49 protein-coding genes (1 of these 49 cut by a window edge) are annotated in these 57,671 nt (G+C 63.3%); 31 read left to right on the top strand and 18 right to left on the bottom strand.

Annotated elements, in window-relative coordinates; genetic code table 11:
• From ppsA to DFR49_RS05080, 5 genes are all read left to right on the top strand, one after another.
• On the top strand, positions 1-2,278 hold the 3' portion of the coding sequence (ppsA, locus tag DFR49_RS05100; protein WP_030090317.1) for a phosphoenolpyruvate synthase. Its footprint begins 104 nt before the window's first position; 2,278 of the gene's 2,382 nt are visible here — the last part of the coding sequence; its start codon lies beyond the left edge, outside the window; its stop codon occupies positions 2,276-2,278.
• A 296-nt stretch (positions 2,279-2,574) separates the two neighbouring features.
• Positions 2,575-3,588, top strand: a complete 1,014-nt coding sequence (locus tag DFR49_RS05095) for a universal stress protein (protein ID WP_013846856.1) — start codon at positions 2,575-2,577, stop codon at positions 3,586-3,588.
• A 3-nt stretch (positions 3,589-3,591) separates the two neighbouring features.
• On the top strand, positions 3,592-12,003 hold the full coding sequence (locus DFR49_RS05090; protein WP_119034651.1) for a GH36-type glycosyl hydrolase domain-containing protein: 8,412 nt from the start codon (positions 3,592-3,594) through the stop codon (positions 12,001-12,003).
• Positions 12,004-12,114: 111 nt separating this feature from the next.
• On the top strand, positions 12,115-12,351 hold the full coding sequence (locus DFR49_RS05085) for a hypothetical protein (RefSeq protein ID WP_013846854.1): 237 nt from the start codon (positions 12,115-12,117) through the stop codon (positions 12,349-12,351).
• Between the two features lie 54 nt (positions 12,352-12,405).
• Positions 12,406-12,732 (top strand): TraR/DksA family transcriptional regulator, encoded by a 327-nt coding sequence (locus DFR49_RS05080; protein ID WP_013846853.1) that lies wholly within the window; start codon positions 12,406-12,408, stop codon positions 12,730-12,732.
• 72 nt (positions 12,733-12,804) lie between these two features.
• On the opposite strand, the gene DFR49_RS05075 is transcribed toward DFR49_RS05080, so the two are convergent.
• Positions 12,805-14,265, bottom strand: a complete 1,461-nt coding sequence (locus tag DFR49_RS05075) for a bifunctional aminoglycoside phosphotransferase/ATP-binding protein (protein ID WP_119034650.1) — start codon at positions 14,263-14,265, stop codon at positions 12,805-12,807.
• A 100-nt stretch (positions 14,266-14,365) separates the two neighbouring features.
• Entirely contained in the window at positions 14,366-14,860 is a 495-nt protein-coding gene (locus DFR49_RS05070; protein ID WP_013846851.1) for an Hsp20/alpha crystallin family protein, read from the bottom strand.
• Positions 14,861-15,400: 540 nt separating this feature from the next.
• On the opposite strand from DFR49_RS05070, the gene DFR49_RS05065 reads away from it, so the two are divergent.
• From DFR49_RS05065 to DFR49_RS05000, 14 genes are all read left to right on the top strand, one after another.
• Positions 15,401-17,224: a PAS domain-containing sensor histidine kinase gene (locus DFR49_RS05065; protein ID WP_013846850.1), complete on the top strand. Its 1,824-nt coding sequence runs from the start codon at positions 15,401-15,403 to the stop codon at positions 17,222-17,224.
• Positions 17,214-17,828, top strand: a complete 615-nt coding sequence (locus DFR49_RS05060) for a response regulator transcription factor (protein WP_013846849.1) — start codon at positions 17,214-17,216, stop codon at positions 17,826-17,828. The genes DFR49_RS05065 and DFR49_RS05060 overlap by 11 nt, the downstream gene beginning before the upstream one ends.
• A gap of 62 nt (positions 17,829-17,890) precedes the next feature.
• A complete protein-coding gene (locus DFR49_RS05055; RefSeq protein ID WP_013846848.1) occupies positions 17,891-18,322 on the top strand; it encodes a response regulator transcription factor in 432 nt (143 codons plus the stop codon).
• Positions 18,323-18,369: 47 nt separating this feature from the next.
• A complete protein-coding gene (locus DFR49_RS05050) occupies positions 18,370-18,780 on the top strand; it encodes a group II truncated hemoglobin (RefSeq protein ID WP_013846847.1) in 411 nt (136 codons plus the stop codon).
• Between the two features lie 31 nt (positions 18,781-18,811).
• The gene (locus DFR49_RS05045; RefSeq protein ID WP_013846846.1) at positions 18,812-19,819 is read left to right on the top strand and encodes a zinc-dependent alcohol dehydrogenase family protein; all 1,008 of its coding nucleotides are present in this window, start codon (positions 18,812-18,814) and stop codon (positions 19,817-19,819) included.
• Between the two features lie 115 nt (positions 19,820-19,934).
• Positions 19,935-20,768, top strand: coding sequence for a universal stress protein (locus DFR49_RS05040; protein WP_013846845.1), 834 nt, complete (start codon positions 19,935-19,937; stop codon positions 20,766-20,768).
• Positions 20,769-20,804: 36 nt separating this feature from the next.
• Positions 20,805-21,842, top strand: a complete 1,038-nt coding sequence (locus DFR49_RS05035; protein WP_013846844.1) for a zinc-dependent alcohol dehydrogenase family protein — start codon at positions 20,805-20,807, stop codon at positions 21,840-21,842.
• A complete protein-coding gene (locus DFR49_RS05030; RefSeq protein WP_425454911.1) occupies positions 21,839-23,410 on the top strand; it encodes a thymidine phosphorylase family protein in 1,572 nt (523 codons plus the stop codon). Before DFR49_RS05035 ends, DFR49_RS05030 begins: the two co-directional genes overlap by 4 nt.
• Positions 23,407-24,324 (top strand): ribose-phosphate diphosphokinase, encoded by a 918-nt coding sequence (locus tag DFR49_RS05025; RefSeq protein WP_030090325.1) that lies wholly within the window; start codon positions 23,407-23,409, stop codon positions 24,322-24,324. The genes DFR49_RS05030 and DFR49_RS05025 overlap by 4 nt, the downstream gene beginning before the upstream one ends.
• 557 nt (positions 24,325-24,881) lie before the next feature.
• Positions 24,882-25,196 (top strand): universal stress protein, encoded by a 315-nt coding sequence (locus DFR49_RS22520; RefSeq protein ID WP_374411714.1) that lies wholly within the window; start codon positions 24,882-24,884, stop codon positions 25,194-25,196.
• Between the two features lie 132 nt (positions 25,197-25,328).
• Complete coding sequence (locus DFR49_RS05015; RefSeq protein WP_162849038.1) at positions 25,329-28,022, top strand: HAD-IC family P-type ATPase; 2,694 nt, start codon at positions 25,329-25,331, stop codon at positions 28,020-28,022.
• Positions 28,019-28,930, top strand: a complete 912-nt coding sequence (locus DFR49_RS05010) for a universal stress protein (protein WP_021246219.1) — start codon at positions 28,019-28,021, stop codon at positions 28,928-28,930. Before DFR49_RS05015 ends, DFR49_RS05010 begins: the two co-directional genes overlap by 4 nt.
• A complete protein-coding gene (locus DFR49_RS05005) occupies positions 28,927-29,895 on the top strand; it encodes a calcium/sodium antiporter (RefSeq protein WP_030090329.1) in 969 nt (322 codons plus the stop codon). The genes DFR49_RS05010 and DFR49_RS05005 overlap by 4 nt, the downstream gene beginning before the upstream one ends.
• A gap of 246 nt (positions 29,896-30,141) precedes the next feature.
• A complete protein-coding gene (locus DFR49_RS05000) occupies positions 30,142-31,074 on the top strand; it encodes a 1-phosphofructokinase family hexose kinase (RefSeq protein ID WP_030090330.1) in 933 nt (310 codons plus the stop codon).
• Positions 31,075-31,198: 124 nt separating this feature from the next.
• Here DFR49_RS05000 and DFR49_RS04995 read toward each other — a convergent pair whose 3' ends face one another.
• From DFR49_RS04995 to DFR49_RS04980, 4 genes are read right to left on the bottom strand one after another with little or no spacing between them, the layout of a single operon-like run.
• Entirely contained in the window at positions 31,199-31,552 is a 354-nt protein-coding gene (locus DFR49_RS04995; protein WP_030090331.1) for a carboxymuconolactone decarboxylase family protein, read from the bottom strand.
• Between the two features lie 17 nt (positions 31,553-31,569).
• Positions 31,570-32,835 carry a TolC family outer membrane protein gene (locus DFR49_RS04990; protein ID WP_030090332.1) on the bottom strand — a complete coding sequence of 422 codons (1,266 nt, stop codon included), beginning with the start codon at positions 32,833-32,835 and terminating at the stop codon, positions 31,570-31,572.
• Entirely contained in the window at positions 32,832-33,035 is a 204-nt protein-coding gene (locus DFR49_RS04985; protein ID WP_021246224.1) for a YgaP family membrane protein, read from the bottom strand. Before DFR49_RS04985 ends, DFR49_RS04990 begins: the two co-directional genes overlap by 4 nt.
• A gap of 40 nt (positions 33,036-33,075) precedes the next feature.
• Complete coding sequence (locus DFR49_RS04980; RefSeq protein WP_030090333.1) at positions 33,076-34,356, bottom strand: NAD(P)/FAD-dependent oxidoreductase; 1,281 nt, start codon at positions 34,354-34,356, stop codon at positions 33,076-33,078.
• A gap of 83 nt (positions 34,357-34,439) precedes the next feature.
• Between DFR49_RS04980 and DFR49_RS04975 the strand changes: the two genes are divergently transcribed.
• The 5 genes from DFR49_RS04975 to DFR49_RS04955 all read left to right on the top strand — a co-directional run bounded on the left by DFR49_RS04975 (position 34,440) and on the right by DFR49_RS04955 (position 40,025).
• The gene (locus DFR49_RS04975; RefSeq protein ID WP_021246226.1) at positions 34,440-34,778 is read left to right on the top strand and encodes a rhodanese-like domain-containing protein; all 339 of its coding nucleotides are present in this window, start codon (positions 34,440-34,442) and stop codon (positions 34,776-34,778) included.
• A gap of 39 nt (positions 34,779-34,817) precedes the next feature.
• Positions 34,818-35,867 (top strand): efflux RND transporter periplasmic adaptor subunit, encoded by a 1,050-nt coding sequence (locus tag DFR49_RS04970; protein ID WP_030090334.1) that lies wholly within the window; start codon positions 34,818-34,820, stop codon positions 35,865-35,867.
• On the top strand, positions 35,864-39,070 hold the full coding sequence (locus DFR49_RS04965; RefSeq protein WP_030090335.1) for an efflux RND transporter permease subunit: 3,207 nt from the start codon (positions 35,864-35,866) through the stop codon (positions 39,068-39,070). The genes DFR49_RS04970 and DFR49_RS04965 overlap by 4 nt, the downstream gene beginning before the upstream one ends.
• A complete protein-coding gene (locus DFR49_RS04960) occupies positions 39,067-39,390 on the top strand; it encodes an ArsR/SmtB family transcription factor (protein ID WP_030090336.1) in 324 nt (107 codons plus the stop codon). The genes DFR49_RS04965 and DFR49_RS04960 overlap by 4 nt, the downstream gene beginning before the upstream one ends.
• Positions 39,391-39,482: 92 nt before the next feature.
• Positions 39,483-40,025, top strand: a complete 543-nt coding sequence (locus DFR49_RS04955; RefSeq protein ID WP_231746296.1) for a Tll0287-like domain-containing protein — start codon at positions 39,483-39,485, stop codon at positions 40,023-40,025.
• A gap of 96 nt (positions 40,026-40,121) precedes the next feature.
• Here DFR49_RS04955 and DFR49_RS04950 read toward each other — a convergent pair whose 3' ends face one another.
• From DFR49_RS04950 to DFR49_RS04925, 6 genes are all read right to left on the bottom strand, one after another.
• Positions 40,122-40,670: a cytochrome b gene (locus DFR49_RS04950; RefSeq protein WP_119034649.1), complete on the bottom strand. Its 549-nt coding sequence runs from the start codon at positions 40,668-40,670 to the stop codon at positions 40,122-40,124.
• A gap of 96 nt (positions 40,671-40,766) precedes the next feature.
• Positions 40,767-41,072, bottom strand: a complete 306-nt coding sequence (locus DFR49_RS04945) for an alkylphosphonate utilization protein (protein ID WP_030090339.1) — start codon at positions 41,070-41,072, stop codon at positions 40,767-40,769.
• A gap of 28 nt (positions 41,073-41,100) precedes the next feature.
• Positions 41,101-41,793 carry a DUF1275 family protein gene (locus DFR49_RS04940; RefSeq protein ID WP_030090340.1) on the bottom strand — a complete coding sequence of 231 codons (693 nt, stop codon included), beginning with the start codon at positions 41,791-41,793 and terminating at the stop codon, positions 41,101-41,103.
• 9 nt (positions 41,794-41,802) lie between these two features.
• Positions 41,803-42,999, bottom strand: a complete 1,197-nt coding sequence (gene bktB, locus DFR49_RS04935) for a beta-ketothiolase BktB (RefSeq protein WP_030090341.1) — start codon at positions 42,997-42,999, stop codon at positions 41,803-41,805.
• Positions 43,000-43,051: 52 nt separating this feature from the next.
• Entirely contained in the window at positions 43,052-44,728 is a 1,677-nt protein-coding gene (locus tag DFR49_RS04930) for a SulP family inorganic anion transporter (RefSeq protein ID WP_037446394.1), read from the bottom strand.
• A complete protein-coding gene (locus tag DFR49_RS04925) occupies positions 44,725-45,039 on the bottom strand; it encodes a helix-turn-helix domain-containing protein (protein ID WP_119034648.1) in 315 nt (104 codons plus the stop codon). Before DFR49_RS04925 ends, DFR49_RS04930 begins: the two co-directional genes overlap by 4 nt.
• Positions 45,040-45,447: 408 nt before the next feature.
• Here DFR49_RS04925 and DFR49_RS04920 point away from each other — a divergent pair, with 408 nt between their 5' ends.
• The 4 genes from DFR49_RS04920 (at position 45,448) to DFR49_RS22365 (ending at position 48,919) form a co-directional block, all read left to right on the top strand.
• Positions 45,448-47,025, top strand: a complete 1,578-nt coding sequence (locus tag DFR49_RS04920) for a phosphoenolpyruvate carboxykinase (protein ID WP_030091390.1) — start codon at positions 45,448-45,450, stop codon at positions 47,023-47,025.
• 46 nt (positions 47,026-47,071) lie between these two features.
• A complete protein-coding gene (locus tag DFR49_RS04915; protein ID WP_051743820.1) occupies positions 47,072-47,509 on the top strand; it encodes a DUF983 domain-containing protein in 438 nt (145 codons plus the stop codon).
• A gap of 103 nt (positions 47,510-47,612) precedes the next feature.
• The gene (zapE, locus tag DFR49_RS04910) at positions 47,613-48,788 is read left to right on the top strand and encodes a cell division protein ZapE (protein WP_051743818.1); all 1,176 of its coding nucleotides are present in this window, start codon (positions 47,613-47,615) and stop codon (positions 48,786-48,788) included.
• A complete protein-coding gene (locus DFR49_RS22365) occupies positions 48,785-48,919 on the top strand; it encodes a hypothetical protein (protein ID WP_255210268.1) in 135 nt (44 codons plus the stop codon). Before zapE ends, DFR49_RS22365 begins: the two co-directional genes overlap by 4 nt.
• A gap of 102 nt (positions 48,920-49,021) precedes the next feature.
• Here DFR49_RS22365 and DFR49_RS04905 read toward each other — a convergent pair whose 3' ends face one another.
• The 6 genes from DFR49_RS04905 to DFR49_RS04880 all read right to left on the bottom strand — a co-directional run bounded on the left by DFR49_RS04905 (position 49,022) and on the right by DFR49_RS04880 (position 53,699).
• On the bottom strand, positions 49,022-49,438 hold the full coding sequence (locus DFR49_RS04905; protein ID WP_030091393.1) for a ferritin-like domain-containing protein: 417 nt from the start codon (positions 49,436-49,438) through the stop codon (positions 49,022-49,024).
• An 85-nt stretch (positions 49,439-49,523) separates the two neighbouring features.
• Complete coding sequence (locus tag DFR49_RS04900; protein WP_021246237.1) at positions 49,524-50,003, bottom strand: Dps family protein; 480 nt, start codon at positions 50,001-50,003, stop codon at positions 49,524-49,526.
• 22 nt (positions 50,004-50,025) lie between these two features.
• Positions 50,026-50,814 (bottom strand): TlpA disulfide reductase family protein, encoded by a 789-nt coding sequence (locus DFR49_RS04895; protein WP_030091394.1) that lies wholly within the window; start codon positions 50,812-50,814, stop codon positions 50,026-50,028.
• 12 nt (positions 50,815-50,826) lie between these two features.
• Positions 50,827-50,937, bottom strand: a complete 111-nt coding sequence (gene cydX, locus DFR49_RS04890) for a cytochrome bd-I oxidase subunit CydX (protein WP_030091395.1) — start codon at positions 50,935-50,937, stop codon at positions 50,827-50,829.
• Between the two features lie 14 nt (positions 50,938-50,951).
• Positions 50,952-52,100: a cytochrome d ubiquinol oxidase subunit II gene (cydB, locus tag DFR49_RS04885; protein ID WP_030091396.1), complete on the bottom strand. Its 1,149-nt coding sequence runs from the start codon at positions 52,098-52,100 to the stop codon at positions 50,952-50,954.
• Between the two features lie 12 nt (positions 52,101-52,112).
• The gene (locus tag DFR49_RS04880; RefSeq protein WP_030091397.1) at positions 52,113-53,699 is read right to left on the bottom strand and encodes a cytochrome ubiquinol oxidase subunit I; all 1,587 of its coding nucleotides are present in this window, start codon (positions 53,697-53,699) and stop codon (positions 52,113-52,115) included.
• A gap of 90 nt (positions 53,700-53,789) precedes the next feature.
• Between DFR49_RS04880 and cydD the strand changes: the two genes are divergently transcribed.
• The 3 genes from cydD to DFR49_RS04865 all read left to right on the top strand — a co-directional run bounded on the left by cydD (position 53,790) and on the right by DFR49_RS04865 (position 57,592).
• Positions 53,790-55,373: a thiol reductant ABC exporter subunit CydD gene (gene cydD / locus DFR49_RS04875; RefSeq protein ID WP_030091398.1), complete on the top strand. Its 1,584-nt coding sequence runs from the start codon at positions 53,790-53,792 to the stop codon at positions 55,371-55,373.
• Entirely contained in the window at positions 55,370-56,986 is a 1,617-nt protein-coding gene (locus DFR49_RS04870) for an amino acid ABC transporter ATP-binding/permease protein (protein WP_030091399.1), read from the top strand. The genes cydD and DFR49_RS04870 overlap by 4 nt, the downstream gene beginning before the upstream one ends.
• 147 nt (positions 56,987-57,133) lie before the next feature.
• Positions 57,134-57,592, top strand: a complete 459-nt coding sequence (locus DFR49_RS04865) for an MgtC/SapB family protein (protein WP_245968247.1) — start codon at positions 57,134-57,136, stop codon at positions 57,590-57,592.
• Positions 57,593-57,671 lie beyond the last annotated feature (79 nt).

The following is a 57,671-nucleotide window of genomic DNA, read 5'->3' as shown; positions in this document are numbered from 1 at the left end:
TCAGAAGGGCGTGAAGGTGCCCTCTGGCTTTGCCACCACTGCGGACGCTTACAGGGCGTTCATTCACGACAATGAGCTTGCACCCCGCATTACGGAACATCTCTCCGCCTTCCACTCCGGCGGATGCACCCTTCAGGAAGCGGGGCAGGCTATAAGGAGTCTGTTTCTGGAAGCGGAAATGCCCTCCCATATCGCCGAGGAGATTGTGTCCGCTTATGCGGAACTTGGCCGGCGTACCGGCACAGAGCGTCCCGCCGTTGCCGTGCGCAGCAGCGCGACCGCCGAAGATCTGCCGGATGCGAGCTTCGCGGGCCAGCAGGAAACCTTCCTCAATGTCCGGGGCCGGGCCGCACTTCTGGCGGCCTGTCGTCGATGCTTCGCCTCGCTGTTCACCGATCGCGCGATCAGTTACCGCGATGCGAAAGGCTTCGATCATCTCGAGGTTGCGCTGTCGATCGGCATTCAGCAGATGGTCCGCTCGGACCTGTGCGGATCGGGCGTCATGTTCTCGATCGATACCGAAACTGGCTTTCCAAATGCTATCGTCATCAGCGCCGCCTGGGGGCTGGGCGAGACCGTCGTCCAGGGGAGCGTAAACCCGGACAGATATGTCGTATTCAAACCGCTTCTCGCGCAGCCGGGGACCGAACCGATCATCGACAAGGAGTTGGGCGGTAAGGCGTTCCGCATGGTCTATGGGGAAGGCGGAAGCCACCGTACGAGGATCGTCGAGACAACCGAGCAGGAGCGTCAGAGCTTCGTTCTCGATAACAGCGATATCGTCCAGCTCGCGCGGTGGGCCGTGGCAATCGAGGACCATTACCAGCGTCCCATGGACATGGAATGGGCGAAGGACGGCGAGACTGGTGAACTCTACATCGTCCAGGCGCGTCCCGAAACGGTTCAGGCCCAGGCCAGCACTTCGACATTCCGGCATTACCGCCTCAAGGAGAAAGGCGACCCGCTATTGACGGGCGCGGCGGTGGGAACAGCCATCGCTGCTGGCAAGGCTTGTGTCATCCGGACCGCCGCCGACATCGCCCAGTTCCGGGACGGGTCTATTCTCATCACTGAGACGACTGACCCCGATTGGGTTCCGGTCATGAAACGCGCGGCGGGGATCGTGACCAATCATGGCGGCACCACCAGCCACGCTGCCATCGTCAGCCGCGAACTCGGTGTTCCCGCAATCGTCGGCACCGGAAACGCGACCGAGATCATTGCCGAGAACAGCGAGATCACGATCAGCTGCGCTGACGGTGACGTCGGAACAATCTACGCCAGCATACTCGATTTTTCCGTGACGGACGTGGATATCGGCTCCCTGCCGGCCACCCGGACGGACATCATGGTCAATATCGCGAACCCGGCGGCGGCATTCCAGTGGTGGCGGCTTCCTGCCCGAGGGGTCGGCCTTGCGCGCATGGAGTTCATCATCAACGCGCATATCAAGGTGCATCCGATGGCACTGGTTCACCCGGATCGCGTGAGCGCTGAAGCTCAACGGCAAATACGCGATCTGACCAAGGGGTATTCCGACCCATCGGAGTTTTTTGTCGATGTCCTCGCGCGCGGCATCGCGAAGCTTGCAAGTCCCTATTACCCGCACCCCGCCATCGTGCGCCTGAGCGATTTCAAAACGAACGAATATGCGCACCTTGTGGGCGGCGACGCCTTCGAGCCGGATGAGGAGAATCCGATGCTCGGCTTCCGCGGCGCCTCGCGCTATTACGATGAACGGTATCGCGAAGGCTTCGCTCTCGAATGCCGCGCGCTCAAGCGGGTCCGGGAGGAACTGGGCTTCTCGAACGTCATCGTCATGGTCCCCTTCTGCCGCACGCCGGCCGAGGCGGATCGCGTGCTCGAAGCGATGGCCGAGAACGGTTTGCGCCGCGGGGAGAATGGGCTGCAAATCTACATGATGTGCGAGATACCCTCGAACGTCATTCTCGCCGAGCAGTTCGCTACGCGCTTCGACGGATTTTCCATCGGCTCCAACGACCTCACCCAGCTTGTGTTGGGTGTCGACCGCGATTCCGGGATTCTGGCCAATCTCTTCGATGAAAGAGACGAAGCCGTCACCCGCATGATCTCGGAAGCCATTCGCAAGGCGCACGCGGCGGGCATCAAGATCGGCATATGCGGCCAGGGGCCGAGCAACCATCCGGACTTTGCGGCGTTCCTGATTTCGGAGGGTATCGATTCCATGTCGCTCAATCCCGACAGCTTCGTGCGAACGATCAAGGCCGTCGCGGAGGCGGAGGGACAATCGGGCTGAGCGCCGGGTGAAATGACACTGATGCGAGGTACAGGAAATTGCGTCTACCGGTGCTGATCCGCCTGGGTTCACCCGCATATTGTCGCGCAATCGCGAGCTCGGGAAGGTTACCCGAGAACGTCGTCTGAGTCCGGCGGCATTCGTAAAAGCCCTAATGGCCCCATCCTGGAACCGCCGATAGCCTTTGAGTGCTGGCTGGAATCGGGGAACAGGGTCCGGCCAGATGACGTTGATAGCAACAGTCGGAATGAGCGCCGCCGGTAGCGGGGAGACGGACGGCAACAGGAGGTTTTCCTATGTCTGCCGTATCTGCCTTTCCATCCTTCTCCCAGCCCCGAATGTCCGCGAAGACATCCGGCGTCGTCGCGTGCATCGATTGCACCGATCGCAACGCGTGGATCTATCCACACGCTCTTGCTCTGGCTTCAACGCTCGACGTTCCGGTAACGCTGCTTCAGGTCTTGGACAGAGACGCGTCGCCCGACGCACGGCCTGACCCCATCGAGTGCAATCTTCGTCGCCGCGAGGCCATGCGGGTGCTCGATCGTTGTGCTGCGACGATCGAACCGTCCTCATCTCAAACGACCATTGAGCTCGCAGAAGGACCGGCGGCGGAGGAAATCTGCCGGTACGTGCGGGAGTGTGACGAAGGGATGGTCGTGCTGGGCAGGCGCGGACGAAAGGAAGCCGGCCGCGACGGCGTCGGGGGCACAGTCCACAAGGTGCTGTCCCAGGCACCAGGCCCTGTCCTGCTTGTTCCGGTGGAAGCGCCCGTCCCTGGTTCGGCCTATCGACGGATCGTGGTGCCGCTCGATGGCTCGCGCTGGGCCGAAAGCGTGCTGCCCCTTGCGGTGCGCCTCGCGAAGGCAGCCGACGCTGAGCTGCTGCTCGTTCATGTCGTCCCCACGCCCGAAATGATCCAGGCGCGACCCCTGGAAACCGAAGACGAGACGCTGCGCGAAAACCTGATCGAACGCAACGAGCAGGCCGCGCGCAGCTATCTGGATCGGACCAGGTCCAATCTTTCGGCGATGGGCCTTCGCGCTCGCGCGATTGTCATCCGTGGCGGCGACGTTCGCGACACGCTTTGCGCGTTGATCGATCGCGAAGCGGCTGATCTCGCGGTGATGTCCGCACGCGGGCACGGGCATCAGCATGTCAGGGACGTCCCGTACGGAACGGTTGCCTCCTATCTGATGGCCCATTGCAGTGTCCCGATGCTCGTCCTGCCTTCGGCGAGTCGCAAGGCGCAAATGACTTCGCCTGCCGCCAGCCAGAGCGTGAGATTGCCAACGGCCATTCAGGTCTGATTGATGGCCGATTATGAGGAGCGCGATCCGCTCGCCGGGGCGGCGGAGGAGGTCGCCGACCGTCATCGCCTGACAGGACTGCTCGGCAAGTCGGTGCCGCTGCCCGCATGGGCGCATCTCGAGGAGATGAAGACCTGGCTGAGGCAGGCCCGACAGGCGGCCGCCAAGGCCGACAAGCGCGCAGGCGCCGCGGCTGAATGGCTGCTCGACAACGATTATCAGATACAACGCGCCATCCTGCAGATCCGCGAGGATCTTCCCGGAGAGTTCTACGCGAAACTTCCGGCGATCTCCGGGGACGGGCTCGGTCGCCCTCGCGTGCATCAGCTTGCCCATGCCTTGCTGCAGGCTTCTCACCTGCAGGTCTCGCTGAATGGCGCGGTGCTGTTCGTAGAGCAATATCAAAAGAAGATGCCGCTCAGCATCGCCGAGACCTGGGCCTTCCCGACCATGCTGCGCATAGTCTGCCTGGAATTGCTCATCGGAGGTTTCAGCCACCTCTTCCCGGAGGTCGAGCCGCCCTTTGAGATCGTCGAGACGCCCGACACGGCGATGGTTGGTTTTGACGATACGGAATGCGTCGCGCGCGCAATCGCGAACCTTGGCGTGATCGCGACGATTCAATGGAACGACTTCTTCGATCGAACGAGCCAGGTCGAAGCCATCCTCCGGCGCGACCCGGCAGGCGTCTATCCACATATGGACTTCGATACGCGCGATCGATATCGCCATGCGGTCGAGCAGCTTGCCGACCAGTCGGGACTCCCGGAATGGGATGTCGCCGAGCGTGCCTTGCGCCAGTGCTATAGCAGCGACGAAGCGCCATCGGGCCATGTAGGCTTCTGGCTCATCGATATCGGACGGCCTGCCTTTGCCGACGCGATCGATCCTCGTCCATGGACGCCGGGCTCGATATTGCGACGCGCGCTGCGTTATCCAGGCCTGCTTTATGCAGCCGCCTTGCTGCTCGCGGGCCTTGCGGGCTTTGCTCTACCCGCAGCCTATCTGGTTTCCACCGGCGCCACCGCCGGATCCTGGCTTCTAGGGATCGCGCTCACCCTGCTACCCGCATCGATCCTGAGCATCACCTTCGTCAATTGGCTCGTGACCCACATCGTTCGGCCGAACGTACTCCCCAAGCTCGATTTCAAGGACGGCATCCCCGAAAGTTCGGCGACGGCAGTCGTGATGCCTGTCTTGGTCGCGCGATTGTCGGATATCGCGCCGCTGCTTCGGCGCCTGGAGGCACACCGCCTTTCCAATCCCGATGCCGCGCTCGAATTCGTGCTGCTCAGCGATTTCGCCGATGCGTCACAGGAAAGTGTCTCGGTCGATGCCGATATCGTTCGCGCGCTGACCAGCGGGATCGAGGAACTCAACGCGCGCTTTGCCAATGCCAAGGGACATGGGCCGTTCCATTTGCTGCATCGGCCACGACGGTTCAACGCGGCCCAGGGCTGCTGGATGGGCTGGGAGCGAAAGCGCGGAAAGCTTGAGCAGTTCAACGCCTTCATCCTGAACGGAGATGCGTCCCCCTTCAATGTGACCGTCGGTAGCATCGAACGGTTGCGGCGATGCCGTTTCGTGATGACGGCCGATGCCGATACCAGGTTGTCGGCCGGCATCGTCCGGCGACTGGTGGGGACGCTATCTCATCCCCTTAACCGCGCCCACTTCAACGCTGCGACCGGCGCGGTCGAACGAGGATATACGGTTCTTCAGCCGCGCGTTGAGCTGGCGCCGGAAGCGACCGGCCAATCCTTGTTTTCGCGCCTCTATGGCGGTGACACGACCATCGATATCTATTCGCGCGCCGTATCCGACGTCTATCAGGATCTGCTCGGCACAGGCGTCTACGTGGGCAAGGGCCTCTATGATGTGGCGGCCTTTCATCGGAGCCTCGAAGGGCGCGTTCCCGAGAATACACTTCTCAGCCATGACCTGTTCGAAGGACTGCACGGGCGAGCGGCGCTGGTCAGCGATGCGATCGTTTATGAGAGCTTCCCGACCAGCTATCTCGACTTCACCTGGCGCTGGCACAGATGGGTCCGTGGGGACTGGCAGATCCTGCCATGGCTCTTTCCCTTCGTGCCCGGCGGCGATGGCCGATGGCTGCGCAACCGGCTCGGCTGGTTCGATCGGCTGAAGATATTCGACAATTTGCGGCGCAGCATAATTCCAGCGAGTATTGTGGCGCTGCTGGTGGGTGGATGGTTTCTTCTCCATGGGCAGCCCTGGGTCTGGACCTTGCTTGCCGTCATCGCGCCCGGTGCATATCTCTTTACGGACCTCGTGACCGGCCTCGCGCAGGGCCGCCGCCGCGGCGTCATGCAGAACCTGCTGCGACGTCTGGCGGATCACGCGGGTCGCTGGTTTCTCGCTATCGTCTTTCTCGTCAGTGACGCGATGATAGCGCTGCATGCCATTGCCATCACCCTATGGCGTCTCCATTCGGGCCAAAGAAAGCTCGAATGGACGTCGGCCGCCCACATGGCGACGCGCAACGCGGCGCGACATCCGCGACTGGCGGCATGGCGTGACATGGCCGCCTCTCCGGTGTTCGCGCTGATCATCGGCGCGGGTCTGTTCCTTGCGGCGCCCGCTTCCCTGCCTGTCGCGGCTCCCCTGCTGCTGCTCTGGTTCATTGCGCCTGAGATCGCGATCCGGATCAGCCGTCCGATTGAGCCGGCAAAGGACACGCTGTCCGAAAACGATCGAAAGTTCCTGAGACTGATGGCGCGGCGCACCTGGCTCTTTTTCGAGACCTTTGTGCGCCCCGAGGACAACTGGCTGCCACCCGATAACTATCAGGAGCCGCCCGACGAGGAAATCGCGCACCGAACCTCGCCGACCAACATCGGAATGATGATGGTATCGGTCCTCACTGCCTGGCGCCTCGGACATATCGGCCTCAACGAGGTTGCGACACGGCTTCACAACACGCTCGATACGTTGGATCGCCTGGACCGCTACCGCGGCCATATTCTCAACTGGTACGAGACGAGAACGCTCGCGGCCCTGGAGCCCCGATATGTTTCGACCGTCGACAGCGGAAATCTCGCGGTCAGTCTGATCACCGTCGCGCGAGCCCTTCAGGAAGCCAGAAGCTTGCCACCGGTCGCCACGGATTTGTGGCGAGGGTTTGACGACAATATCGAGTTGCTCGCCGAAGCGATTGCGACGATCGACCTCGAAGCGGCCTCCGCCGCCGGCTCGATCCTTGAGGCTATGCGGGAAACCGCCCGCAGGATTGAGGAAGGGAGGCAAGACTGGGCCGAGAGGATCGACGATCTCCTGTCGATCGATCTTCCTCGCCTGCGCGAGCAGATTACCCTGATGGCCGAAAGCGTCGGCGAGGATGAAATCGCCTCCCTGCGGAATGTCCAAGCCTGGCTGGAGCGGCTCGAACATCATCTGTCCGGCATGCGGCGAGACCTTCGGCTGTTCTCGCCCTGGTGGGAGACGCTCGCGGCGCATCCGGCAGAGTGTTCGAACGTCGCGGCAAAAGTCGCCGACCTGTTGGCGAACGACCGGCTGCCGTCCACGCACGCGGGCGCCGCGGCAGCAATTGGCGTCCTCAATGCGGCGAGAGACCAGCTACCGGCGGAAAGCCGGCAATGGGCGCACGATCTCCAGGCGGCGATCGAGGAAGGCCAGGCGGCCCGGCAAGCGCTTCATGACCGCCTCGATGACCTCTCCAGTCGCGCTAACGCCGCCGCGCACGCCATGGACTTCTCGTTCCTGTTCGATGCCGGCAGCCGGCTCTTTCATATCGGCTACAATGTGAGCGCCGATCGAATAGATCCGCACCACTACGATCTGCTCGCCAGCGAAGCACGCCTCGCCAGCTTTTTCGCCATCGCGAAGGGCGACATAGAGCCTCTGCACTGGTTCCATCTCGGGCGGCCCATCACCAAGCAGCACGCAGGCCTGGCGTTGATATCGTGGAACGGCTCGATGTTCGAATATCTGATGCCGAACATCTTCCTGCAGAGCGATCCCCAAACCCTGCTCGGAATGAGTGACCGGACCGCGATTGCTATCCAGATCGCATTCGGGCGGTCACATGATATGCCTTGGGGTATTTCGGAGTCGTCCTTCGCATCGATGGGCGAGGACCGCGTCTACCGATATCACGCATTCGGCGTCCCTGCGCTCGGCCTCCAGCGAGGTCTGGGGCGCGATCTGGTTATCAGCCCCTATGCGACGGCGCTGGCGCTGACGATCCGGCCCGCGCTGGCGACGCGCAACCTTCAAACTCTGGCGGATCTTGGCCTCATCGGCCGATACGGATTTTTCGAAGCGGTCGACTTCACGCCCGAGCGGGCGCCTGACGGTGAACGCTTTGCCGTCGTGCGCTCCTACATGGCTCATCATCATGGCATGAGCCTTGCCGCGCTCGGAAACGCGTTGTGCGATGACATGCTCGTGCGCTGGTTCCACACCGATCCTCATATCCGCACCGTCGACCTGCTCCTTAACGAAAGGATTCCATGGGAGCTGCCGCCCGAGATCGCGCGGCTTGAGGTTCGTGAGCCACAGCCGGAACCCGACGAACTGATTCCGGGCCTTTACGGCTGGGCACCCACTCGGCGCCGTGGGGAGCACGCGTGGCAGATTCTCGGCAATGGCCGGCTTTCGAGCCGCATTCGGACAGACGGTGCAGGTGGGCTGAGCTGGAACCAGCATGCCCTGACCCGTGGGGACGCAGGTTTCTGGATCTATCTGCACGACCGGGATGCAGATGTTACCTGGTCGGCAACGGGCGGCCCCTTTTCTCGACCCGAAGACGCGCCGGAGGTGATCTTCCAAGCGCATCAGGTGGAGTTCCACCAGCGCGCCCACGGCTTGTCGGTCACGACAACGATCAATGTCGCCAATGCCGACGACCTGGAGATCCGGCGTGTCGCTCTTGTCAATGATAGCGATAAGCCCCGGACCATCGAAGTCACGGGCTACGCGCAGATCGTTCTGGCTCCGGCCCAGGACGCGGCGCGCCACCCTGCCTTCAGCAAGCTGTTCGTGGGGGCGGAAGCCTTGCCTGGCAATGACGGCCTGCTTTTCACGCGGCGGCCGCGCAGTTCGGCGGAACGTCCGCCCGTCCTGCTGACCCGTGTGATCGGGGATGAAGCTGGCGTTACCCTGCTCGGTCTCGAAGCCGATCGCAGCGCTTTCATCGGACGATATGGGTGCCCCAGGCGGCCCGCATTGTTGACCGGGGAACTGCCTGGTGGCCCGCTCGGCTGGACGCTTGATCCGATCTGCGCGATCAGGATGACGGTGGAACTGCCTCCGCGCGCGCGACGTGAATTCGCCTTCGTCACCATTGCGGCTGGATCCCGGCAATCGGCCCTCGAACTTGCCGAGCGCTTTACCACCCTGCCGTCACTCGACTGGGCTGTGAGCGATACGGCAAGTGCGGCGGCGCGCGAGATGCACAAGCTGGGCCTGCAGCCGCACATCGTGCCGCAGGCGCAGGCGTTGCTGTCCACTCTTCTCACCAGAGCGGCAGAGCCGGGATCGGCCGGCGCGCGCACATTTCGGCGCGGGGACCTTTGGGCGCTCGGGATATCGGGCGACCATCCTATTTTGATGCTGCGTTCCGGAACCGCGGAGCAGCAGGACCTGCTTCGACAGCTTCTCTCCTTCCACAAGCTCATGCGGCAGCGTGGTATGCCGATCGACCTGGTGGTGACGCATGAAGGAACGTCGGGCTATATCGAGCCCGTCCGCGAGCGTCTTCTGGAAGTGCTGAAGGATGCCGGGCTACAGGATCGCCTTGGCACCCATGCCGGGATACACCTCGTCGGCATCGGTCCATCCGATGGCGAGCGGGCGGCGCTTCTCGATCAGGTTGCCCGCCTCATCCTTGACGAAGCCGGCGGCAGCCTAGTCGACCAGCTTGCGCGATACGACCAGCCGCCGCATCCGGGCCCGCTGTTCGCGCCGGTCGGGGCGAACTCCGGTACAATCATGACGGCGCCCGTACCGCGCCCGGCTGATCTGCAATTCGATAATGGGTGGGGAGGCTTCGATCCGGATACGGGCGACTATACTATCTATCTGGAACCCGGTGCGCCGACCCCTGCGCCCTGGGCCAACGTCCTCGCCAACGACGGCTTCGGGACGATCGTGACCGAGGGCGGTCTGGGCTTCACCTGGGCGATAAACAGTGGTGAAAACCGTCTCACGCCGTGGTTCAACGACCCTGTCGAAGATCCTCAAGGCGAACGCCTTTATCTGCGCGATGAGGAAAACGCACGGCTCTGGACGCCGACGCCGCTTCCGGCCGGTGGAGACACGGCATGCCGCATCGATCACGGCCCCGACCGTACGTCCTGGCACCGGCATAGCGAAGGCCTTGAACAGGAGCTCTCCGTCATCGTGCCGACGCACGACACCGTGAAGCTTGTCCGGCTTCGCTTGCGTAATCAGTTGCCGCGTCCGCGCCGGATCACGGCTACCTACTATGCCGAATGGCTGATGGGCGCTGTGCAAGGAGAACAGGCGCCCCTGCGCCGCTCATTCTATGATCCGATCTCGCACGCGATTCTCGGCCAAAATCCCTGGACCGACGAATTTGCCGACCGCATCTCCTTTCTTGCTTCGACACTTCCGGTCCACACGCTCACCACCTCACGCTACGATTTTCACGGCGATGACGCCGACCCCACCAGTCCCCTCGGACTTCTGAACTGGGATCTTGGTCACCGGCAGCATGCTGCCGGTGACGACTGCTGCGCCGCCCTGCAGGTCCATCTTGATATCCCGGCTGAAGGAACCGCAGAAGTTTGCTTTGTGCTGGGGCAGGGCGACGACCTGGATCACGCGCGTGACCTTGTCCGTCGCTGGCAGGACCCATCGGCCTTCGAGACCGCGGCGCGGGAGTGTGCCGGTTTCTGGAAGGACAGGCTGGACGCGGTGCAGGTCAAGACGCCCGATCCCGCCTTTGACCTGATGGTCAACCGGTGGCTGCCGCACCAGTCGCTCAGCGCCCGCATCCGCGCTCGCGCGGGCTTTTATCAGGCGAGCGGCGCTTTCGGTTTTCGCGACCAGCTGCAGGATGTTCTGGCACAGATCCATGCCGATCCGAATGCAACACGGCAGCATATCCTTGCCGCGGCTGCCCATCAGTTCGAGGAAGGCGACGTGCTGCATTGGTGGCATCCGCCATTGGATCGCGGCGTCCGCACGCGCTGCTCGGACGATCTGGTCTGGCTACCGTACGCCGTTGCTCATTATGTTGAGGCGACCGGAGACAAAACCATCCTGAGCGAGCTGGTTCCTTTTCTGCGGGCGCCCCCGCTCACGGCCGAAGAAACCGATCGCTATGCGCGTTTCGAGGTGAGTGACTACACGCAATCCCTGTTCGTTCATTGCGAGCGCGCGCTTTCCCACGCCTACCGCCTCGGGTCTCATGGCCTCCCGCTGATTGGTGCAGGGGACTGGAATGACGGCATGGATCGCGTGGGCAACCGGGGGCATGGCGAAAGCATATGGCTCGCCTGGTTTCTCATCGCGACCATCCGAAATTTCACGCGTCATTGTGTGGATGCGGACCGGAACGAGTTCCGCGACCATTGGAACGGCCGCGCAGAGACGCTTGCGGCCGCGGTGGAACGGTCGGGGTGGGATGGCGAATGGTATTTGCGCGCATTCGACGACGACGGCCGTCCATGGGGCGCGTCGGAAGAACAGGAATGCCGCATCGATTCCATCGCGCAGTCGTGGTCCGTATTGTCGGGTGCCGGCAAGGTCGAGCGTACCCGATCGGCGCTCGCTTCGGCCAGACGATATCTGGTTCGGGATGACGACAGTCTCGTGCGTCTGCTGGATCCGCCCTTTGACCGCACGCCGCGTGAGCCGGGTTATATCAAGGCCTATCCGCCGGGAATTCGCGAGAATGGAGGCCAGTATACCCACGCGGCAAGCTGGCTCGCGCTCGCGTTCGCGCGCACGGGGGATGGTGATGGGGCCAAGGCGCTCTTCGACCGAATCAATCCTATTCAGCATGCCGCGACGGCTCGCAGCGCCGCCCATTATCGAACCGAGCCTTATGTCGTGGCGGCTGACATTGCCGGCATGGAGCCCCACCTCGGCCGAGGTGGCTGGACCTGGTACACGGGTGCCGCAGCCTGGACATGGCGGTTGGCGGTAGAGGAGATTCTTGGCGTTCGGCTCGTGGGCGGCGAACTTCAGGTGCGCCCCGTCTTGCCCAGGGACTGGGAGAGCGTCGAATTGACCCTGCGGCGAGGCCGTGGGTCTATTCATGTGACGATCGAGACGGATGATACTCTGGAGAGCGAAGAACCGGTAATCGAGGTTGAAGGGACGCTCTGGGACGCACGCGGAATCCCGTTCCCCGAGAACGATCATACGCGGATAGTCGTCGTGCGGGTTGCGCAGCGAGCCTGAAGAGCAATCCAGGACCGGGGCCAACGTGTATCCGGTGCTTTACGTAGCGCCCAGTGCTTCAGGCTCGGCTACAGGAACACTTCTCAACACCTTGTTGCCGGGGAGCGACCGATGAGCACCATTGAAGAACTTAAGGCTGATCTTGCCAAGCTCCGGGACGAAGCCAAGGTCCAGGTGCATCTGGGCGCGATGGAAGCTCGCGAGGAGTGGGACGAGCTCGAAACCAAATGGCACCATTTCGTTGCAGAAGCTCGCCTTCAGGAGAGCGGCGGTAACATCAAGGCCGCGCTCCAGGTGCTCGCTGATGAACTTCGTTCGGCTTACCTGCGTCTGAAGAAGGCGCTATAAATCTGCACCGAACCCCAAGCCGATTTCGGTACCTACTGTTCTGAAGGAATCTCCGTGACTGACACAGCCGCCATAGAAGAGCGCCTGACAGAGCGACTGTCGGAACTTCGCGCTCGGCTGACGCGAGTGAATGCGGATCTGGCTGAGCCCCTTAATGCGGACTCATCGGAACAGGCCGTCGAAGTCGAAGATGATGCGGGTCTGGAAGCCGAGGCAAGCTTGATCGTGCGGGAGGCCGCTTCGATCGATCGTGCCCTGGAGCGAATTGCGAAGGGCACCTATGGCGAATGCGTTCGTTGTGGGTCGCAGATTGCACCGGCTCGGCTGGATGCACGGCCGGAGGCAGCATTGTGCATCGATTGCGCGCGCGCCGAACAATGATCGGCATCGCGACCTCACCGGATGGAGAATCCCTTCGGCTGGGGCGACATGCGCGGCCTGCATCATTCCCCGTCACAAATGGCGAACATCCAGGACGTCCATGACTTGCGTTGCGACCGTCTTGCGGTCATCCGCCGCGTTGACGCGGTGCCAGTCGATCTCACCCAGATCATAGCGAGTCTGCAATTCGACAACGGCGCCGTTGGCGTCGGAAGCGTCATGTGTCCGGGCGGATACCCTCGCCGTCAGCATATCGGGTGATGCGTCGAGCCATATCCCATCGAACCGCACATCTCGTCGCAGTGCGACCTGATGGATCTCCGTGCGCTCTTCAGGCTTCGCATGGACAGCGTCGGCCACCACCGAATGCCCGGCGTAAAGCATGTGTCCCGCCAGCCGTCTCAGCTCTGTGTAAATCGCTGCGTTCGCGGACAGGGTATATGCGTCTTTGGGAAGCGGCGATTCTGGCGGCACGCCGGCAAGTCGCTTCCGCAGCACATCGGATCTCAGAATACGCGCGCCTGGAACCTCGCCGAGGGAATGGCCGATCAGTTTCGCTATTGTGGACTTGCCGGATCCGGAAAGCCCGCCAATGGCGACGAGCCGCGCGGGCACCGGTTCGAGCACTGCGCGCGCCAGCGTCAGATAGGCGCTGGCCTTTTGGGTCAGAGCTTCGTCTGAACCATCGCTCGCCTGTGCGGCCGATGTATGGGCGCGAATCCCGGCTCGGATCGAAAGAAACAACGGCACAAGGGCCACGCCGGCATCGTCCTGAGGGGAAATGTCCAGATAGCGATTGAACAGGGCATTCGCTTCGCAATGAAGGCCGCGGCCCCATAAATCCATGAGTAGGAACGCAAGGTCGTAAAGGACATCGCCGGTCGCAAGTTCGGGACTGAATTCCAGGCAGTCGAACAGGACGGGGCTCCCGTCGATCACGGCAATGTTACCCAGATGCAGATCGCCATGGCCATGTCTCACGCGCCCGCTTCGCGCACGTGAATCGAGCAGATCGGAGTGCTGGGCCAGCAGGGCGACTTGCCTGTCGATCAGGTCTCTCACGAGCCGAGCGGGAAGAATGTCGGGGAATCGAGCCATGCTTCGATCATTCCCGGCAATGACGGCTTCCAAACGGCTGCGCCCCGATCCGGACAGGCACGTCTCGGCGCCATCATGAAATGCCTTGATCCGGTCTGCGAGCTGCGTGATCAGCACATCGGTCAGGCCACCTTGGGTTGCCACATGATCGAGCAAGGCGTCATCGGGAAAGCGGCGCATCTCCAGAAGCCAATCGACAGGTTCTCCGTCGCCATCGAGGTTCAGGCAGCCCGCCGAATTCTTGGATACCGGGCGAACCGCCAGGTAGAGTTCCGGCGCGGTCCTGCGATTAAGCCGTAGCTCCGCTTCCAGGGCGGCGCGGCGTCTATCGGCGGTTGAAAAATCCAGATAGTCGAACTGGACGGCACGCTTGAGCTTCCATGCGCGATCGCCGACGAGGAATAGACGCGCCGCATGCGTGTCGATCCGACGCATGGGCTCTCCAGAGCCGAAGGCTCGTCCCTCGAGAAGGGTTATGACGTCGGCTTGCGGGTCTGCGTGGTGCCGAGGTCCCGTCGAAGCCTCCGGCAAACTGCTATGCCTGCCCGATTTCGATCTTCCGACTCCGCGCTGGCGCATTTTCATCCTTGGTCAGTGTGACGGTGAGGACACCATCCTTGAATGCAGCGGTGATCGCGTTCGGGTCAACGTCGCTGGGCAAGGATACCTGGCGCCGGAAGGAGCCATATCGCCGTTCGCTGAATACATAGCCCTTGTCCTTGCGTTCGGTCTCCTCCTTCTTTTCGCCGGCTATCGTCAGGAGACCGTCAGCGACGCTGATATCGATATCATCATCGGACAGGCCAGGGAGCTCGGCGGTGAGGCGATAGGCCTTGTCCTCATCGACAAGTTCAACAGCCGGAACTGGCGCGATTGAAGATCGATTGCCGACACCGAACAGACTGGCGGCGGGGCGGCCAAAATCTTCGAAGAGGCGGTCAATCTCCGTGCGAAGCCAATCAACCGGATGATCGAGAATTGGGCTGATCGGATTGGCCTTGGACGTGGTCGCTGGAACCTGATCATTCATGGCGGACCTCCTGCGAAATGAATGCTCGAGGTCCGGATTGGGCGGGGGGGGATGGCCGATGAATCAGGCCAACAGCGATCCGGCCCTCGAGCGAGGAGGAGGCTATGCGGTTGCCTGGGTGGGCTCTATCCGGAAAGTTACTGAGGGGCGTTTGGGGCGCTCACCATCTCACAATGGACCCGCGGGTCCATTGGTTCAGGTAGCAGCGCGCAAGTCGCACGGATGATGACAATCCGAAGAGCCCGGCCTAAAGAACGCCGACGGTTTGAAGCTCGTGGATGCGACGGTCTGGACATGTTTCCAGCGCTGAACTCCAAAGCAAGTAACATCATCGTTGAGATGGTTGCCAATTTTAATGGATCGCACGAGGCGCTGTTGATAGGCTTGAGACAGAAAGGGGTATCAGCGCTTGCTGCTTCCTTCTGACGACGAAGAGGCAGAGTCATCATTAAAACCGCTCCGCGATCCGGGAAATTCCTCCATTCATGGCAAGCGGGTGCCATTGCGCCACTGGTTGACCGTTCGATCCATGCCCGGCTTTTGACCGCGTCCCTTGCGGGACTGGCTATCGCCGTCATCGCGGTGGTCACACGATGGCAGCTTGGCCGGCAGATCGACGAGAGCGTTCATTATTTCGTCTCTCTCGGCGTGGCCGGTATGGTGCTCGTGGCGCTCAGGCCGGATATCGTGGTGTTGGCGGGCGTCACGCTCGTTACCCTTACGACGCTCGCAATCGTTGACGGTTGGCCGACCGTGGCAGAACAGTGGGTTGCCCTGTTCCTGTTTCTCGCCGCCATGGCTCTGCTTTGGCGGAATCACCATCGTACTCTCTCACGCGCTCGCGATCTCGCGGACGGGACGAGGATGCTGGCCGCAGAACTGAACCTGCTCATCGATGGGGCGGAAGATTATGCGATCTATATGCTCGATGCTGAAGGACGGGTCACGATCTGGAACGGGGGCGCCGAGCGTCTGAAAGGCTGGACAGAGGCCGAGATGGCCGGCCAGCTTACAGATCGGTTTTATCCGGCCGATGTCGTCGCCAGCGGCAAGCCGACGTCCTTGCTTGCCGAAGCACAACACCGTGGCAAGATCGAGATCGACGAGTGGCAGATTCGTAAGGATGGCAGTGAGTTTCTGGCTCACATTTCCATCACCGCGTTGAAAAAACCCGACGGATCGTTGGGCGGTTTCGCGACAATTGTCCACGACATCACCGACCAGCGAGCAACGCTGAGCTCTCTTCGCAACAGTGAAGCGCATCTTCGTTCGATTTTGTCGACGGTCCCCGATGCAATGATCGTCATCGATGAAGGCGGCACGATGGTGTCGTTCAGCACGGCGGCCGAGCGTTTGTTCGGTTACACTCAGGAGGAAGTCCTGGGTTCCAATGTCAGCATGTTGATGCCCTCGCCTTATCGCGAACGCCATGACGGTTTTCTCGAGCGCTATCTGCGTACAGGAGAGAGGCGCATCATCGGGATCGGACGCGTGGTTTTTGCACTGCGAAAGGATGGGACGACCTTCCCGATGGAGTTGTCGGTTGGAGAAGCGGCCGGCGAGAGCCAGCGGCTGTTCACCGGCTTCATTCGCGATCTGACGGATCGCCAAAGGACACAGGAGCGGCTAGAGCAGCTTCAATCCGAACTGATCCACGTCGCGCGCGTCAGCGCGATGGGGACGATGGCGTCGACGCTCGCCCATGAGCTGAATCAGCCGATCACCGCCGTAGCCAACTATCTCGAAGCGGTCCGGGACCTGCTCGACCAGCCAGATCCCGATGATCTGCCCGACATCCGGGAGGCGCTGACAGACGCCGCGGGGGAAGCGATGCGCGCGGGTCATATCGTGCGCCGTTTGCGTGATTTCGTTGCCAGGGGGGAGGTCGAGAAGACTGTCGAGAACTTGCCCAACCTCATTAACGAAGCGGCTGCCTTCGGCCTGATGGGCGCGGGCGAGAAATCGATCGAAACCCGCATGGACATCGATCACGAAGCTGCGACGGTCCTCGTCGATAAGGTCCAGATCCAGCAGGTCCTCGTGAACTTGATCCGCAATGCGGTCGAGGCCATGAATGCGCGCGCCAGGCCTGTGCTCACCATCCGCACCGGTCCCGACCAGGCGGGTTTTGTGCGTGTCACGGTGTCCGATACCGGCACGGGAATGGCCCCCGAGGTCGCTGCCCAGCTCTTCAAGGCCTTTGTCAGCACCAAGTCGGACGGCATGGGGTTGGGTCTCTCGATTTGTCGAACGATTGTCGAAGCCAATGGCGGGCGCATCTGGATGGAGCCTGCGGAAGGGGGCGGCACGCAATTCCATTTCACACTGGTCAGGGCAGATAGGGAGCAATCTTATGGAGGATAAGCGGATCGTCCACATCGTCGACGATGAAGATGCAATCCGTCGATCTGCCGGTTTCATGCTCAAGAAATCAGGTTTCTCGGTCGAAACCTGGTCCTCCGGTGTTGAATTTCTGAAAGACGTGAGGAACGCGGCCGAGGGCTGCATTCTCCTCGATGTGCGTATGCCTCAGATGGATGGGCTCGAAGTCCAAAAGGAATTGAACGAACGCGGTATCGCGATGCCCGTCATCATCCTGACCGGGCATGGCGATGTGTCGATCGCTGTAAGCGCGATGAAGGCCGGCGCAGTCGACTTCATCGAGAAACCGTTCGAGAAGGCGGTGTTGCTCGCGGCTATTGAAAGTGCCTTCGAACGGCTTGCCGACGTTGAAGGCAGGGCAACCCGCGCCGCCGACGCAACGATCCGCATCGCCGCTCTGTCCGGGCGCGAACAGGATGTGCTCAAGGGGCTTGCGCGAGGACTGCCAAACAAGACGATCGCTTATGATCTTGGGATTTCGCCGCGCACCGTAGAGGTGCATCGCGCCAACCTCATGACCAAGCTGGGCGTTCGCAGCCTGTCGGAGGCGCTCCGTATCGCGTTTTCCGCGGGGATCACGGGCTGAGGATCGGGACACTTACGTAGCGACCCGGGGATCGTTTCCTGACATCGTCCGAGGGACCAGCAATGCCGCTGGGCCGATGGTGTGAGATGTCAGGCGAGAATATTGCGGCCCCGTTGCGGGAACGCCCGCGTCTTCTTCTGGTCGAGGATGACGCCGGTGTTCGCCGTTCACTGCAGCTTCTCTTTCGTGCGCAGGGTTTTGACGTCCGGGCCTATGCGGCTGGTGCGGCGCTTCTGGACGATCCGTTATCGGGGGATGCCTGCTGCTTCGTTGCTGATTTTCGATTGGAGCAGAGCGATGGCATCGAGGTGCTTTGCCGCCTGCGCGAACGTGGCTGGCCGGGTCCAGCCATACTCATCACCGCGTTCCCATCGGCCGAACTGACCGAGCGTGCCTTGGCGCAGGGGTTCGCCCAGGTTCTGGAAAAGCCCCTGCGGGAACATGCGCTGACTGGCGCGCTTGCCAGGCTGACGGGCGTGGGAAAGCGCATTTGAAACGACGCTCGACCAAAAGGGAGTGCGCAGCATAACAGGAGAAACGTGTGACAGCAGCGGAACAGAAACAGCAGGCGCCCTATGATCTGGTTGGAGGGGCCGTCGTCGTCCGGAATATCGTAGACCGCTTCTATGATCTGATGGATCAGGAGGACGCCTATCGGGAGTTGCGTGCGCTACACGCCCCGGAGTTGGGGCCGATGCGCGTTTCGCTTGCCGGTTTTCTCAACGCATGGCTGGGCGGACCGCGAGATTGGTTTGATGATCACCCTGGCGTTTGCATGATGTCGGCCCATGCGCGCCTGCCGATCACTGGTGAGACAGCGGATCAGTGGTGTGACGCGATGCGCCGCGCCATCGCTGATTCGACGGTAGATCCTGCCCTGGGCGTCAAGATGGCCGAAGCCTTGTCGAACATGGCGCAGGGCATGGCGGCGCGTGCCGCGTCGGCAGCGTGACCCCGCGGCGCGAACAGGCGAAGAAATCACTATGACCGAGATGTTCGCGATGCAGCTCGAAGCGGTCGGCACGCCGCTGCGGCTCGTTGCGCGACAGGTTCCAACGCCTGGTCGAGGCGAGCTTCTCATCGAGGTCGCTGCTTGCGGCGTCTGCCGAACCGATCTGCATATCGTCGATGGGGAGATCGAATCCCGCCTCCCCATCGTTCCCGGGCACGAAATTGTCGGCATCGTTGTTGCGGCGGGGGAAGGGGTCGCCGATGTCGCGATCGGTGATCGCGTCGGCGTTCCCTGGCTCGGACATAGCTGCGGCCATTGCGACTATTGCCGAACAGGTCATGAAAATCTGTGCGATAGTCCCGCATTCACGGGATGCACCCGGGATGGCGGTTATGCGACCCATACGGTTGCGGACGCTCGCTTCTGCTTCAGGATACCCGACGCCTTTTCCAATGAAGAAGCCGCGCCCTTGCTGTGCGCCGGGCTGATCGGCTGGCGGTCCCTGCGCGCTGCGGGGGAGGGAACGCGGATCGGTCTCTACGGATTTGGCGCCGCCGCGCATATCATCGCCCAGATTGCGCTGTGGCAGGGCCGGGCGGTTTATGCCTTTACCAGGGCGGGAGACGACGAGGGACAGGCTTTTGCGCGATCACTCGGCTGCGCCTGGGCCGGATCATCGGAGGATGACCCGCCCGTGGAACTCGATGCGGCGATCCTCTTTGCCCCCGTCGGTGATCTTGTTCCGCGCGCGCTGCGTGCAGTCCACAAGGGAGGCAGGGTGATCTGCGCAGGGATCCACATGAGCGACATTCCGTCGTTCCCCTATGCTGACCTCTGGGGTGAGCGAACCATTGCATCGGTGGCTAATCTGACCCGCGAAGACGGCACAAGCTTTTTCGAGATCGCGCAGAAAGCCAACGTCAAATCCGTGACGACGGTCTTTCCGCTGGCTCAAGCCAATGTCGCGCTTGAGCGGTTGCGCAGTGGCGCCGTTGTTGGAGCGGCCGTCCTGGTGCCATCGAACTACGCGAAGGCTTGAGTATGCACTCGCCGCGAAGCGCCCTCTTCACGGCCCCAGGGGCGAGTGCGCGTCACGCGGTGCCTCTGTAAAGTTACGGAGTGCGGTCATCAATGGCCGGGGCCATGATGCGATCATGAGCAGCATTTCACAGATCAAACATGTGCTCGTCGTCGTGGACGGTGCAGAGCATTCCCTGACCGCCGTTGATCAGGCGCTTGCCTATGCCGGTATGCATGAAGCGGCGCTTACGATCGTCGTCGTGACCGAAAATCTCGCATTCGCCGCGGCGGCTGATGCGATGGCTTTCGCGCAGGCCATCACGGTATCCGAGGACCAGCGCGACGAACATCTGGCGGCCGTTCGCGAACGAACCAGGAATACCGCGATCGAAGTAGAGGTTCACTCGGTGTTCGAGGCCAGCGGGCTGATACCCGGTCTCGTGAAGGCTGAAGGCCAGTACGCGGATATCGCGCTGATTCCGGGTGTCGGGCGCTGGCAAAGGGATGGCTTGAGGCGCCGTATCTCCGAGGCGCTTCTGTTTACGGGCGTGCCGACGGTCATTTTGCCGGCCTCCTGGAATCCTGGTCCCATCGATCACGCCGTATTGGGCTGGAACGCATCACTTGAATCGTTCCGCGCCGCGAGGGCGCTTCTCAATCTGGCCGAACCCGATGCCCGTATCGACGTTGCGATTGTCGATGATCCGGGTGTCGAATCCGGGGAGCACCGGGGCGGTGTCCAGATCGCCCGCCTTTTCGCGCGACATGGCCATAGCGGCGGCGTTTGTCCGATCAGCTCATCCGGTAAGGATACGTCGGCTGTCCTTCAGAATTACGCAGTGGAGCAGAAAGCCGATGTGCTCGTGATCGGTGGCTATGGGCGTTCGCGCGCACTCGAGTTCGTGCTTGGCGGCGTGACGCGGGAACTGATCGATCATCAGCGCCTGCCGATCGTTTTCGTACACTGACTGGCGAACCCGTCTAACGGTTGAACGGAGGAGATCATGAAAGCTCTCGTTTATCATGGCCCCGGCGAGAAGAGTCTCGAGGATCGCCCGAGGCCGGCCTTGCAGGCACCCGGCGATGCGATCGTGCGGATCACGAAGACCACCATTTGCGGCACCGACCTGCACATCCTGAAGGGGGATGTGCCGACGTGCGAGCCGGGCAGGATCCTCGGACATGAGGGTGTCGGGATCGTGGAGGAGGTCGGAACCGCGGTTGGAGCCTTCAAGCCCGGAGATCATGTCCTGATCTCCTGCATCACCTCTTGTGCCCGGTGTGAATATTGCCGGCGCGGCATGTATTCGCATTGCGTCGAGGGCGGCTGGATATTGGGCAACAGGATCGATGGCACGCAAGCCGAATTCGTGCGCATCCCCCATGCCGACAACAGCCTTCACGCGATCCCGCCGGGGGCCGATGAGGATGCCCTCGTCATGCTGAGCGACATTCTTCCGACGGGCTATGAGTGCGGCGTCCTGAACGGGAAGGTTGCACCGGGCAGCAGCGTCGCGATCGTCGGCGCTGGACCGATCGGCCTGGCGACCCTGCTGACTGCGCAATTTTATGCACCGGCCCGGATCATCATGATCGATCTCGACGACAATCGCCTCGCCGTCGCGCGCAAGTTCGGCGCGACGGACACGTTCAACAGCGGACGTGATCCGGTCGTGAGCCTGGTTCGAGAGCTCACCGACGGCAAGGGGGTCGATACGGCTATCGAAGCAGTCGGGATCCCTGCGACATTCGCGTTATGCGAAGAACTGGTCGCGCCCGGCGGGGTAATTGCCAATGTCGGTGTCCACGGCGCCAAGGTCGACCTCCATCTGGAGGAACTCTGGTCGCGCAACATCACCATCACCACCCGGCTCGTCGACACCGTCAGCACGCCGATGCTCCTGAAGACGGTCGAGGCCAAGCGCCTGCGGCCCGAACAGCTCGTCACCCATCGTTTCGTGTTGTCGGACATATTGGAGGCGTATGAGACGTTCGCGCGCGCAGCCGATACTCATGCCTTGAAGGTGGTGATCGACACGTGATCGGGGTTTCCAGCGATATTCCGGGCGATGCGCAGCAATTCCATCCGAATATAGGGAGTTCCGAACCGGCGGAACCATCGTTCGCGCGCGCGCGCCGGCTGCGCCTTCACACGCATCATGAGCTGGTCGCGATCATGCGGACCGACAGCCCGGTGTGCCATGCCGAGGGCCTTGCCGCGCACACCCAGGTCTATATCCGCAACGGCAGCCAGCCGATCGCGGCCACGCTCTATCAGGTGGAGGGCGACTTCCTGGCCGGCGACGAGATCGGTCTGTCCGAAGCGGCCTGGGTCGCGCTTGGCGTGGAGGAGGGAACCGTTGTCCAGGTCGGTCATGCGCCGCCCCTCGAATCGATCGCCTGCGTCCGCCAGCGCATCTACGGACACAGGCTGAACGGGGCCGCGCTGACCAGCATCGTCGGTGACGTGGTGGCGGGCCGCTATGCCGATGTGCACCTCGCCGCCTTCCTCACGGCTACCGCCACGCTTCCCTTCGACGAGGACGAGACCTACCATCTCACCAGGGCGATGGTCGAGGCCGGCGACCGTTTGCGCTGGCCGAGCGAGATCGTCGTCGACAAGCATTGCGTTGGCGGTCTGCCGGGCAACCGCACGAGCCCGATCGTCGTCGCCATCGCTGCCGCCTGCGGTCTGACCATGCCCAAGACGTCGTCGCGGGCGATCACGTCCCCGGCGGGAACGGCCGATACCATGGAGACGCTCACCCGGGTCGATCTCGACCTTGGCGCCATGCAGCGCGTGGTGGCGGTCGAGGGCGGCTGCCTCGCCTGGGGCGGCGCGGTCTGCCTCAGTCCCGCCGATGACATCTTCATCGGCGTGGAACGCGCGCTCGACATCGATACGGAGGGGCAGCTCATCGCCTCCGTTCTGTCGAAGAAGATAGCGGCGGGCGCGACCCATGTGGTGCTCGACATTCCGATCGGGCCGACCGCCAAGGTGCGCAGCGTCGCGGCGGCCGAACGGCTGGAAGCCACGCTTGGCGCCGTCGCCGCCCGTTTTGGCCTTGTTATCCGCTGTGTCCAGACCGATGGCACCCAGCCCGTCGGCCGGGCGATCGGGCCCGCCCTGGAGGCGCGCGACGTGCTGGCGGTGCTGACAGGCGATGCCGATGCTCCGCCGGGCCTTCGGGACCGCGCCTGCACGCTCGCCGGCGTGGTGCTCGAACTCGGGAAGGTCGCGGAAGAAGGCCAGGGACGCGCGCGCGCCGAACGCACATTGGCCGACGGCAGCGCCTGGGACAGGTTCCAAAGGATATGCCAGGCCCAGGGCGGCATGCGCACCCCGCCCACGGCCAGGCTCACCCATCCGATCCTGGCGGCGCATAGCGGCCGCGTCACCCATATCGACAATCGCCGGATAGCGCGCCTTGCGAAGCTGGCGGGCGCGCCCGACTCGCCGGCCGCGGGCATGCTTCTTCATGTTCGCCTGGGCGACGACGTTATCGCTGGCCAGCCTTTGCTGACCCTCCACGCCCAGTCGCAGGGTGAAATGGCTTATGCGCTGACCTACGCCGCCGCCAATGCCGACATGCTTGCGATCGTGCCATGACGGCGATGCTGTTTTCCATGCCCGGGAACGAACGGCTGGCCGCATCCATCGCGGAACATACCGGGTGGGCGACAGGCACGCTCGAGGTTCGCCGGTTTCCCGATCAGGAGAGCTATGTCCGGCTCCGCTCCGGGGTGTCGGGATCAGCCGTGGCCGTCATATGCACGCTCGCGCGGCCCGACGACCAGATCATGCGGCTGCTCTTTGCTGCAAGGCTGCTGCGCGAGAGCGGGGCGCGGTCGGTCCATCTCGTGGCGCCTTATCTTGCCTATATGCGACAGGATCGGCGGTTCAAGGATGGCGAAGCGCTGACGTCCCGCCAGTTCGCCCAGCTCCTTTCATCCGAGTTCGATGGGCTCGTGACCGTCGATCCGCATCTCCACCGCTACGCGGATCTGGGGGAGATCTATTCGATGGAGACGGCTTCGCTCGCGGCATCTCCGCTTCTGGCGGACTGGGTCCGGGCCAATGTCGATGCACCGCTCATCATAGGACCCGACAGCGAGAGCGAGCAGTGGGCGGGCGCAATCGCCAGGCTTATCGGAGCGCCCCATGCGGTCTTCGCGAAATCGCGGCGCGGTGATCGGGACGTCCTTATCGCGGCCTCGGACCTGGGGGCATGGAAAGGCCGCACGCCGATCCTCGTCGATGACGTGATTTCGTCGGGACACACCCTTGCCAACGCCGCGCGCGAGATCATCGACCAGGGCTTCCCTCCGCCGATCTGCCTGGCTGTTCACGGCCTCTTCGCGGCTGGTGCCGAGGCTTTGCTCAGGGAAGTCGGCTGCCGCATGGTTACGACCGAAAGTATCTCGCATGCCAGTAACGCGATCACTCTTGGCGCACTGCTTGGCGATGCGCTGGCCCGGCAGATGGAAGGGGGCGCCGGTCGGCTACGTATAACACCCGAATGAATCCCATCACGGCGCTGGGTAGCAGGAATAGCTCAAAGCTGGAGGGACATATGGCTATCAAGGACATTCTCGCCGTCGTCGATACCGGAGACAAGGACGAGCGGTTTTTGCGCGATGCGCTTGCCTTTGCCGAGTTCCACGACGCCAGCCTTGCCATCGTCGTGCTGTCGGCTCTCCCCGCGAGCGACTATGCCCTGACGGTTGCACTGCCTTATGTACTTCTTCCCGATTATACTGAAGCGGTGGAGGCGAAGCAGCAGCGGATCGCGATGCTCGCCCGCTCCACGAACGTAGAGGTGAGGACGATTTCGGACCAGCCGGCGGTGATCTTCGCCAAGACCGCGGTCTATGCCCGTTATGCCGACCTCGTCCTGTTCGGTCCTTCGGACAATTACGACCATCCGCCAATTCGACGTGATACGCTTGAGCGTTGCCTGTTCGCATCTGGGCGTCCCGTTCTGATCCTGCCCACCGGCTATAAACCGGCCGCCATCGATCACTTGGCGATCGGCTGGAATGCGACCCGCGAGGCGACGCACGCGCTGCGCGACGCGACCATGTTCGCGGCGCCTGGGGCAAGGATCGATATACTCATCCTCGATGCGAAGCCGACGGCCCAGGGCCACGGTTCCGAACCGGGAGCCGATGTCGCCCACCATCTCGCCCGGCATGGCTTTACGTCGACCGTAGTTCCCATCCAGGGCGGTGACGTGTCGGATGCGGAGGCGCTGGTCGAAGCGGCTCACCGGCGTGGCGCCGGGATGCTCGCGCTTGGCGCTTATGGCCACTCTCGCCTGCGCGAGATGATCCTGGGCGGCGTCACGCGCGACCTGCTCACTGGCGCGCCGCTGCCGCTGCTGTTTGCGCATTGAAGCCCATTCAATCGGCGGCACGCAAGCGCGGAACCGCGGGCCGGGAATGAAACCGGTCCGCACGGTCTTCGCTCCGCATGCTCAACACGAGATGGTTTGATGTAATACGAAAGAGATTTGATGTCAGGACCCATGGAAACTTCCGAAGTGCGCTGGCATATGCTGTCAACCAGCGAAGTTGCCACGGCACTCGACGTCGGTTGTGCGGGTCTCTCTTCTCCGGAGGTGGATCGGCAATCGGCCCGCTTTGGGCCGAACGCGCTACCCCGGTCGGCGCGTCGCAATGTGTTCCTTAGGTTCCTCGCGCAATTCCATAACACGTTGATCTATGTGCTTCTTGCCGGGGCATTGGCCGCAGCGCTGCTCGATCACATGATCGACGCGGTGGTCATCGTCGCCGTCGTGATCGTGAATGCGGTGATCGGGCATATCCAGGAAGGAAAGGCTGAACAGGCGCTTGAGGCCATCCAGCAGATGATCGCGCCCAAGGCCAGCGTGGTGCGTGACGGCGTGAGGCAAACGATTCCCGTCCGCGAGATCGTGCCCGGCGATCTCGTGATGATCGAGGCCGGTGATCGCGTTCCCGCCGATCTCAGGCTTCTCCATGCGCGGCGAATGCTTATCGACGAGGCGCTGCTGACGGGCGAATCGGTGGCTGCCGAAAAGCAGGAAGCGGTGCTGCCCGAGCAGACCGATTTGGCGGATCGGCGTAATATGGCCTTTTCGGGCACGATGGTTGCGGCTGGGCACGCAAGCGGGCTCGCTGTTGCCACCGGATCTCGCACGCAGATCGGACGGATCAGTTCGCTTATCCAGTCGGTCGAACAACTGGCAACCCCGCTGCTGAAGCAGATCGACGGTTTTGCCCGGCGCTTCACCTGGTTCGTACTCGCGGGGGGGCTTGCGCTGTTCGCCTTTGCCGTTCTGGCGCGGAATTACGATTGGATCGACGCGCTGATCGCCGTGGTCGCGCTCGCCGTGGGGATCGTGCCGGAAGGGCTGCCGGCGGTCATCACGATTACTCTCGCGATCGGCGTGCGGCGGATGGCGGGGCGCAACGCCGTCATCCGAAAGCTCCCGGCCGTCGAAACGCTCGGCGCGACCTCGGTGATATGCACCGACAAGACCGGCACGCTCACACGCAACGAAATGACGGCCCGCCGCGTCATCACCGAGCGGCATACGATGATCGCGAGCGGATCCGGCTATGTTCCCGATGGTCAAATCCGGATCGTCGGGTCCGGGGACCAGGCAGAGGCTATGGCCGATGCGATGCCACTGATCCGCTGCGGGCTGCTGTGCAACGATGCCGCGCTGCGCAAGGTCGGTGCGGAATGGCGTGTCGAGGGCGATCCGATGGAGGGGGCCCTCTTCGCCCTGGCAATGAAGGCGGCCATCGATCCGGAGCAGGAGCGGGCGGAATGGGAGCGGCTCGACGAGATTCCCTTCGACGCCGCGCATCGGTTCATGGCGACGCTCTGCCGGGGTTCCAACGGCACGCGCTTGCTGTTCGTGAAGGGCGCGCCCGAAGCGCTCTTGGCGATGACCGCGCCCGACAATTGTTCCTATTGGGAGAGTTCCATCGCTACCGCCGGAAGCGATGGCGAGCGCGTTCTCGCCTTCGGCGCGAAGGAAATGCCTGCCGGCAGCGAACGGATCTCGTTCGAAGATCTCTCGACTGGCGTGTGCCTCCTGGGCCTTGTCGGCTTCATCGATCCGCCTCGTGCGGAGGTCAAGGACGCCATCGCCGAATGCCGGTCCGCCGGAATCGGCGTCAAGATGATCACTGGCGATCATGCGGCGACGGCGCTGGCGATCGCCCGGCAACTCGACCTTGCCGACGACCCGCGCGTGCTGACCGGGCTGGAACTGGAAAAGCTTCCGGACACCGAACTGGAGCAAGCGGTCGCGGATGTCTCGGTCTTTGCCCGGACCAGCCCGGAACATAAATTGCGGATCGTCCGTGCGCTGCAGGCTCAGGGAAAGATCGTCGCGATGACGGGGGACGGCGTGAACGACGCGCCGTCCCTCAAGCAGGCCGACGTCGGGGTCGCCATGGGCATCAAGGGCACCGAAGCGTCGAAAGAAGCGGCTTCCATGGTGCTGCTCGACGATAATTTTGCCTCGATCGTCAGCGCCGTTCGCGAAGGCCGAACGGTCTACGACAACATTCGCAAGGTCATTTCCTGGGAAATCCCTACGAACGGCGGTGAAACACTGGCGGTCGTATTGGCGATCCTGCTGGGCTTCGCGCTGCCGATGACGGCGACGCAGATCCTCTGGGTGAACCTCGTCCTCGCCGCCACGCTCGGCCTCGTGCTGGCGTTCGAGCCCACGGAACCCGGTGCGATGTTGCGCCGGCCACGGGAGCGCGGCGCGCCGTTGCTTTCGCCGTTCCTGCTTTGGCGTGTCCTTCTCGTCTCTGTGCTGTTCGCGGCCGTCACTCTCGGAATCTTTTTCCATGTTCTGGCGCAAGGCCGGAGCCTGGAGATGGCGCGCACCATGGTCGTCAACATGTTCATCATCGCGGAGATCTTCTACCTCTTCAACGTCCGCTATCTCCACATGACGTCCCTGACATGGCGCGGCGCGATCGGTACTCCCGCCGTGTTGATCGCGATCGGCGTTCTCGTCATCGGCCAGGCGCTCTTCACCTATGCGCCGTTCATGAACGCGATTTTCCACTCGCAGCCGCTGGGCTTCGCGGACTGGGTGTTGCTGGTGGCGTGCGGCATGCTTCTCATGCTGTCGCTGGAGGTGGAGAAGCATGTGATGCGGCGACTGGGCTGGTTTAGCGAACTTAATAATCAGGAGGACATGCCATGACGCGTGACGGTTTCCCTAAATGCATCGCGCTCGCGACCGACCTCAGCCATCGTTGCGACCGCGCCTTCGATCGCGCCCTGCTGGTAGCCCAGGCATGGCGGGCGGAGCTTATGGTCATCCACGCGCTGAACCCGCCGGAAGACGGGATGCTGTCCGTCCGACTCGGCGATCTGCCGTCCTGGCGTCGGCCTCTCGAAGACCCGGTGCGGGCGGCGCGCCATCGCATCTACCACGACCTTGTTCGCGAGGCGCCGCCAATCGACATTTCGGTCCACGTCGAAACCGGCTCGCCGGCACCGGTCGTCCTCGATATCGCCGGAAAGGGCGAGGCGGGCCTGATCGTCACCGGCGTGGCTCGCGATGGGCCGCTGGCCCGGATGCTGCTCGGCGATACCGTGGACCGGCTGATCCGCAAGGCGCCCGTTCCGATCCTGATCGTACGCGACCGCGCTTTCGAGCCTTACCGCGCCATGGTGGTCGCGACAGATTTCTCCGCGCCCGCCCGGATCGCTCTGGAGACCGCCGTCCGCTTTTTTCCCGATGCGGCTATCTCCCTTTTCCACGCCTACGATGTGCCCTTCGCGGGCTATCTCGGCCGATCGGAAATCGAACGGCAATTCGAGGGTTATGGCGAGGCTGCGGCCGACAAGTTCCTTGCCGAAGCGGGACTGTCTGATGTGGCGGCCCGGAACGTCACGCGCATGATCGAGCACGGGGTTCCCGAAGCGCTGCTTCGCGACCGTGCGGAAAATGCCGCACGTCACCTGACGGTCGTTGGAACCCATGGCGGTGGCCTCGTCTATGAGGCTATGATCGGCAGTACGGCGCGCAAGATCCTTGATGCGGTCCCGGGCGATGTCCTCCTCGTACCCGATCCCGCCAGGCGCAAGGTGAACCCGGCCGGATGACGCTGGCGATCGTTTCCAGCCTCATGGGGCTCGCCGCCCTGATCGCTGGTGCGGAGTGGCTGGTGAGGGGAGGCTCGGCGCTGGCCGCGCGGCTGGGCGTTTCGCCGCTGCTCATCGGCCTCACGATCGTGGCGCTGGGAACGAGCACGCCCGAACTCGCCGTCGGGATCGAGGCGGCGCTCCAGGGAAACGGCTCGCTCGCGGTTGGCAACATCGCCGGCACCAACACCGTCAACATCCTCCTTATCCTCGGCCTCAGCGCGATGCTGCAACCACTTGCCATTCGGATGCAGACGCTGCGTCTGGAACTGCCTGTCATCGTCATCGCGTCGGCCGCGCTACTCGTCTTTGCCTGGGACGGTGTGCTCTCGCGCCTTGAGGGGCTGTTTTTGATCACGATGGGAATGGCCTTCACGCTGACCGTCATTCGCGTCGCCCGGCGGGAAAGCATCACGGTGAAGCTGGAGTTCGCGCGGGAATTCGCGGCGCCGCGCTTTTCCCGCCGCCACGGTTTCTCCGCAATGGCGATGCTGGCCATCGGCCTCGTCGTGATCGTCGTGGGCGCCAACTGGCTGGTGGATGGTGCGGTCGCGCTTGCCCGGTTGTGGAACGTATCGGACGCCTTTATCGGACTGACGATCGTTGCGATCGGTACTTCCGCTCCTGAACTCGTTACGACGATCATTTCGACGATTCGTGGCGAGCGCGACATCGCGATCGGCAATCTGATCGGCAGCAGCGTTTACAATATTCTGGTGATTCTCGGCGCGGCCTGCCTGTTTCCGTCGAACGGGATCGAGGTCAGCGCGCAACTGATCCGGGTCGACATCCCGGTCATGTTGGGGGTCGCGCTGGCCTGCATTCCCGTATTCATCAGCGGACGCCAAATTTCGCGGTTCGAGGGTGGAATGTTTGTGAGTGCCTACTTGCTATATCTTGCCTATTTGATCAATGATCGGATTTAACCGATAAGGAAAGCGCGAGGGCATCTTTTGACAACGCCGCGATTTTCCCGCCTTTCGTCTATTATCCAGTGATTTTGGGTCGCAGGCGGTGGCTGCTGCTGTCAGGTTGCTAACGCGGGTCTTTCGATCCCGGTAGAACTTCGCACCCTTTCGATCGGAGCCTTCGCATTCGTGGACCCGCGATAGCGTAACGATTAGGGAAATCCCGGATAGACCCGAGCCCATCCGGGTCCCTCAATGGCGGCCATGATGAACATCGCGACCCTCACCCTGAACCCGACGATCGACGTCGCCTATGAAGTCGATCATGTCTACCACACCCGTAAAATGCGGACGAAGACAGAATTCTATTCGCCGGGTGGCGGGGGAATCAACGTGGCCCGTGTCTATGTCCGGCTCGGCGGGAACGCGCGGAGCTACTATCTTTCGGGCGGTGCAACCGGCCACGCGCTCGATGGTCTGCTCGACCTGCACCAGCTGGTGCGCAACCGTATCCCGATCAAGGGGCATACCAGGGTGGCCACCGCAGTGCTCGAGCGCGAAAGCGGGAAGGAATATCGCCTCGTTCCGTCCGGACCGATGGTCGAACCTGCAGAATGGCGGCAGTGCCTCAATCAGCTCCAGACGGCACAATGTGACTATCTGGTCGCGAGCGGTTCGCTCTCACCCGGCATTCCGGATGATTTCTATGGCCAGGTCGTCGCGATGATGACGGAACGCAATATACCGGTCGTGCTCGACAGTTCAGGCGCTGGCCTGCGCGGAGGCCTTGAGCAAGGCGGCGTCTTCCTCGTCAAGCCCAGCATTGGCGAGTTGCGCCAGTTCACCGGTCGGGATCTTCCCGACACGGAGTCGGTGGGACGGGCGGCCATGCAGATCGTCGGGGGCGGTCATGCGCAATATGTGGCGGTGACGATGGGGCACGAGGGCGCTCTCCTTGCCTCGGCCGAGCGCCAACTCCTGCTTCCCGCAGTGGACATCGAGGTCAGAAGCGCGGTCGGCGCGGGCGACAGTTTCCTTTCGGCGATGGTCTTTGCTATCTCCTCAGGCTGGGAGATCGAAGAAGCGTTCCGCTTCGGCATCGCGGCAGGCGCGGCGGCCGTGATGAATCCGGGGCACGATCTTGCGCGACCCGAAGACATCCGGCGGCTCTATTCGCAGGTCCGTGCAGCCTCCTGAACCTTGCGTTGAACTTGAGCGTACTCCACCGACCAGTTCATGATCGTGGTTCCCGGTCGCGAAATTCGCGACCGGTTCGGCGCACTGCCGGTCAAGTGTTCGGCTGTTTCGATTTCACGGCGTATTATTGTTTCGCTTGATCGGAGAACTGATCGAAGGCCTCGACCGCCTGCGCGGCATACATGAGGCTGGGGCCAGCGCCCATGTAGAGCGCCATGCCCATCGTCTCCATCACTTCATCGCGCGTGGCGCCATGCTTGACGGCGGCCTTCGAATGGAAGGCAACGCAGCCGTCGCAGCGGATGGCGACCGAGATGGCAAGAGCGATCAGTTCCTTGGTCTTGGCATCGAGCGCCCCGGCCTTGGTGGCCGCAGTCGCCATGGCGGAAAAGGCCTGCATCACGTCGGGCGTGCCGAGCCGCACTTCCTTGATGGCGCCATTCAGCTCGGTCGCCATTTTCGGCCAGTCCTTGTGCATATCGTCTCCTGTAAAGTTCAGCGTCCGAGAAGGGCAAGCAGTCGGTAAGCCGCGACGATGCGATCGCTTCGCGCGCGAGCTTCGCTGACCGCTGCGGCGGTTGCCTCGCGTTCGGCATCGAGCAGATCGAGCTGGGGCTTCATCCCCACGCGAACCTCGTGGCGCACGCTGTCGCGCGCCTGTCCGGCGGCAAGGGCTTGCTGGGAAGCAGCCGCTTCGACCAGGGCGGCCGAGCGCACCCCGGAAAAGGCGCTGATCGTCTGTTCATCGACGGCGGCGCGTGCGGCGCGCATACGCGCATCGGCGGCCCTGACCGCACTATCGGATTCGGTAATCTTGGCTGAGACTCGCCCGCCCGCGAATATCTGCCAGCGCGCCCGCACGCCGACCGTGGCGGCATCGGAGCGATAATCGGGAAAGAACTGGTCACGCACCGTCGAACCTTCGGCGAAGGCGCCGATCGTGGGCAGGCGTTCGGCCCGCGCGCCCCGCGCGCCGGCCTGGGCGGCATCCAATGCCGCTTCGGCTTGCGCCAGCGCCGGGTTGTTCCCGCGGGCGCTGTCGAGCGCTTCATCGAGCGAGGCAGGCAGGACCGGACTTGCCGGAATGGGCTGGAGATCCTGCGGGGCAAGGCCAGTGAGGTTGGTGAATCGCGCATCGGCCGAGATGGCAAAGCCGCGCGCGCCTTCAAGGGCTGCCTGTGCTTCGGCAAGGCGCGCCGCCGCCTGCGCAACATCGGTGCTGGGGCTTTCGCCTGCCTTGAAGCGGAGCCGGGCCTGGCGCTGGATCTCCTCCATCTGGCCGACCATCTGTTCATAGAGCGCTATCATTCGGTGCGTGGTCAGCACGTCGCCATAGGCTTGGACCGTCGCGACAACGATCTGGCTGCGGGTCATCGTTTCACCGGCGCGTGCTGCTTCGCTGCCCGCTTTCGCCTGTGCGATCCCGGCGCTGACCCTGCCGCCCATAAAGAGGGGCTGTTCGATAGTGAGCTGCGCCGCGCGCGGCGTGACGTTGGCCGCCGGAAGCCCGAAGAAACCCTGCGGATCGAGTCGTCCATAGCCGATCGTCCCGCTCAGCGTCGCGGTTGGCAGACCCTGGCCGCGTGCTTCCCTGATCCGGGCGTCGGCCGCATCGGCATCGGCCCCCGCCGCCTCGATTTCCGGCGCGTGGTTCACGGCGGCCGCAATGGCTTCTTCAAGCGTCGTTGCCTGCGCGGGCATGGCGACACTCGCCAGCAGGCCGGCGAGCAGGGGGAGGGGGATCGTCCGCCTGAGCGTCATTTGAAGGCGGTTCCCGGACGGACGCCGAACGCCTTGAACACCATCGCAGCCGGGCAGAAACCAGTGAAGCTTGCCTGAAGCATATTGAGGCCGGCAAAGGCGGTGAGCGCGATCCACCAGGGATGCACGGTCAGCGACAGGACGACGCCGAGCAGTACGACACAACCGGCGAACGCCATCACGGCACGATCGAGAGTCATCAGTCTCACTCCTTCGCTTGGGAAACCAGAAGCCGGGGCATCAGAAACGCAGCTTGCGGATGCCCATCGCGTGCATGGCGAGCTTTTCGTAGAAGGGCTCGCTCTCGCCCTTGCGGACCTTGCGCAGGAAATATTTCTCAAAGCCGACCTTGGCCAGATGGACCCATTTGCCGCTGGACGACCAGTTGACGTTGCGCGGCGGGATCTGCGGCTGGGCGACGAAGGCGACGCCTCCGTCGCCAAAATCGGCGAGACACACCGCGTTCCACGTCGCTTCCGCCGTCGGCTCCTGGCCGTCGAGAACCAGCGAGAGATTGGCGGCGATCGCCGTGACCATGGATTCGATCATGAAACCGGTCTTGGGCACGCCCACCGGAACCGGCGTCGGGCCGGTCGGCGGGATGGCGACACAGACACCGAGCGCGAATATCTCGGGGAAGGCCGGATTGCGCTGGTGCTTGTCGACGATGATGAAGCCGCGCGGATTGGCCAGCCCTTCGATATTGCTGACCGCGGGGACGCCCCGGAACGCAGGGAGCATCATCGAGAAGCCGAAGGGCAGGTCGTGCGTCTTCTTCACCGCGCCGTCCTCGCCGACTTCCTCGACGTGCATGACGCCGGGCTCGACCTTGGTGACGCGGGCGTTGGTGATCCATTTGATGTGGCGATCACGCAGCTCGCTCTCGAGCAGCGACTTGGTATCGCCGACGCCGTCGAGCCCAAGGTGGCCGATATAGGGTTCGGGCGTCACATAGATCATCGGCACCTTGTCGCGGATCTTGCGCTTGCGCAGTTCGGTGTCGAGGATCATCGCGAATTCGTAGGCCGGGCCGTAGCAGGACGCGCCCTGCACCGCGCCGACGACGATCGGGCCGGGATTTTGTGCAAAGGCATCGAACGCATCGGCGGCGGCTGAGGCGTGGGGCGTCTGGCAGATGGAGAGGGTATGGCCGCCATGCGGACCCAGCCCCTCGATCTCGTCGAACGCGAGTTCCGGGCCGGTAGCGATTACAAGATAATCGTAATTGATGGATGAGCCGTCATTGAGTTCGAGTCGCTTTTCGCCGGCATGCAGCCGCTTCGCGCCGACCGAGGTGAAGCCGATCTTCTTTTTGGCGAACACGGGAGGGAGGTGGACCTGGATGGCTTCAGGCTCGCGCCAGCGCACGGCGACCCAGGGATTGGACGGGATGAAGTTGTAGGTATCGCTATCGGATACCGTCATCACGTCGGCGCGGTCTTTGACGGCAGCCTTGATCTCATAGGAGGCGATCGTGCCTCCCAGACCCGCGCCCAGCACCACGATCAAAGGCTTGCCCATCTGCGATCCTTCCATGTCTCAATGGCATTGACGAATATCATCATTACACGTTATATGCAAATAACAAAGTTGAGGAAGCTGCCATGTTCGGATTCAAGAAACGTGATGCCCACCGTGAGATCGGCCCCGCCGAGCTGGACGCCATGCTGAAGGGCGGCAAGGCGCTCCTGATCGACGTGCGCGAGACAGGCGAGTTCGCCGCCGGCCACATACTGGGCGCAATAAACATGCCACTGTCGGGCTTTTCACCTCGTAACATCCCTGATCCCAAGGGCCGGACTGTCGTGCTGCAATGCGCGGGCGGAAAGCGCTCGGGCCAGGCACTCGATCAATGCGCGGCGGCGCAGAGCGCGATCGACACCCACCTCGCTGGCGGGATCGGTGCGTGGAAAGACGCCGGCTTCCCGGTCGTTGGTGATTGAGAGCCTGAAAGAGAACCAAAAAAGAGGGGTATCGGCGGCATGATGAGCGGCAGGGGCAAGTGGCTCTGGTTGGCGGGCGCCGCGCTGGCGCTGTCGGCATGCGGGAGCAAGCCGGAGCAGGAGCAGGCGGCGGCGACGCTACCCGCCGGGGAAACTCTGCGGCTCGCCGCAACCGAAATCCCGGACATGAAGGTAGTCGGCGCGGAGATCGCCACGCGCGACCAGGCCGAAGTGCTCGCCCGCATCCCCGGCATCCTCACGTCGCTTTCCGTCCGTGCCGGCGACACGGTGCAAAAGGGCCAGCGGATCGGCATGATCGTCGATTCGCGGCTCGGCTATGAGACAAGCGCCTATGGCGCCCAGACCGCCGCCGCCCAGGCCGAAGCCGCGCGGACCAATGCCGATCTCGCCCGCATTCGCGATCTCTATGGCCAAGGCGTCTATGCCAAGGCGCGCCTGGATCAGGCCGTTGCGGCCGCGCGCGCGGCCGATGCGCAGGTTGCTGCCGCTCGGGCGCAGCAGGGCGCAAGCGTCAGCGTCGCGGGGCAGGGGGCGGTGATCGCCCCGGCGAGCGGTCGGGTGCTTCGCGCCGATATTCCCGCCGGATCACCGGTGGCGCCGGGCATGTCGATCGCGACGGTTACCGCGGGGCCGCCGGTGCTGCGGTTGATGCTGCCGGAGTCGGTTGCCGGACAGGTCCATCCCGGTGCGCGCGTGATCGTCAATGAAGCGGATATGCCGTCCGGGCAGCGCGAAGGCAGTGTGGCGCAGGTCTATCCCGCGATCACTGGCGGCCAGGTCCGCGTCGATGCGACTTTGCCTGGGCTTTCCACCCAATTCATCGGCCGCCGCGTGAGCGCGTCGGTCGAGATCGGCACGCGCAAGGCGCTGGTCGTGCCGCGCTCCTTCATCACCACGCGCTATGGCATGGATCAGGTGCAGATCGTCGCGGAAGGCAAGCGGCTCAGCATGGTGCCGGTCCAGATCGCGCCGACGGCCGATCCCGCCCTGGTCGAGATATTGAGCGGTGCGGCCGCCGGCGACGTGCTGTTCGCCCCCGGTAAGCCGGCCAAGGCTCCGCGGCCATGAATCTCGGTGTTTCCGGTCGCCTCACCAGGGCCACTATCGCTTCCCCCCTGACGCCGCTGTTTCTGCTGGCGGCGATCGCTGTCGGTCTGCTGGCTCTTCTTTCCATCCCAAGGGAGGAGGAACCGCAGATCAGCGTGCCGATGGTGGACATTCAGGTGATGGCGCCCGGCCTGTCCGCCGCCGATGCGACCGAGCTGGTGGGCATTCCGCTCGAAACCATCGTCAAGAGCGTCGACGGGGTGGAGCATGTCTATACCCAGGCGCAGGACGATGGCGTAATGGTGACGGCGCGCTTCCTCGTCGGGTCGAACCCGGAGGATGCAGCGATCCGCATCGAGGAGAAGCTGCGCGCCAATTGGGATCGTAAGCCGGTCGGCATCCCCGATCCCAAGGTGACGGTGCGCGGCATTAACGACGTTCCCGCTGTCGTCCTGACCCTTGCCCCCAAGCCCGGCGCGGCAGGGCAGTGGAACGATGCCAGCCTCTACGAACTCGCCGCGAAGCTGCGCACCGAGATCGCCAAGGTCGACAATGTCGGGATCAGCTTCCTCGTCGGTGGCCGCCCCGAGGAAATCCGCATTGCGCCCGATCCGGCCAGGCTCCGCCAGTATGGCGTGCCGCTGGGGAGCGTGATCGAGGCCGCGAGCCAGGCCAATCGGTCCTTTCCGCTGGGTAATATCCGCGAGGACGGCAAGGCGGTCGGCGTCACGGCGGGCCGCACCCTGTCATCGGCGCAGGAGGTCGGACTTCTGACCGTGCGCTCTGCCTCCGGCTCGCCCGTCTATCTGCGCGACGTTGCCAGCGTAACGCAGGGGCCGCGCGAGGATCAGGCGCGGGCGTGGCGCTGGGCGAAGGAGGAAAACGGCAAGTGGCATAGCGCCCCCGCCGTCAGCATCGCCTTCGCCAAGCGCGCCGGCGCCAATGCCGTGGTGGTGTCCGATGCGATCCTCGAGCGCGTCGAGAGCCTGAAAGGCAAGCTCATCCCCGATGACGTCACGGTCGCCGTCACCCGCAACTATGGCGAGACGGCGAACGAGAAGGCCAACGAGCTGCTGTTCCATCTGGCGCTGGCGACCGTCTCCATCGTCGTGCTGATCGGCTTCGCGATCGGGTGGCGCGAGGCGGGCGTGACCGCCGTGGTCATTCCGACGACGATCCTGCTGACCATGTTCGCCTCGAACCTCATGGGCTACACCATCAACCGCGTCAGCCTGTTCGCGCTGATCTTCTCGATCGGCATCCTCGTCGACGACGCGATCGTCATGATCGAGAATATCGCGCGCCATTGGGCGATGGACGATGACCGCAACCGTACCCAGGCCGCGATCGAGGCGGTGGCGGAGGTCGGCAATCCCACGGTGGTCGCGACATTGACCGTGGTTGCGGCGCTGCTGCCGATGCTGTTCGTTTCCGGCCTGATGGGCCCCTACATGGCTCCCATCCCGGTCAATGCGTCGGCGGCGATGATCTTTTCCTTCTTCGTCGCCGTGGTCATTGCGCCGTGGCTGATGATCCGTTTTGCCCGCAAGACGCTCGGCTCTGGCCACGGCCATGACGAGAGCGGCGGCAAGCTGGGGCAGCTCTATGCCCGTGTCGCGCATCGCGTCATCGATACGAAGAAGTCCGCCCGCAATTTCCTGATCGCGGTGGGCGTGGCGACACTGGTCGCCTGCTCGATGTTCTATTTCAAGGCCGTTACCGTGAAGCTGCTGCCCTTCGACAACAAGTCGGAGGTTCAGGTCGTGGTCGATATGCCCGAAGGCACCGCGCTCGAAAACACGGGCCGCGTGCTGGAAGATGTTGCCGGCGTGGTGCGAGGCTTGCCCGAAGCGACGGCGATGGAGGCCTATGTCGGCACATCGGCGCCGTTCAACTTCAACGGCCTTGTCCGCCATTATTTCCTGCGCTCGCAGCCCGAGCAGGGCGATGTGATGGTGACGCTGCTGCCCAAGGGGGATCGCAGCCGGTCCAGCCATCAGATTGCGCTCGACCTGCGCCAGCGGCTGAAGGCGCTGCGCTTGCCCAATGGCGCATCTATCAAGGTGGTCGAGACGCCTCCAGGACCGCCCGTCCTCGCGACCCTGCTGGCCGAGGTCTATGGCCCCGACGAAGTCACGCGCCAGAAGACAGCGTCCGAGCTGGAAAAGATCTTCAAGTCCGTCCCCTTCATCGTCGACGTGGACAACAGCTTCGGCGAGGCGCGCCCGAAGCTCCGCCTCGACGTGCAGCGCGACCGGCTCGATTATTACGGCCTTTCCCAGCGGCAGGTCGCCGACAGCATCGGTATGCTCATGGGGAGCCAGACTGTCGGCTACGCGCCGCGCGGCGATGGCCGCAGCCCACTACCGATTACAATCGCGCTGGAACAGAAGGACCGCAGCTGGACGCAAGCCTTGTCGAGTATGCCTGTCGCACAGACGCCGGGCGGCCAGCTCATCGACCTTGGCGCGGTGGTCGAAGCGCGCACCGAGACGGGGAGTCCTGCGATCTTCCGCCGTGACGGTCGATATGCCGACATGGTCACGGCCGAGCTGGCCGGAGCCTATGAAGCGCCGATCTACGGCATGATCGAAGTGAACCGCGCGGTCGATGCCTATGACTGGGCGGCCAAGGGCCTCCAGAAGCCGGAAATCCGTCTCAACGGTCAGCCCGAGGATGAGAGCGTGCCGTCCCTGCTCTGGGATGGCGAATGGGAGATCACCTGGGTCACGTTCCGCGACATGGGCGGCGCCTTCATGGTCGCGCTGCTGGCGATCTACATCATCGTCGTCGCGCAGTTCAAAAGCTTCCGCCTGCCGCTCGTGATCCTGACGCCGGTGCCGCTCACGCTGGTCGGGATCGTCATTGGCCACATGCTGTTCCGTGCACCGTTTACGGCAACCTCGATGATAGGGTTCATCGCGCTCGCCGGTATCATCGTGCGCAACTCGATCCTGCTGGTCGACTTCATCCGCCATTCGGCCACGCCGGACAAATCGCTGCGCGACGTGCTGCTGGAAGCCGGCACGATCCGGTTCAAGCCGATCGTTCTCACGGCCGCCGCGGCGATGATTGGCGCGGCCGTGATCCTGACCGATCCGATCTTTCAGGGTTTGGCGATCTCGCTGCTGTTCGGCCTTGCGTCCTCGACGCTGCTGACCGTGCTGGTTATTCCGGCCATTTACATCGTGCTTCGAGATGATGGGAAACCCGCGACCAGATGATGCCGCTTGAGACGCCCCTTGCACAACTCGCCGAGCACGCCGCCCATGCGGCGAGCGTGCTGAAGCTGCTGGCCAATGAACAGCGTCTGCTGATCCTGTGCCGGCTGACCCAGGGCGAATTCTCCGTCGGGGAGATGGTGGAGTTGTGCGGGCAATCGCAATCCAGCGTGTCCCAGCATCTGGGGAAATTGCGAGAAGGGGGTCTGGTCAAGACCCGGCGCGAGGCGACGACGATCTACTACAGCCTTGCTGACAGCGACGTCCGCAAGTTGATCGACATGCTCTGCGATCGCTTCGGTCCCGGTGCTGGACAATCCTGAGAAATCCGATGCGACGCGCCGTCCTTCCGCTCCTGTCCATGGTCTCTCTCGGGGCTTGCGCCTCGAATGAGCCGCCGTCGGATCCGGCGGTGATGGTGCAGGAGGCACAAGCGCGCTCCGATATCCTGGCCGACCGCTTCCAGAAGGAATTATTGAGCGCGCTGACCGCCGCGATGGCGGCGGATGGTCCGCAAGGCGCGATCAGCGTCTGTTCGAGCATAGCGCCCGCGCTCGCCGCGCAGATCTCCGAGGAAAGCGGAGCGACCGTCCGGCGCACGGCGCTGCGCACGCGTAATCCCGCTGCCAGTCCTGACGCTACCGAACGCCGCGTCATGGAGAGCTGGGCCGCCGCGCCGTTTGGCGTCGACGGCAAGCCCAGGCGCTGGTCGGCGTATGAGGGCGGGCAATATCGCTATATGCGCGCCATACCGACCATGCCCATGTGCCTCGCTTGCCATGGCGAGAATGTCGCCCCGGAGGTGATGGCGGCGATCCGCGCGCATTATCCCGCAGATCAGGCGACGGGTTTTGCTTCCGGCCAGCTTCGGGGCGCCTTTTCGATCCGGTGGGAGGAGGCAGCCCTGGCGCGTGCGATCAAAGGCGGGGAGGGCGCGCAGCGAGGTCTGCACCCATGACGATCTTGCGCGCGCTTGCGCTGGCCCGATTTTACAGCGCTGCGGCAGCTGTCGCCTACCGCTCAGCGGCGCCGTGATCGCCAGAGTGCTTTGCCATCAGGTTCGGCCCGGCAGCATTCGGCGCAAGGTATCATCCTTGACGATGTAATGATGGAAGAGAGCGGCAAGGGCGTGAAAGCCGATCAGGAAATATCCGATGGTCCCGACTGTCTCGTGCCAATCCTTCATCTGTCCCGCCAGGGCTTTGCTCTGGCCGACAAGAGCCGGCAGATCCAGACCGAAGAATGGAATCGGCTTGCCCGACGCACTCAGGATCACCCAGCCCGCCAAGGGCATCGCCAGCATGAACGCGTAGAGTGCGAGATGCGTCGCATTGGCTAAAAGCGTCTGCCATGACGGCGGTTCCGGCGTGATCGGGGGGGTGCGCTGGCTGAGGCGTGCCAGCAGGCGGATGATCGCCAGCGCCAGAACGGTGAGTCCGAGTATGAAATGCCAGGTTTTCAGCCCCTCGCGGATGTCGGTTCCCTTGGGATAGTTCTCCCGCAGGAGAATGGTAGCGTAAACGACCGAGATCAGCAGCACCATGAGCCAGTGCAGAGTGATCGACAGGGAAGAGAAGCGGTTAGGGATATCGGTTGTACTCATGGCGAACCTCCCATCAATTTTCATATTGCCAGCGAGATGAGAAAAATGCCTTGATCCTTCTCAAGAAGCTTTGCGCCGAACAACCGCAATAACCGGTCAGCTGCGCTTGCGGACAAATTCCGCACGAAGCACCAAACCTTTGATGCCTTCATACCGGCAGTCGATTTCCTGCGGGTCATCCGTGAGGCGGATCGACTTTATCAGCGTTCCCCGCCTCAGAGTCTGGCCGGCGCCCTTGACGACCAGATCCTTGATCAACGTGACCTGGTCGCCGTCGGCAAGCAGGTTGCCCACGGCATCGCGGACTTCGATCCGGTCCGCGGTGGCGCGCCGTTCCTTCAGTTCGGATGCAGCCATCCATTCACCGGATTCTTCATCGTAGACATATTCATCTTCGCTCATGGAGTTCTCCATCGGTCAGGAATGTGCGTCAGGCACCGAACAGATCGCGTTCAATCAGCCAGGCGCGCATTGCCAGCAATGCGGCGACGAGGGCAGCCACGGCAAAGGCTCTGGCGTCGAGCGTGATCCACGCAACAGCGCCTGCAAGCCCGCCAATAAGGAAGACCAGCCAAAAGGATGCATGCAAGCCAAGCTGGCGATAGTTCGCGTGATGCCGTCCGCCGGCCAATGCCTCCCCGAACCGCACGACCTGCGTGGAGGGCGAAATAGCCTCCTGCAGGTCGGGATCATCCCTCTCAAAAGTGCAATGAGCACTACCCATGGCCATCGCGATCAGCACGGCCGGGATGATCGCCAGATGCGAGAGGAATGTCAGATAGGCGGCGGCCAACGCGATTGCGGTACAAACGAGCGCGATTGTGCGCCGGTACCGGCCTAGCCAGTGCGTAATCAAGGTCGTGAGGACCACACCCCCCACGAAGCTGAAGATCATTCCGCCCACAAATTTCGTGATACCAAAGCCACCGGGAAGGCTCGTGCCCAGAACAGTGGCGTTGGCCTCGGGCGAGGCAAGGAAGACGTGCCCGAATGCCAGAAAGCCGGCTGCATTGATCGCGCCGGCAAGGGCCGCCAGCATGGCGGCCAGTTGGACCAGCGCGCGCTGCGCTCTGCCGATATCCAGGGAGCTGGGCCGTCTGCCTGTCCGATCCGGTTCGCTCATGCTCGCCTCTTACGCATCCTGGCTCGGCAATCGCTCGATCACGAGTGCAATGCCTTGTCCGCCGCCAATGCACATGGTCACAAGCCCGTAGCGGCCGCCAATACGCTCGAGCTCGTAAAGCGCCTTGATGGTGATGATGGCGCCGGTTGCCCCGACGGGATGCCCAAGTCCAATGCCGCTGCCATTGGGATTGACCTTCTCGGGCGGGAAATCGAGCAGTTTGGCGACCGCGCAAGCCTGCGCGGCAAAAGCCTCGTTCGCCTCGATCACGTCGATGTCGTCAAGCGATAGTCCGGCCCGCTTGAGGGCGATGGGCACGGCTTCGACGGGACCGAGCCCCATCACTTCGGGGGCAACACCGGCATGTCCCCAGCTTACAACCCTGGCGCGGGGTGTCAGGCCGTGTCTCTCGGCGGCGGCGGCGGAAGCCAGCACCAGAGCCGCGCCAGCGTCGTTGATGCCGCTGGCGTTGCCCGCCGTTACGGTCCCGCCATCCTTGCGGAAGATGGGCGTGAGTGCGCCGAGGCCTTCGCTGGAAACGTCGGTGCGCACATGCTCGTCGGCCTCGAACATAAAGGTGCCGCTACGGCCCTTGACCTCGACGGAAACGATCTGCTCGCGAAAACGGTCTTCCTGCTGTGCTCTTGCTGCCCGGCGATGGCTTTCGGCCGCCAGCGCGTCCTGCTCGGCCCGGGTGATGCCATGACGTTCGGCAACGTTCTCGGCAGTGACCCCCATGTGACCTGCACCGAACGGATCGCTCAGCGTCGCGTTCATCGCGTCGATCATCATTTCATCGCCCATCCTGCGCCCCCAGCGCAGGCCCTTGAGAACGTGTGGGGATTGGCTCATGCTCTCGACACCGCCAGCAACGGCGATGTCACACTCGGCCAATGCGATCATTTGGGCGGCGGAAATAATCGCCTGCACACTCGATCCGCAAAGGCGGTTCAGGGTGAGCGCCGGGGTCCGATCGGGAATCCCCGCCGCGATAGCGGCAATTCGCGAGACATATGCATCGCTGGGTTCGCTTTGAATGACCTGGCCAAGGACAACATGCTCGACATGGCCTGGTTCGATTCCGGCCCGCTTGATGGCTTCGGCAATGACGATGCGGCCAAGCTCCCACGGCGCGACGTCCTTAAGGCTGCCTCCAAAATCCCCGATAGCGGTGCGCACACCCGACAGGATCACGACGTCGTTCAAATTTCCTTCCTTTCGACAATATGTTCGCCCGAACCGCAGCAGGGTGCGCCGATCAGTGCGGCTGAGTTTTGGGCGCTTCGAGCAAGCTGACCGCGAGCGACTGGGCGCTGGCGAAGTCCGCGGCATAGAAAAGCTTGTCCGAACCAGCTTCCAGGTGAACGCGCGCAAGCATCGACTTCGGTTGCGGCTGCACGCCGGACAACACGACCGTTGCGCCGGCGACGCGCGCTTGTTCGATGAACTGTTCGAGCGCCTGGACGCCGCTTGCATCGAGCAGGGGAACGAGCCGCATGCGCAGGATGATGACTTTGGGCGACTGACCGACGCGGCGCAGCGTATCGAGCAGTTCGCCTGCTACGCCGAAGAAGAACGGGCCGGTGATCCGGAACACCTCGACACCCTCCGGCAACGCGTCGCGCTGGTGAACGTCTTCGGAATCGAGATCGATGTCCTGCCGGCCGCTGCTGTCGACCTCGACAGCCTCGCTCATGCGGGCCATGAAGAGGAGCGAGGCCAGAGTTACGCCGACGCCGATTGCGACGGTGAGATCCACCAGTACCGTCAGGCCGAATGTCAGTAGCAGCACGGCCCGGTCGCTGTTGGGCATGTGCAGCAAGGCAATGAACCGCTCATATTCACTCATGCCCCAGGCGACCATGAACAGGATCGCGGCAAGCGCGGCCATGGGTACGAATGCCATCAGGTCCGTGGCGAACAGGATGAACAGAAGAAGGAACACGGCATGCATGATTCCGGCAACCGGGGTTCTGGCCCCGGAGCGGATATTGGTGGCGGTACGCGCAATCGCGCCCGTCGCGGGTAGCCCACCGAACAGGGCGGATCCGATATTGGCGACGCCCTGGCCGATCAATTCCTGGTTGGAGCGATGCCGCGTTCCGGCCATGCCATCGGCGACGACGGCCGACAGCAGGGCTTCGATGCCGGCGAGAAATGCAATGGTGAATGCCGAAGGCATCACCGCATTGATCTTGGCGAAGGTGAATTCCGGCAGGGACGGCATCGGCAGGCCGGAAGGAATGTCCGGGAAGCGGGAGCCGATAGTGTCGACCGGGAGCTTGAGCAGAGCGACGGCGAGGGAACTTACCACGACCGCGATCAGGAACCCGGGCAGTCTGGGCGCGAGTTTGCGCAGCACGATGATGGTCGCAAGTGCTCCGACCCCGACGCCTAGAGTTGCCCAACTGGTGCTCGGCAGAGCGGCGAGATAGGACTGCCATTTGGGCAGGAACTCAGCCGGGACCTCGGTCATCGAGAGCCCGAGGAAGTCCTTCACCTGACTCGAGGCAATGATAACGGCGATCCCCGCGGTGAATCCGGTGACGACCGGATGGGGGATGAATTTGATCATCTGCCCGAGGCGAAACGCACCGGCGGCAATGAGGATGATGCCTGCCAGGAGCGTCGCGATCAGCAGCCCATCATAGCCGTGCTGGGCGATAACATTGAAAATGACGACGACAAAGGCGCCCGTGGGTCCGCCGACCTGGACCCGCGATCCGCCGAGCGCGGAAATCAGGAACCCCGCCACCACGGCCGTGACAAGCCCCTTGTCGGGAGAAGCGCCGCTGGCGATGCCCAGGGCCATGGCAAGAGGCAGCGCGACGATCGCGACCGTCAGGCCCGCTATGGCGTCGGCGCGGAAGGTCTGAGCGGTGTACCCTTCGCGCAAGGTCGTGATGAGCTTGGGCGTATAGGCTTTCGCGCTCACCTGACCGGTTCCTCCGCCTTGTCATAGAGAAGCGACTGCCCCTGGCCGCCGGACTTTCCCGCGGTCGTTTCGCGCAGACGCACACCGCGGCCCACGCCCGTGCTGGGCGCATTCTCGCCCAGCAGTTCGATGCCTGCGCCTTCCAGCGCGGTGATCACCTTGACCAGCGTGTCGACCACACCGCGCACTTGGCCATCGCATGATTCCATGCGCTGGATGGTCGGCAGGGAGAGGCCGGCCAGCGCGGCGAGCTGGCGTTGATCAAGTCCGAGGAGGGCGCGCGCGGCGCGCATTTGCTGCGACGTGATCATGTTGGCTCCATGATGTTTAATACATCAAATATCACTCTTAACAAATTAGGAGGGAGTTGTATATGTGCATTGTACCGGATAATCGATCACACGCGCTTTGTCGGGGTGAGGTATTTCCGCGTCTGAGAAAGCCGATGGTCTTGAGGGCTGCGACCTTCGAGCCTCCAGATCGGAGATGAGCAAATGATCGTGGAGAAAAAGCACCGCCGCAAAGGTGCAGGTCGACAGGCGCCGCCATCGGATGCCCCGGCGGCGGCGAGTCCGGTGTCGCAACCCGATCGTCTTCGGCGCCCGAAGCTCAGGCTGAAACTTCCCGTCGGAACAGGTTCGGGCGACGCCCGATCCGCCTGCTTCCTTCCAACCCGATCCGAAAGGCCACACAGCAAAATCACGCAGATCCCCGCAGCTTTGGACATCACGGTCAAATCCGGTGGGACGCTTCACGAAAATCTCGATACGCCCGAACTCGTCGAGATCGCCTTGCGGCGCGGTGAAGGCCGCCTGTCCGAGCATGGCGCCTTCGTGGTTGAAACCGGAAAACATACCGGCCGTTCGGCCCAGGACAAATTCATCGTCCGTGATGAGGTCACCAGGGATGATGTCTGGTGGGGGGCTTCCAACAAGCCGATGTCGGAAGAAGCCTTCGCCAATCTGCGCGAGGATTTCCTCAAGCATCTTGCCGCACTCGACGACGTCTTCGTCCAGGATCTGTTCGGCGGCTCGCAGCCGGAATTCCGTGTCGGAGTCCGGGTCGTCACGGAACTGGCCTGGCACTCGCATTTCGTGCGCACCATGCTGGTTAGGCCGACGGCGGATGAACTCACGCATTTCACGGCGGATTACACCATCATCGACTTGCCCGGCTTCCGCGCCGATCCCGAACGCCATGGCTGCCGGTCGGAAACCATCATCGCGATCGATTTCACCCACCGGCTGATCCTGATCGGCGGCACCGGCTATGCCGGCGAGATGAAGAAGGCGGTGTTCTCGGTGCTGAACTATGTGCTGCCGCAAAAGGGCGTCATGCCGATGCATTGTTCGGCGAACATCGGTCCCGATGGCGACACCGCGATCTTCTTCGGCCTCTCGGGCACCGGCAAGACCACTTTGTCCGCTGATGTTTCGCGCACGCTGATCGGCGACGACGAGCATGGCTGGTCGGACAGCGCCGTCTTCAATTTCGAAGGCGGCTGCTACGCCAAGATGATCCGTCTCTCGGCCGAGGCGGAGCCTGAAATCCATGCGACCACCCGCCGCTTCGGTACGATCCTCGAGAATGTCGTCATGGATCCGGAAACCCGCGCACTCGACCTCGACGACGCCTCGCTCGCCGAGAACAGCAGGGGCGCCTATCCGATCCACTTCATCCCCAATGCCTCCGCCGAGAACATGGGGCCGGTGCCGAAGAACATCATCATGCTGACGGCCGATGCCTTCGGCGTGCTCCCGCCCATCGCGAAGCTAACGCCCGAACAGGCGATGTATCATTTCCTGTCCGGCTACACAGCCAAGGTCGCGGGCACCGAACTCGGTGTCACCGAACCCGAAGCGACGTTCTCGACCTGCTTTGGCGCGCCGTTCATGCCGCGGCATCCCAGCGTCTACGGCAATCTGCTTCGCAAGCGTATCGCCGCGGGGAATGTCGATTGCTGGCTGGTCAACACCGGCTGGACCGGCGGCCAATATGGAACGGGATCGCGGATGCCGATCAAGGTGACGCGCGCACTGCTCAATGCTGCGCTTTCCGGGACTCTCGAAGGCGCACAGTTCCGCACCGATCCCAACTTCGGCTTCGTGGTCCCCGTTGCTGTAGAGGGTGTGGATTCGAGTATTCTCGACCCGCGTTCCACCTGGGCTGATGGGGCCGCCTATGACGGCACGGCGCGTTCCCTGGTCGACCGCTTCAAGCGCAACTTCACGCAGTTTGTCGCTCATGTCGACGAAAGCATCCGCGCGGCGGCCCCTCCCGGATGGTTCGATGCCTGACCTCATCCGGTTCCCCTTTGACAAGTTTCACGAAAAGCCAGAATCCATGCCCGCTCATGAACAGGGATCGGTAACCGGCAAGCTTGTCTTGCCGGTCACAGGTTGGGCCGCGATCCTGCGCGGGTTGCGCGGGCGATGCCCCCGGTGCGGCGAGGCGCGCCTGTTCATGCGGTTCCTGAAACCGATCCCTCATTGCCCGCAATGCGGCCAGGACTGGACGCATCAGCAAGCTGATGATTTCCCGGCCTATGTCTCGATCTTCGTGACGGGGCATCTGATGGCGCCGCTCATTATCGCCGTGACCAGTCGCGCGGAAATGTCCGTGCCGATGTTGATGGCGATCCTGCTTCCGTTGGCGTTGCTCCTGATGGTCGGGCTGCTTCAGCCCGCCAAGGGAGCCATCATTGCCTTGCAGTGGTGGTTCGGCATGCATGGGTTTCGCAGGGAACGCCCGGGAGCAATTCCGGACGACGCCGATACATGATCTTCAGCTTCGGCCGTGGCCAGTCTCGAGATTGACCAGGGTATGAGGCTGTCGGGCCGATGCGCGACTTCTCAAATTCAACTTTTTGCCGGAGAACTTTGTCTTGCCTCAGAGCAAAGTCCTGACGCGTTACGTGAACGCCATTTCAACGGGTCAGCTGCGCCCTGACGACGCCCAGCGGCAGGTCGCTCTGCGTTTCGGCAAGGCGGTTGCGGAATTGGAAGCACAGGCGCGCCGTCAGGGCCTCCTGTCGCGTTTCGTCAGGCGCAAACCCGATCCCGTGCGGGGAGTCTATCTCTGGGGAGGGGTCGGCCGCGGCAAATCGATGCTGATGGATCTCTTCTTCGACTGCGTCGAGATCGCCGGGAAACGGCGCGTCCACTTCCACGAGTTCATGCAGGAGGTGCATGACCGGCTACGCTCCGAACGCGCCAAGGAGACCGGCGATCCGATATTGCCGGTCGCCGATGCCATCGCGGCCGAAGCGCGGCTGATCGCCTTCGACGAAATGATCGTAACCAATTCGGCTGACGCGATGATCCTGTCGAGGCTGTTTACCCGGATCATCGGACATGGCGTTACCGTGGTCGCTACATCCAACCGGCCGCCTCAGGACCTCTACAAGAACGGCCTCAACCGCGAACATTTTCTGCCATTCATCGCGCTCCTCAAGGATCGGCTCGATGTGCTCACCCTGGATGGGCCGACTGACTATCGCATGCAGCGCCTTGGAGGGTTCCAGACCTGGCACGTGCCCAATGGCGATGCGGCGACGGAAGCCCTGAGCCGGGCGTTCTTCCGGTTGACCGATTTTCCGGTCGAGGACCGGGAGCATGTTCCCTCCGAAACACTGGCAATCAAGGGCGGACGAGAACTGTTCGTGCCCAAGTCGCTGAAAGGCGTGGCCGTCTTCTCATTCAAGCGGCTATGCGGCGAACCGCGCGGCATTCCCGATTATCTTGCATTGGCCTACCGCTATCACACCGTGATCCTGGTCGGGATCCCCGTTCTCGACGCAAACCGGAAATCGGAAGCGGCGCGATTCAAGACACTGATCGACGCCTTCTATGAAAATGGCGTCAAGCTGCTGGCTTCCGCCGATCGCGAACCCGACGCGCTGTATTGCGCGGCAGACGACGCCTTCGAGTTCGAGCGGACGATCTCGCGCCTCAACGAAATGGGATCGCAGGACTATCTCGCCCGCGGTCATGGAGTGAGCGACGAGGTCGCGCTCGCCGAGGTTCAGCGTCCATCGAGAACACAAAGGCTTATGGAATGATTCCGAAACCGGATCTCAAGCCGGCAGTCCGAAACAGCGATGTCTATCTGAACAGACGTGATGTGTGCCTCGCCGAGGCGAAGGAAATGTACGAGAAAGCGCAGCTGTTCGAGGAACGCCAAAGGCGCTGACGCCGACAGGTCATGCCTCGCGCCCTCTGTCGATGCCATCCACCGTCGATTACGGATCCCAAAAGCAGCCTGTGCCTGAGTGATCGCGATTGAGGGAGGCCGTCACGAACGGCGATCGCGTTCCCGCTCCAGGCATTGCCTGAAAGCTGGAAGGTGGCGCTCGCGCGAGGCGGCCTGCAGGTTTTCCATCACCTGGCGCGCCGCGGGGTCGTCGACCATCGGGATCAGCCGGTCGTAAAGCGCGATATTCTCGATCTCGCCCTGGACCGCGCTTTCGCAAGCCTGCGCGAGAGAAGCTGGTGCCGCCACTTTCCCCGTCCATGGATCGGGCGGTACGTCGATGCCCAGCCGGGCAAGCTGGCGCTCAAGTGCGGCGGCATGGCGCTGTTCGGCCTCTATGATGTTGGAAAAGGGCCGGACAGGGCCGAACTTTTCGATCACGGCGGCATAGGTCGCCTCCGCCTTCCGCTCGTCTTCGAGCGCATCGAGGAGGATGTTTGCCAGCTTTGACGTAGCCAAGGTCTCGTCCTTTCAATGGCGGCAGTTCGCTAACGGCCCCGGCCTCGCAGAGATTGCGCGGCCGGGGCCAGTCGTTGAGCGTGTCTTACTCTTCGAGCAGGGCGCGCAGCATCCATGCGGCCTGCTCATGCACGCCGATCCGTTGGGTGAGCAGGTCCGCGGTCGGCTCGTCGCTCGCCTTCTCGACCAGAGGGAACAGCGTGCGCGCCGTGCGGGCGGCCGCTTCATGCCCCTTGGCGAGGATGTCGACCATGTCGAGCGCCTTCGGCGGCACTTCCGGCGCGTCGGGCAGGGAACTGAGTTTGGCGAACTGCGCGTAGGAACCGGGTGCGGGCTGTCCGAGCGAGCGGATGCGTTCGGCGATCGGGTCGATCGCGTTCCACAACTCGGTATATTGCGTCATGAACATGGCATGGAGGCTGTTGAACATCGGCCCGGTCACGTTCCAGTGAAAGTTGTGCGAGGTCAGATAGAGAGTGTAGGTGTCCGCCAGGAGGCGGCTCAGGCCTTCGCAAATCGCAACCCGATCTTCCTCGCCGATTCCAATATTCACTTGTCTGGTCATGGTCTTCTCCTTGATCGAAACTCTACTTCAGATCGCGTAGTCCCGCGAGCAGGGCGGCCCGCGAGATTTCACCGACATGGAGCGCACGGATCACGCCTTTGCTGTCGACGAACAGCGTCGCGGGAAGCCCGGCCGAGCCGGTCGCGGCAGCTATGCGCAGGTCGCGGTCGAGATGGACGTGCGCCGCTTCAAGGCGCTTGCTGTCCAGCCACGCACGTACGTTGTCTGCATCCTCGCCCTGATTGACAAGCAGGATCGGCACGGCCGAGTGTGCCGCTTCTACGACCATCATCGGCATTTCACGCTGGCACGGCGGGCACCAGGTTGCCCAGAGATTGACGACGAACGGCTTGCCCCGGCGATCGTCGAGCAGGCTCGTTCCGCTGTCCAGCGACTGGAGAACGATTCCTTGCGGTAGAGGTCGCTGCGCCGAGGCAAGGGCCGCTGCCGTGGCGCCGGATGTGACCGCGACGCAGCCCGCGAAGACGAGTGTCAAAGGTGCTAGGGCGCGAGATCGCCGTAGTGACACGCCCAGCACGATTGCGGCAGTCACCAGACCGGGGAGCGGCGAGAAACCTCCTTGCCAGACATAGAGGATGGTTGCGGGTTCGATGGCGAAGGCATGCCAGTTCTGCGCCACAAAACCCGCGCGAGCTGCAACGAGGCCAGCGAGCAATGCCCGCCACGCGGCCGTATCGCAATCCACGCCGCGACGGCGGCCTATCCAGTTCGCCGCCGCCAGGAAGGCGATGATCCCGAGAATCGCGAACAGCCGTTCCAACGCGAGCGCGAGAGGGCCGATGGCAATCATGATCCGTCGCGGTCAGGCCGCAATGTCCTCATCGGGATCGGCGTGGAATTCATGCCACATGCCGTTGAGGATACCGAACCCGACGGCGAGGCCCACGCCCAGAATCCAACTGAAATACCACATGGAAAGTCGTCCTTTCAGTAATAGTCGGGGTTGGTGTCGACATCGCGCAGCGTGATGCGGCCGAACAGGACCTTGTAGACCCAGGCGGTGTAGAGCAGGATGATCGGCAGGAAGATCACCGTCACGGCCAGCATGATGAACAAAGTCACATGGCTGGACGAGGCGTTCCAGACCGTCAGGCTCGAGGCCGGGTCGATCGAACTGGGCAGGATGAACGGGAACATCGAGAGGCCCACGGTCGCGATGATGCCGATCGCGCCGATCGATGAGCCGCCAAAGGCCAGAACCTCGCGGCCCTTGCGGATGCCGATCCACGCCAGCAGCGGCCCCGCGAAGCCGAGGATCGGGGCGATCAGCATCCAGGGATGGGCGCCATAATTGTTGAGCCAGGCCCCCGGCGCCGCGACCGTTCCCGACAGCAGCGGATTGGACGGGCCGAGCGGATCGGCCGCATGGGTCAGGCGGAAGCCCATGCCCATTTTCGCGACCATGACCCCGCCCAGCGCGAACAGCAGGATCGACGCGACCGCCGCGACCTTGCCGAAGGCGCGCGCGCGGTCATGCACGACGCCGCGTTCGATCTTGATCGCAAGCCAGCTCGCGCCGTGCAGCACGATCATGGCGACCGAGAGCAGCCCGGCGACCAGCGAGAACGGATGGAACAGGCCGAGCAGGCTGCCCTCGTAGAAGGAGCGCAGATCGCTATCGAGCCGGAAGGGGATGCCGGTCAGGACATTGCCGACCGCGACGCCGAACACCAGCGCAGGCACGAACCCGCCGACGAACAGCGCCCAATCCCAGCGCGAGCGCCATGTGGCATCGGGCTTCTTCGAGCGGTATTTGAAGCCCACGGGCCGCAGGATGAGCGCGGCGAGGACGAGGAACATGGCCAGATAGAAGCCCGAGAAGCTGACCGCATAGACGAACGGCCAGGCCGCGAAGATCGCGCCGCCGCCGAGGATGAACCAGACCTGGTTGCCTTCCCAGGTCGCGCCGATCGAGTTGATGACGAGACGCCGTTCGGCGTCGGTCTTCGCGACGAAGGGCAGCAGCGCGGCGGTGCCGAGGTCGAAGCCGTCGGTGAGAGTGAAGCCGATCAGGAGGACGCCCATCAGCAGCCACCAGATCAGCCGGAGCGTTTCATAGTCGATGGGAGGTGCCATGACCTGTTCTCCTTATTCGGCAGGGATGGGCGCGTAGCCGCTGTGGGTTTCGGGGGATGGCGCCGGAGGCCGATGCTGGTCCGGTCCCTTGCGGATTGCCGCCAGCATCAGCCGCACTTCGATGACGGCGAGCGCGCCATAGATCACCGTGAACCCGATGATCGTCGTCCAGAGCTGCGCGACGGTCAGGCTCGAGGCGGCAAGGAACGTCGGCAGAACGCCATCGATCGCCCAGGGCTGGCGGCCGATCTCGGCCAGGATCCAGCCAAATTCGATGGCGATCCACGGCAGCGGGATGACCCAGACCGCCGCGCGCAGGAAGGTGCGGCAGAAGCGGCTGTCGCAGTTCAGCTTGCGGATCGAAGCCATCCAGAAGGCGGCGCCGAAGAAGGCGATGAAGAAGAAGCCGAGGCCGGCCATCACCCGGAACACCCAGAACATCACCGGGACATTGGGCACGGTCGACCATGCGGCCTTTTCGATGTCCTGGGGCGTGGCTTGCCGCGGATCGGCGACGAAGCGTTTCAGCAGCAGGGCATAGCCAAGATCGGCCTTGGCTTCCTCGAATGCCTCGCGCGCGACCATGTCCTTCTGGTCCACCTTCAGCTTTTCCACCGCATCATAGGCCTTGATGCCGTTCTCGATGCGGTCCTGCGCCCTGGCGACCAGTTCGAAGATGCCGGAGACTTCGCCCGTCAGGCTGCGCGTGGAGATGAGACCGAGCACATAGGGGATCTTGACCTCGAAATAGGTCTCGCGGTCGGCGACGCTGGGAAAGCCGACAACGGCAATGCCCGCGGGCGCGGGCTCAGTGTGCCACATGGCCTCGAGCGCGGCGAGCTTCATCTTCTGGTTATCGGTCAGCGCGTAGCCGCTTTCGTCGCCGAGCACGACGACCGACAGCGACGAGGCAAGGCCGAAGGCGGCGGCGACCGTGAAGCTGCGCCGCGCGACCGCGACCCACTTGCCCTTGAGCAGATACCAGGCCGAGACGCCCAGCACGAAAACGGAGGCGCAGACATAGCCCGCGCTCACCGTATGGACGAACTTCGCCTGCGCGACCGGATTGAACAGCACCGCCATGAAGTCGGAGACTTCCATCCGCATCGTTTCGGGATTGAAGCGCGATCCCACCGGATTCTGCATCCAGCCATTGGCGACGAGGATCCACAGCGCCGATAGGTTCGAGCCGAGAGCCACCATGAAGGTGGTGAGCAGATGCCCGACCCTGGACAGCTTGTCCCATCCGAAGAACATGAGGCCCACGAACGTCGCTTCGAGGAAGAAGGCCATCAGCCCTTCGATGGCGAGCGGCGCGCCGAAGATGTCGCCGACATAATGCGAATAGTAGGACCAGTTGGTGCCGAACTGGAATTCCATGGTAATGCCGGTAGCGACGCCCAGCACGAAGTTGATACCGAACAGCTTGCCCCAGAAGCGCGTGACGGTGCGCCAGATCTCACGGCCCGTCATCACATAGATGCTCTCCATGATGACGAGGATGAAGGAGAGGCCGAGCGTCAGGGGGACGAACAGGAAATGGTAGAGAGCCGTCAGGGCGAATTGGAGGCGTGAAAGCTCGATCACAGCCATGTCCATGGCAAGACTCCTTGCGTTCCGGCCCGGCTTCCATGGGTGTCCTGAGTCGGTTGAAAAGATTATGATTATTCGTTACTCGTAATTGAGTATATGAGCAACCCGTTAGATAGACAGGCTGCGGCCCTTTTCTGGATCGGCGACAGCGGCGCGGCGATCCTCATGGCGGCGGCGCTGGCCGGAGCCGTGGCATCAATGGAGCAAGGGGCGGGGCAGGGCCATCTTGCGCTTGCCGCGGGCGGACTGATAGCCGCCGCCCTGCTTCGCGCCGGGATGCAGATCGGTGCGACCAACGCCGGCGAAGCGGCTGCTATGCGCGTCAAGACGAACTGGCGCCAGCGGGTGTATCCAGGCATTCTCGTCGCCGCGCCGGGGGATCGCCGGATGCTGGGCGAGGCGGTCGCCGATGCCGTCGACCGGATCGAGGACCTGGGCGGCTTCCATGCCCGCTTCCTGCCGCTGCGCCGCGCCGCGGTCCTGTCCCCGCTCATAATCGCGATTGCTGCCGTATTTGGGAGCTGGGTCGCCGGCGTGATCATGCTCGCGACGCTGATTCCCTTTGCCATGGGCATGGCGCTCGCAGGAACGGCGGCCGCGCGGGCCGCCGCGCGCCAGCTCGATGCGCTGAGTCGCCTGTCGGGCCTGTTCGTCGACCGGGTGCGCGCGCTCCCGGTGATCGTCGCCTTCGCCGCGCAGGACCGTATCGGCCGCCACCTTGCCGACGCTACCCGCGAGGTCGCCGCGCGCACGATCGATGTGCTCAAGGTCGCCTTCGTGTCGAGCGCGATCATCGAGTTCTTCGCGGCGCTGTCGGTGGCGCTGGTCGCGCTCTATTGCGGCTTCAACCTGCTCGGCATCCTGCCCTTTCCGGCTCCCGAAAAGCTGACCCTGGGCCAAGCCCTGTTTGTTCTTGTCCTCGCGCCGGAATTCTATCTTCCCATGCGCCGCCTTGCCGCCGCCTATCACGACAAGCAGGTCGGGGAGGCTGCGGTGGAACGCCTTGAAGCGCTCGCGCCCGCTTCTCCGCCCGCGCCGAAACCCGCGATCGAAGGGCCGCCAGCGCTGCGCTTTGACGGCGTGGTGATCGACTATGGCGAGACGGCCATCGGTCCCTTCACGCTGGATATCCCGGCGGGCACCAGCCTTGCCCTGCGCGGAAGCACCGGGGTCGGCAAATCGAGCCTGCTCCATGCGCTGCTGGGGCTGGCCCCCATTGGTGGGGGACGGATTCTGGTTGACGGCCGGGATGCGGCCGAGGTTGCGCTTCCCGGCCATGTCGGCTGGGCGGGCCAGACGGTTGCGTTCGTCCCGGGCACGCTGGCCGACAATATCCGTCTTGCGCGTCCCGATGCCGACGATGCGGCAGTCGAAGCCGTGGCCCATCTGGCAGGCCTTGGGCCGATGATCGAAGCGCGCGGACAGGGATTGGCCTTGCCGCTCGATCATCGCGGGTCGGGCCTGTCCGGTGGGGAACGCCGGCGCGTCGGCATCGCGCGCGTGTTGCTCAAGGACGCGCCGCTCTGGCTGCTCGACGAACCGACCGCGGATCTCGACGCGGGATCGGCGGCCGACATCGCCGGGATACTGGCGTCCGCCGCAAAGGGCCGCACGGTCCTGATAGTGACGCACAGCGCCGAGCTGGCCGCGATCGCCACCAAAGAAATGGTGCTTTCATGAGCCGCGCGGATATGGACCTGCTGCTCGCTGAAGCTATCGGCCCCGAACGCCGCGCCTTCCGAATCGCGGGCTTGCTTGCCTCCGCTGCGACAATCGCCGCGGTCCTGCTGCTGGGCCTGTCTGGATGGTTCATCACCGGCGCGGCACTGGCCGGGCTGGGCGGCGTGTTGGCCGCGCAGGGTTTCAACTACCTGGTGCCGAGCGCGATGATCAGGCTGCTCGCGATCGTAAGGACGACGGCGCGTTACGGCGAACGGCTCTATGGCCACCGCGCGGCCTTGATGGCGCTCGCCGCGGTTCGCGCGCGCCTGTTCGACCGCATCCTGTCGGTGCGCGACGTGCGGGCCGTATCGGCGGGCGATGCCGTGACGCGGCTCGTGCAGGACATCGGCGCGCTGGAGGACAATCTGGTCCGTAAGCCGGCATTGCCCGCCGCGTTCGCCGGCGCTGCCATCGGCCTTGCCCTTGCGTGGCTGGCCAGCCCCTGGACGAGCCTTGCCTTGCTGGCGTTGCTTGCCGGTCTTGTCCTCTGGGCGCATCTGGCGACCCCCCGCCTGCTGGCGAGCGCCGCGACCGATATGGCGGAGGCGCTGGCGCGGCTCAAGGCGAGCATGGTGGACTATGCCGCCGCTTCGCCCGAAATCCTTGCCTACGATCTCGCTCCGGCGATCGGGCGAAGCCTCGCGGTCGAGACGGCCGAGTTGGACAGCGCGCGACCTCGGTTCGCGCGCGGCGAAGCGATCATCGATGCGGGCCTCGTGTTGGGTGGGGGCATCGCCATGGGCGCGATGCTGATCTTCTCCCATGCCTCCCTGCCGGTGACGGTCCTTGCCGTGCTGGCGGCGGCGGGCGCGATCGAAGCGCTTTCCGGCTATGTGCGCGGGGTGTCGCGCGGCGCGCTGGTCGCGGCCGCCCTCTCGCGATTGGAGGGCATGGCGGGTCAACCGTCTGCGCCTGTCCGAAAGGCGACGGCATCCATGGCGCCCGCGCGGACCATTGCCTTTGACCGGGACGGCATGAATATCCGGATCATGGCGGGCGAGCGCTTGGGGATTTCAGGCAAATCCGGCAGCGGCAAGACCAGCCTTCTGGAAACGCTCGCTGGTATTCGGCCCGCTGGCGAGCATTGCGGCATTGCTCTTGATGACCAGCTTCTTGCTTCCCTGCCGTCCGAGGACGTGCGAGCGGCATTCGCGCTCTCGCCCCAGGATGCCCAGCTCCTGTCGGGAACCATCCGCGACAATTTGCGTGTGGCGCGCCCCGGCCTCAGCGACGAACGGCTTTGGGCGGCGCTGGAAGTCGCCTGCCTCGCTGTCGATATTCGCGCGATGCCGCATGGGCTTGACCAATGGGTCGGCGACGGCGGAGCGCGGTTGTCGGGCGGCCAGCGCAAGCGGTTGTCGATCGCCCGCGCCTTGCTTGCCGGCAGGCCGTGGCTGCTGCTCGACGAGCCGAGCGAGGGGTTGGACATGGCGACGGAGGCGCGGCTTGCGGGCCACCTCGACGCGTGGCTTCGCGAGACAGGGACCGGAGTCGTGGTGGTGAGTCATCGACCGATTTTCTTGAGTCTCGTCGGCAAGGGTCGAACAATCAACTTGAAGGATCGCCGCTAATATAGGGATATCTGTAGCTGGCCTGGGGGCGGATCGATTTGGCGCGCGTAATCAAATCCATTCAATCCACGTCGCGCATAAGGAGGAGCCTATCTGCCGCGTTCATACTACCGTTCCCGATCGATTACCTTGCCGTGGAGTGATCATTTGATATCGCTTGATATGGAACTGCTTCGTTCGCTTGCTGCGGCGCTCGCGGTAGGCGTGCTGATCGGTATCGAGCGAGGCTGGCGGCAGCGCGAGGCAGCGGATGGCAGCCGGGTCAGCGGTTTGCGCACCTTTGGCCTGCTCGGTCTTGCCGGCGGCCTTGCCAGCCATATGCCCGAAAGCCTTGCGGCGGTAATCGGGCTGGCGGTCACTGCCAGCCTGGTTCTTGGATATCGCAGCGAACAAGCCCGCACGGCCAGCCTGTCCATCACCAATACGTTGGTCGGCATTATCACCTTCGCCTTGGGATATATGGCCGGGCAGGGCCTGGTGAGCGAGACGCTGGCCGTCGCGGCGGTAACCACCTTGATCCTGACGCTCAGGCAGCAATCCCACGCCATGCTCAAAGGGATGAGCCACAAGGAGGTCGAATCGATCGCCACTGTTGATTACCGCTGAGAAGTGACCCGGGATTTTCACCGAGAAGTGACCCGCCTGTAGCTTATGTTTCGGATGTCATTGCTGGGTCAAGATGGTG

This window comes from Hephaestia caeni (assembly GCF_003550065.1).
In the GTDB taxonomy this organism is placed as follows: domain Bacteria; phylum Pseudomonadota; class Alphaproteobacteria; order Sphingomonadales; family Sphingomonadaceae; genus Sphingomonas; species Sphingomonas caeni_A.
This window is presented reverse-complemented; position numbering and strand designations above follow the sequence as displayed.

What these genes read in the sequence shown, in the direction of transcription:
- DFR49_RS05015 (WP_162849038.1), top strand. Translation starts at nt 25,329, where the DNA reads ATGGAAACTTCCGAAGTGCGCTGGCATATGCTGTCAACCAGCGAAGTT.
- DFR49_RS05010 (WP_021246219.1), top strand. Translation starts at nt 28,019, where the DNA reads ATGACGCGTGACGGTTTCCCTAAATGCATCGCGCTCGCGACCGACCTC.
- DFR49_RS04880 (WP_030091397.1), bottom strand. Translation starts at nt 53,699, where the DNA reads ATGGACATGGCTGTGATCGAGCTTTCACGCCTCCAATTCGCCCTGACG.
- DFR49_RS05025 (WP_030090325.1), top strand. Translation starts at nt 23,407, where the DNA reads ATGACGGCGATGCTGTTTTCCATGCCCGGGAACGAACGGCTGGCCGCA.
- DFR49_RS05040 (WP_013846845.1), top strand. Translation starts at nt 19,935, where the DNA reads ATGAGCAGCATTTCACAGATCAAACATGTGCTCGTCGTCGTGGACGGT.
- DFR49_RS22365 (WP_255210268.1), top strand. Translation starts at nt 48,785, where the DNA reads ATGATTCCGAAACCGGATCTCAAGCCGGCAGTCCGAAACAGCGATGTC.
- DFR49_RS05075 (WP_119034650.1), bottom strand. Translation starts at nt 14,265, where the DNA reads ATGCGTCGGATCGACACGCATGCGGCGCGTCTATTCCTCGTCGGCGAT.
- DFR49_RS04870 (WP_030091399.1), top strand. Translation starts at nt 55,370, where the DNA reads ATGAGCCGCGCGGATATGGACCTGCTGCTCGCTGAAGCTATCGGCCCC.
- DFR49_RS04955 (WP_231746296.1), top strand. Translation starts at nt 39,483, where the DNA reads ATGGTGCAGGAGGCACAAGCGCGCTCCGATATCCTGGCCGACCGCTTC.
- cydD (WP_030091398.1), top strand. Translation starts at nt 53,790, where the DNA reads ATGAGCAACCCGTTAGATAGACAGGCTGCGGCCCTTTTCTGGATCGGC.
- DFR49_RS05000 (WP_030090330.1), top strand. Translation starts at nt 30,142, where the DNA reads ATGATGAACATCGCGACCCTCACCCTGAACCCGACGATCGACGTCGCC.
- DFR49_RS05045 (WP_013846846.1), top strand. Translation starts at nt 18,812, where the DNA reads ATGACCGAGATGTTCGCGATGCAGCTCGAAGCGGTCGGCACGCCGCTG.
- DFR49_RS05005 (WP_030090329.1), top strand. Translation starts at nt 28,927, where the DNA reads ATGACGCTGGCGATCGTTTCCAGCCTCATGGGGCTCGCCGCCCTGATC.
- DFR49_RS04940 (WP_030090340.1), bottom strand. Translation starts at nt 41,793, where the DNA reads ATGAGCGAACCGGATCGGACAGGCAGACGGCCCAGCTCCCTGGATATC.
- DFR49_RS04980 (WP_030090333.1), bottom strand. Translation starts at nt 34,356, where the DNA reads ATGGGCAAGCCTTTGATCGTGGTGCTGGGCGCGGGTCTGGGAGGCACG.
- DFR49_RS05095 (WP_013846856.1), top strand. Translation starts at nt 2,575, where the DNA reads ATGTCTGCCGTATCTGCCTTTCCATCCTTCTCCCAGCCCCGAATGTCC.
- DFR49_RS04965 (WP_030090335.1), top strand. Translation starts at nt 35,864, where the DNA reads ATGAATCTCGGTGTTTCCGGTCGCCTCACCAGGGCCACTATCGCTTCC.
- DFR49_RS04915 (WP_051743820.1), top strand. Translation starts at nt 47,072, where the DNA reads ATGCCCGCTCATGAACAGGGATCGGTAACCGGCAAGCTTGTCTTGCCG.
- DFR49_RS05055 (WP_013846848.1), top strand. Translation starts at nt 17,891, where the DNA reads ATGCCGCTGGGCCGATGGTGTGAGATGTCAGGCGAGAATATTGCGGCC.
- DFR49_RS04895 (WP_030091394.1), bottom strand. Translation starts at nt 50,814, where the DNA reads ATGATTGCCATCGGCCCTCTCGCGCTCGCGTTGGAACGGCTGTTCGCG.
- DFR49_RS05060 (WP_013846849.1), top strand. Translation starts at nt 17,214, where the DNA reads ATGGAGGATAAGCGGATCGTCCACATCGTCGACGATGAAGATGCAATC.
- DFR49_RS05085 (WP_013846854.1), top strand. Translation starts at nt 12,115, where the DNA reads ATGAGCACCATTGAAGAACTTAAGGCTGATCTTGCCAAGCTCCGGGAC.
- DFR49_RS04945 (WP_030090339.1), bottom strand. Translation starts at nt 41,072, where the DNA reads ATGAGCGAAGATGAATATGTCTACGATGAAGAATCCGGTGAATGGATG.
- DFR49_RS04900 (WP_021246237.1), bottom strand. Translation starts at nt 50,003, where the DNA reads ATGACCAGACAAGTGAATATTGGAATCGGCGAGGAAGATCGGGTTGCG.
- DFR49_RS05070 (WP_013846851.1), bottom strand. Translation starts at nt 14,860, where the DNA reads ATGAATGATCAGGTTCCAGCGACCACGTCCAAGGCCAATCCGATCAGC.
- DFR49_RS04985 (WP_021246224.1), bottom strand. Translation starts at nt 33,035, where the DNA reads ATGACTCTCGATCGTGCCGTGATGGCGTTCGCCGGTTGTGTCGTACTG.
- DFR49_RS04975 (WP_021246226.1), top strand. Translation starts at nt 34,440, where the DNA reads ATGTTCGGATTCAAGAAACGTGATGCCCACCGTGAGATCGGCCCCGCC.
- DFR49_RS05035 (WP_013846844.1), top strand. Translation starts at nt 20,805, where the DNA reads ATGAAAGCTCTCGTTTATCATGGCCCCGGCGAGAAGAGTCTCGAGGAT.
- DFR49_RS04925 (WP_119034648.1), bottom strand. Translation starts at nt 45,039, where the DNA reads ATGATCACGTCGCAGCAAATGCGCGCCGCGCGCGCCCTCCTCGGACTT.
- DFR49_RS05090 (WP_119034651.1), top strand. Translation starts at nt 3,592, where the DNA reads ATGGCCGATTATGAGGAGCGCGATCCGCTCGCCGGGGCGGCGGAGGAG.
- DFR49_RS04995 (WP_030090331.1), bottom strand. Translation starts at nt 31,552, where the DNA reads ATGCACAAGGACTGGCCGAAAATGGCGACCGAGCTGAATGGCGCCATC.
- DFR49_RS04960 (WP_030090336.1), top strand. Translation starts at nt 39,067, where the DNA reads ATGATGCCGCTTGAGACGCCCCTTGCACAACTCGCCGAGCACGCCGCC.
- DFR49_RS22520 (WP_374411714.1), top strand. Translation starts at nt 24,882, where the DNA reads ATGTTCGCGGCGCCTGGGGCAAGGATCGATATACTCATCCTCGATGCG.
- DFR49_RS04990 (WP_030090332.1), bottom strand. Translation starts at nt 32,835, where the DNA reads ATGACGCTCAGGCGGACGATCCCCCTCCCCCTGCTCGCCGGCCTGCTG.
- cydB (WP_030091396.1), bottom strand. Translation starts at nt 52,100, where the DNA reads ATGGCACCTCCCATCGACTATGAAACGCTCCGGCTGATCTGGTGGCTG.
- cydX (WP_030091395.1), bottom strand. Translation starts at nt 50,937, where the DNA reads ATGTGGTATTTCAGTTGGATTCTGGGCGTGGGCCTCGCCGTCGGGTTC.
- DFR49_RS04970 (WP_030090334.1), top strand. Translation starts at nt 34,818, where the DNA reads ATGATGAGCGGCAGGGGCAAGTGGCTCTGGTTGGCGGGCGCCGCGCTG.
- DFR49_RS04950 (WP_119034649.1), bottom strand. Translation starts at nt 40,670, where the DNA reads ATGAGTACAACCGATATCCCTAACCGCTTCTCTTCCCTGTCGATCACT.